We start from the raw sequence: 57,671 nt of genomic DNA on the forward strand, positions 1-57,671 counted from the left end.
CCGGCGCCAACTCCAACTCCCACACCGACTCCGGCGCCAACTCCGACACCGGCGCCAACTCCAACTCCCACACCGACACCGGCGCCAACTCCGACACCGGCGCCAACTCCAACTCCCACACCGACTCCGGCGCCAACTCCGACACCGGCGCCAACTCCAACTCCCACACCGACTCCGGCGCCAACTCCGACACCGGAACCCACTCCAACTCCCACACCGACTCCGGCGCCAACTCCGACACCGGCGCCGACTCCAACTCCGACACCGATTCCAACTGAGACTCCGACACCCACACCGGAACCCACTCCGACACCCACACCGGAACCCACTCCGACACCCACTCCGACTCCGGCGCCAACTCCCACACCGGAACCCACTCCGACACCCACACCGACTCCGGCGCCGACTCCAACTCCGGCGCCGACTCCGCCGCCGACACCAACTCCCGCACCGACACCAACTCCGGCATCGGATGGTTCCCTGCTCGATAGCCTCAACGCCCCGCAACTCGACTCTGCCACCATCACCCCCAACCCCGTCCAAGAAACTATCAACGGCGGTAACGATGCCGATTTCATCATGGGCGGTGTCATCAACGAGTCGATTAACGGACTTGTCGGCAACGATATTCTTTACGGTATGGGCGGCAATGACAACATTGACGGCGGTGCAGATAACGACTCAATCTTCGGCAATGGAGGCAGCGATTTCATCTCTGGCGACGCTGGCAACGATACCATCTACGCTGGCAAAGATAATGACACTGTGGTTGGTGGTGAGGGCGACGACTTGTTGAGGGGAGATTTAGGCAATGATACAGTTGCCGGCGGCCTTGGCAACGACAGCATTTTCGGCGGTAAAGATGACGATATCTTACTCGGTGAAGATGGAGACGACTACATTTTAGGCAACTTAGGAAATGACACAATTAATGCTGGAAACGGCAACGATATTGCCTTTGGCAATGAAGGTGCAGACCTAATTTTTGGCTTATTGGGAAATGACACGCTTTATGGCGGCAAAGAAAACGACAGTCTCGATGGCGGTGAGGGCAGCGACTTGCTGTTCGGCGGCAATGAAAACGATGTGCTGTTCGGCGACATCGGTAACGATACCATGTACGGCGGCAAAGGTAATGATATCCTCAGTGGCGGTGCTGGGGACGATTTCCTTTCCGGGGATGTTGGGGACGATACATTGACTGGAGGTTCGGGAAATGATGTGTTTTTCCTCAATCAAAGTTTTGGTAGCGACATCATTACTGATTTCCGCAAGGGTGAGGATTTAATTGGGTTGAATTCTGGTTTGAGTTTTAATCAACTCAGTATTACTTCCAGCAACAATCAGACTTTGATTACTGTGACGGACACTAATCAATTGTTGGCGAAGCTTAACGGTATTACACCCGGTATTCTGACTGCTACCGATTTCACTCAGGTAACAATCTAACTGCCTGGGGTAGGGTTCACTATAAGCAGCCAGCCCGCTTAGAAGTGGTGAAGAAAGCTCTCAAAATCCTGAAATTTGGTGGATGACGTTAGCGCAGCCCGCCCCTACGGGGGCTACGCCAACGAATAGGATCGCTCGATCTGATTCTTTTCAACAGCGATCGGTAATAAATCTTGTTTATTGCCGATCGCCCACACCTAGAATTAGGCACATCCGTCTATTGCAATCCTGAGCTGGCTAGCCATAAGCAGCGCCCGAATAAAGCCAGCTTTTTTAGCCACTAAATTTCTGATTTTTGGGAACTTTTTTCGAGCCACAAAAAAGTTAAATTAATCAAATCTTTAGGCGATTTTCCTGGTTTTAGCTAAGGTGAATGTATCAGGTAATAGCTAGAGCAATTGTCAGAAATTTGCAACTCCAGAAAAATTTTTTGGAATTTAACTGACCAAGGCTACAAAATGGTTTAATGCACTACTTATCTGGCTAAGGGTGTGCATAGCCAATCTACATAGAGAGGTTCCCCGTGCCGGACTATTTACCAAAAAAAATTGGTTTAAAGCCTCTCCCTGATCGGGAGAAATTAAAAGAAGACTATTCATTACTCCAATCCTCTTCCTTCCAGGTAGAGGTCGCTATCAACTGTCAACTGTCAACTGTCAACTGAAATTACATCCTCTGCTGTTAATTGCTAAAAAAATCGCAATTTTCACACAGCTTAAGCTGATTAGGGAGACAAGTCTCGGATTTCACTTAGGGATAAAATTAAAGTTTTCCACTAAATTTTAATCTCCCCGATGGAGCACCGAGGTTTTAATCCTGCCTACTGCATTCTGCATCTTTAGCCTTCTGCTTTCAAGGTGAATCTACCAGCAAATAGTAAACATTCTCATGGGTATGCGAAATGAGTTCAACTTTTGCCATCAACATGGATTCACAATCTGTTCTCCGCAATGCTGGTTCTAAATCTATTGTCTTCATTGATTCCGACTTAGATGACTATCAAACTCTTGCGGGTGGCGTGCTTCCCGGTGCCGAACTCATCATTTTAGATAAAAATGGTAACGGAGTCGAGCAAATTACTGCGAAACTGCAAACAATTTCTGCTGCGGGAGGAACTGTAGATCAAGTTCACATTTTTTCTCACGGCAATTCTGGCAGCTTGCAGCTAGGTTCTGCAACGCTGAATTCGGATAATTTGCCGCAATATGAAAGCCAGTTGCAAGGGTGGCGAAATGCGCTAAGCGACAAAGCAGATATTGTGCTTTACGGTTGCGATGTTGCGGCGGGTTCGGGAAGTGATTTTGTCGATCGCCTGGGCGAGTTAACCGGGGCTGATATTGCGGCATCTAGCGATCGCACTGGCCGCGGCGGTAACTGGAATTTGGAGTTTGCCAAGGGTGATATTGAAGCACCGCTAGCCTTGACTCCAGAGGCAATGGCGGATTACCGAGGGACTTTAGCGACTATTACCGTTACCAACAATAATGATAGCGGGGCTGGTTCCTTGAGAAGTGCGATCGCCTCCGCAGCAGCCGGCGACACCATTCAATTTGCCTCCACTCTTGCCAATCAAACAATTACCCTCACTTCCGGTCAACTTGTCATCAACAAAAACTTGACAATTGATGCAGTTGGTGCAGCCAATTTAACCATCAGTGGCAACAATGCTTCGCGGGTTATCCTCACTGAAGGTTCAACCAATGTTACTCTCAAAAACCTGATTGTTGCCAACGGTAAAGCTTCTGGAAGCGATCCGAATAATGAGGTAACTAGCGCAGGTGGTGGGATTCAAACTGGCGGTAACAGCACTTTAAATTTAGAAAATTGCCAAGTCAATAATAACGTCGCTGGTTACGCTGGTGGGATTTATACAGGCTTTAAGAGTACCACAAATGTGCTTAATAGTACATTTGAAGGCAATGATGGGCGATCGGCTAACAGCGAACGTGGCGGCGGTGCGATTGCCACAAAAAGCGGCAGTTCTCTCACTGTCAAAGGCTCTACTTTCACCAACAACAAAGGCATTAACGGCGGAGCAATTAACCACCTTTTAGGCAACCTAACCGTCGAAAATTCTACTTTCTTAAATAACGATTCTACCGCTGGAACCGGAGGAAATACCAGTGGTTATGGTGGTGCAATTTACACCGATGGTGCTAATGCTTCCGGTGCAAATAGTACACCTGGGCCCGTTGGTGGCACGATCGCAATTCGGAACAGTCGCTTTGAGGGCAACAAAGGTGCAGGACAAGGTGGCGGGATGTTCCTGTTTGTCTATCCCGCAGACAAAATTATTATTGAAGGCAGTACAATCGTCAACAACCAAGTAACTAAAGGTTCCAATGGCGATTCACTTGGTGGCGGTTTACGAATTGGCAACGGCGAATTTACAATCAGCAACACTACTTTTTCCAACAACTTAGCGCAGAGTCAAGGTGGTGCTTTATGGGTAGGAGAAAAATCTCCCGGTACTATTATCAACAGTACCTTTGCAGGGAATAAAGCAGAAGACGCTAGTGGCAAAAGTGGTTTGGGTGGTGCAATGATGTTGAATACTCTTGAATCCATTAGCATTGTCAACAGCACTATTGCTAAGAATTCAGCAGGATTTCAAGGCGGAGCATTTTGGGGTGGTGGTTCACAAATTACTCTCAAAAATACAATTGTTGCTAACAATACCGCAAATAATGGTGGCAATGCTTGGAATATCAAACAAAATGCTGGTAACAGCAAATTTAGTGATGGCGGTGGCAATTTTCAATGGCCAGCCAAAAATCCTAATGACTCCAGTGATTTTAATGTCACAGATGCTGTGACTATTGCTGACCCTAAATTGGATGTTTTGCAAACTATTAATGGTTTCTCTGTGATGCCTTTGCTAGCAGGAAGTCCGGCAATTGATCGGGGTATTGCTGCTGGTGCACCTGCTACTGATGAGAGGGGACAAACTCGCGTTGACGGTGATAGTAATGGAAGCATAATTGCTGATAGTGGTGCCTATGAATTTAACGGTACTGTCACCCCAACACCGACTCCGACTCCTGTACCCACTCCCACACCCGCGCCAACACCGACTCCGACACCAACTCCCACACCGACTCCAACTCCAACACCAGCTCCGACACCCACACCGACTCCGGCGCCAACTCCCACACCGGCGCCGACTCCGCCGCCGACACCAACTCCCGCACCGACTCCAACTCCGCCTGCAGATGATTGCCTACTCGATAGCCTCAACGCCCCGCAACTAGATCCTGCCACCATCACCCCCAACCCCGTCCAACAAACTATCAACGGTGGCGACACTACCGACTTCATCATGGGCGGTGGCATCAACGAATCGATTAACGGACAAGCCGGCAACGATACTCTCTACGGCATGGGCGGCAATGACAACATTGACGGCGGCGCAGATAACGACTCAATCTTCGGCAATGAAGGCAGCGATTTCATCTCTGGCGACGCTGGCAACGATACCATCTACGCTGGCAAAGATAATGACACTGTGGTTGGTGGTGAGGGCGACGACTTGTTGAGGGGAGATTTAGGCAATGATACAGTTGCCGGCGGCCTTGGCAACGACAGCATTTTCGGCGGTAAAGATGACGATATCTTACTCGGTGAAGATGGAGACGACTACATTTTAGGCAACTTAGGAAATGACACAATTAATGCTGGAAACGGCAACGATATTGCCTTTGGCAATGAAGGTGCAGACCTAATTTTTGGCTTATTGGGAAATGACACGCTTTATGGCGGCAAAGAAAACGACAGTCTCGATGGCGGTGAGGGCAACGACTTGCTGTTGGGCGGCAATGAAAACGATGTGCTCTGTGGCGACATCGGTAACGATACTCTGTACGGAGGCAAAGGTAATGATATTCTCAGTGGCGGTGCTGGGAACGATTTCCTTTCCGGGGATGTTGGGGATGATACTTTGACGGGAGGTTCGGGAAATGATGTGTTTTTCCTCAATCAAAGTTTGGGTAGCGACATCATTACTGATTTCCGCAAGGGTGAGGATTTAATTGGGTTGAATTCTGGTTTGAGTTTTAATCAACTCAGTATTACTTCCAGCAACAATCAAACTTTGATTACTGTGACGGATACTAATCAATTGTTGGCGAAGCTTAACAATATTACCCCCGGTATTCTTACCGCTAGCGATTTCATTACTCTGTAGTTATTATAGCAATCCTCGCATCATTTGTGAATTTCTTACTCCCGATCGAGCCGGTTCGGGGCAGGGTTGGAGTGAGGGAAAAAATTTACGACTCCTGCAAGGATTGCTATAATAAAGCGGACTTGATGTTATTCCGTTCCAATACGATCGCACAACAAGCGATCGCCCTTTTCCACCATCGCATTTGTCCGCAAATAATCCCGCAGGCGATCGCACCCGTAACTCAATAAATCCAGATTCAAAACTTGCTCCACATTCCACAAAATCAGCGTATTATCCTCGCTGACAGAAGCCACAAACGCCCCATCCGAACTATACGCCACTCCCCGAATCGCCCCAGAGTTACCTCTGAGAGTCGTTAATTCCGTACCGTCAGAGTTCCACAACTTCACCGTATTATCCACACTACCAGAAGCAATAATCTTACCGTCCGGGCTAAATGCCACCCCCCAAACCGCCGCCGCGTGACCTTCAAGAGTTCTCACTAACTTACCATCCACAGTCCAAATCTTAACAGTATTGTCCCCACTGCCCGAAACAAGAAATTTACCGTCAGGGCTAAACGCCACCCTCCACACCGCAGCAGTATGACCTCGAAAAGTTCGTAGGGGCAGTGCCCCCGTGCCTGCCCCGTCAAGCTTCCACAACTTAACAGTACCATCGCCCCCAGCCGAGGCAATTAGCTGACCGTCCGGGCTAAATACCACCTGCCAAACAGGAGCATAATGTCCTGTCATAGTATGCAATAAAGTACCATTGGGCCGCCAAAGTTTAATAGTATTATCTTGACTGCTAGAAGCAATAATTTGACCGTCAGGACTGAAAGCCAATCCAAAAATCGTAGCGTTATGACCTACCAAAGTTGCGATCGCATTTCCGTTTTGAGTCCAGATATTCACCTGATTATCGTTTGTGCCAGAAGCAATTAACTTGCCATCGCGACTCAGTGCAACAGCATAAATCGCAGTATTTTGTCCAGTGAAAGTCCTCAATAATTTGCCTTGCCGACTCCAAAGTTTAGTCGTGCCATCCTCACTACCTGTAGCGATTGTAGAACTATCTGCACTCAGTGCGATCGCCCAAATCCCAGCTTTATGTGCACTAATAATCGTCCGCAAAGGGTTGTGACTCTGCCACAGCCTCACCGTATTTTCTGCACCCGCCGAAGCAATAAAACTGCCGTCAGGACTCCAAGCCATCCCCCAAATCCCAGCAGTGTGACCTCTAAAAGTCGTCAGTTCTGTTCCGTCGTCAACATTCCATAGTTTTACAGTCCCATCCCGACTTGCCGTAGCGATCATCTTACCGTCTGGACTGAAAACAACTGCGGATACTACAGCAGAATAACCTTCAAGCGTTCTCAGCAAAGTACCGTCTTTGTTCCAGAGTTTCACCGTTTTGTCTCCACTTCCGGTAGCAACAATCTGACCATCTAAACTAAACGCCACTGCAGATACCACAGAAGTATGACCCCGGAGAGTTCTTAACAGTTTGCCATCAGAGTTCCAGAGTTTCACCGTTTTGTCTCCACTTGCGGTAGCAACAGTCTTACCGTCTGGACTAAAAGCCACTGAGGGTACCCCAGCAGTATGACCCTGGAGAGTTCTTAACAGTTTGCCGTCAGAGTTCCAGAGTCTCACCGTTTTGTCCATGCTGGCAGAGGCAATTGTTTGACCGTCGGGATTGAATGCCACTGTCCAGATACCAGCAGTATGACCCTGAAAAGTTTTCAACAAAGTACCGTTTCGCTGCCAAAGTTTTACAGTCCCATCATCACTTGCAGAAGCAATAAACTGACCGTCCGGGCTAAATTTGACCGCTCGGACGATCGCCTGATGACCTTTGAGCGTTGCGATTTCCCTTCCGTCGCGCCGCCACAGTTTGATAGTTTTATCCACACTTGCTGAGGCAATAAACTCACTGTCAGGACTAATATCAACTCCGAGAACAGCCGCTTTATGACCCGATAAACGGTTGTATTCATCTGCTTCGTAAACAGCTTGTCTCAGTACATTATCAACTCGACCAGCGGTATCGGCACCTACCCCACCTAGTTTTTGCACTTTTCCTTTGGCTTTAATCGCTTCTATCAGTGCATCCAAGCGGCGATTAGAAGCAAAAAATCCGTCAGAAGAAGATGCCAGCGCTTTAATTTCGCTCACCCGCGCTTGCCGTTCGCTTGCTGTTGCTTTGCGATATTGAAAAAACGTTGCGATTCCCAACCCGCAGGCGAGCAGTAATGCCATACTGACTGCAAACAATAAGATTCTTTGTTGTTTGGCTGCTTGGGTTTCTTGAATTAGTCTTTTGTGTTCTTCTGTTAGCCTCGCTTCAATTTCTTTAGTGCGTTCTGCCTCTAATCCTTGTTGTACTTCGCGCCGATCTATTTCTTCACTTGCAGCTAAAAATTGATAGTCTAAATCGCTCAAACTTTTTCCCTGGGCCCAACTTTGAGCATCTTTCAAAGCTTGTCCCCGCAACAGCCGCGATAAATCTTGCTGCTTAGATGTCACCCACGCATCAAAGGTTTGAGAATAAGGCCGCAGTTGTCCTAATTGTTTGTCTACCCATTTTAGGTTAAAAACTTGTTCGTAAATAGGGTTTTTTACTTTCAGTAAACTTTGCTCTTTCACCACCAACCCAGAGAGGATGAGTTCTATTTGTTCTGGGCTGTCATCGGTTGAGATCCCCCCTGCCCCCCGCCGGAGGGTTCTGATTGTCTCCCCCCCTTGATAAGGGGGGGTTAGGGGGGGTTCTGATTGTAAGATTTGCTGGTAAATTCCGAGCAATCTACTGGTTTTTTGTTCGTTGCGAAGGATGCGATCGCGGATAGTTTTTAAATGCTCTGGTTCGTCGCAGGCTGGCCAATGGTGGATGATGCGCGATCGCACTAAATTTTCTACCCAAAATGCCTCCGTGCCGGGAGGAATAGTTAAAAGTTTTATATCAATTTGTTGACTAATATTTACTACTATGTTACAAAGCTTTTGCGTGAGAAAAGGTTGCCCGCCCGTCCAATTTAAGATTTCTTTTAAGACCAGATCGGCATTGTTTACGCTTGCTTCTAATCCCACCAATAAAGGCTGCGCTTCCTCAAAGGTAAATCCTGGCAAATCAATTGCCGTTCCAATATTAAATGGAGTCCGATTTTTGTCAGCGATTAAGTCGCTAGGGGTTGCCACTCCAAATATGGCAAAGGTAAGGCGATTATACTCTGGATTAATGGCGCGTTGGTTGTAGCAAAACCGAATTAAGGCAAAAAAGTCATCAACGGGAAAATCTAAGCCTAAAATACTATCAATTTCATCAACAAATATAAAAATTTTATCTTGGGGGAATTGGACGAGCAGAATATTTTCTATAAAATGACTTAATCTTTGCAGTAGGGAAACTTCTTCTTCATCTCGCCACCAAGTTTTTAAGTTGATTTTCCCTAAAAGATTGAAGCCGCGCCACAGTTCGGCGGCGACTCCTTTATACCACTGCAATGGGGTAATATTTTCGCTACCGGTACGAGTTAAATCGAGGGTAGTGCATTGATAGCCTTGTGATTTGAGTCGGTGTAGGGTACGGACTAATAGGGAAGATTTTCCCATTTGTCGCGAGTTGAGGACATAACAAAAATCACCAGTTTTTAAGGCTTCATATAGTTGCAAATCTGCTTTTCGGCTCACATAGGTAGAGGCGTTTTTGGCAAGACTTCCGCCGACTTGATATTCGAGTTTACTCATCTTTAAGCACCAGAGCGCAGCCGTTGTCTAAATTCCTTAGCTGCTATTAGCGAATTGGGATATCGAATGTATTCTGCCAGCAATTCTATATCCAGATTAGGGAGAACCGCGCTGCGAGCAATTGGTTCATAACCGCAGGTTTGGACAAATTTAACAGGGATTTCTTCTCGCAGGTAGTAGAGGCTGAATCGGTTATTTTGCCAGAACCAAACTTCTTTAACATTCAGCCTTCTGTAAATTTCCAATTTGTTAATCCCACCGCTGGTAACAATTACCTCAATTGCCAGGTCTGGAAATTCTTTGTCTGTGCCAATGCAGTAAGCTTCATCGGGTTCGGTACCGCCGCTTTTCTCCTCTCGTCGCAGGGTTGTAGAGCCGAAAGGAAAATAGTTGATGTCTGCTTCTAGGAAGTAAATTTCTAGGAGATTCCCAATGCGAGTTTTTCTGTTTTCATGGCGGCGGGACGGTGAAATAATTTCTAAGGCTCCATCTAAATACGTGACTCGATATGCCGAAGTATCGCCATTTCTGGCGAGCAAGGCTTCATATTGCTCCCAGTTAACGCGATCGGTAATGTAGCGGCATTCAGGATCTTGGCGTTGGAGCGCTTGTTGGTCAAGTAGCGTTTTGAGATCGCTTGTAAACATTAGTATTATCTCCTTTAGGTTGTCTTTATTCTAATTTAGTGAATTCGATCGCACAAATGTCTATCTTCCTCCTTGACATCGGCATTTGTTCGCAGATAATCCCGCACGCGATCGCACGCATAACCCAGTTCATCGAGTTTGAGAATGCGCTCCACATCCCATAAAATGACTGTGCGATCGTCCCCGGCGGAGGCAATCTGTTTACCATCGGGACTAAACGCCACCCCCCAAATGTTCCCTTCATGTCCGATTAGCGTCGTTATTTCTGTCCCGTCTGTTTTCCAGAGTTTGAGTGCGCCAGTTGAGCCACCCCCCACCAGCATTTGACCGTCAGGACTGAAATCAACCGCCATCATGCCTCTAGTATTTCCCTTGATGGTTTTCAGCAAAGTGCCATCGATCGTCCAAAGTTTAATCGTGTCATCCCTGCTGGCAGTTGCCAAAGTGCGACCGTCAGGACTGATGGCAACTTCCCAAACAGGGCTGCGATGACCCTTTAGGGTCTTGGAAAACCTACCGTCAAGACTCCACAACCGAGCCGTGCTGTCGCTACTGGCTGAAAGCAGCCTCTGTCCGTCAGGGGTAAAGTCCACATCGTAAACCCTAGCTTGATGCCCTGTGAAAGTTCGTAGGGGCGGTGCCCCCGTACCCGCCCTCCCGTCCTTTTTCCACAGTTTCACGGTTTTATCGTTGCTAGCAGAAGCAATTAGCTGACCATCTGGACTTGGGGAGATATCCCAAACACCAGCTTCATGACCTGTTATGGTTTTCAGTAGCGTCCCGTCGAACTGCCAGAATTTAATTGTTTTATCTTCACTAGCGGTAGCAAGGAAAGGTGCGATCGCAGGATTGGTGCTGGCACCAGAGAGGAAAGCAACCGAGTGAACGGCAGTCTCGTTTCCGGCAAAAGACTTCAGCAACGTGCCGTCTCGGGCCCACAGTTTGAAACTGCCATCGGAAGAGGCGGAAGCTAGCATCTGACCTTCGGGGGAGAAATCCACATCCCAAATCGTGCCGCCATGTCCGTAAAGGACTTTCGAGAAGGGGTTTGTCGGATTCCAGAGTCGAGCGGTATTGTCGTCGCTAGCAGAGACAACCATTTGACTGTTGGGAATAAAAGCAAGCCCGCGAATTCCAGATTGATGCCCTTTAAGGACTTTCAAAAGTGTCCCGTCCGGCTTCCAGAGGTTGATGGTTTGGTCGGCGCTAGCGGAAGCAATCACATCACCTGCTGTACTGACAGCGACTTCAAACACTTCCGCACTGTGACCGCTAAGAGTTCGCAGCAGGGTTCCGTCGGGTTGCCAGAGTTTGACAGTGTTGTCAGCGCTGGCAGAGATAATGGCGGGACGTTTTGCACCGCTATTGTCTGCAAGTAAAGCGAAATCAACGTCCCAAACGCTTGCGCTGTGACCTTCCAGGGTTCTCACGAGTTCGCCATCTAGAGTCCAGACCTTGACCGTATTATCTGTGCTGCTAGAGGCTAGCAGGTTTCCATCCGGGCTAAAGGCAACACCCCAAACCGAACCTTGATGTCCGCTCAGGGTTTTGAGCGGTTTGCCATCAATGCTCCACAGGCGAATGGTGCTGTCTTCACTGGCGGAGGCGATGCGCTGACCGTCTGGACTCACGGCGATCGCCCAGATCGCAGCCTTGTGTCCCTGAAAGGTTTTGAGCAGTTTGCCTTCCCGACTCCACAGATAAATATTGCCGTCCACGCTGGATGTTACCAGGCGCTGGCTGTCGGGACTAAAACAAAGGGCGTAGACGCTGCTGATCGTGTGTTGCAGAGTATGCAGCAAGGTGCCATCCCGTTGCCAGATCTTGGCTGTTTGGTCGCCGCCTCCGGTGGCGATGAGTTGACCGTCTGGGCTGACATCAACTGCCAGAACCGGGCTGGAATGCCCCAACAGGCGATTGAATTCTGCCGTTCCATAGATGGCTTGTTGCAGCACTTGTTGAACTTGAGATGGCAACAGGGGGCTGGAATTAACTAGGCTGTCGATCCTGCGTCTGGCTTTGATAGCAGTCACGAGGGCATCTAATCGCTGTTGGGAGGCGAATTGCCCTGCAGATGAGGAGGTGAGGGCTTGAACTTCGCTCTGTGCGGCGCGGTGATATTGCCAGAGGGCGATGAAGGCAAAGGCGATCGCAACTATCAGTGCTCCACTGAGCGCTCCAATAAACCTCCGCTGTCGCTTTGCCGTCTCTCGCTCTAAAACTAACCGCTTGCGTTCTTCTGTGAGTCTGGCTTCAACTTCTCTGAGCCTCGCTGCTTCCAGCGCTTGCTGCACTTCCAGCCTGTCTAATTCACCAGAAGCGGCTAAGAAGTGATAATCCAAATCGCTCAAACTTTTTCCCTGGGCCCAGTAGGAAGCGTCTTTTAGCGATTGTCCGCGCAACAATCGCGATTCATCGGTTTGTTTTGAAGCGATCCAAGCGTTGAAAGCTTGGGAATAAGGACGCAGTTGCTCTAACTGTTTTTCTACCCATTCCAGGTTAAAGACTTCTTGATAAATCGGGTTTCTTACCTTCAAAAAACCTTGTTTTTTTACTACCAAACCCGATAGCAGCAGTTCGATATGCTCTCGACTATCATCCGCTTCAATTTCACCATATTGTAAGAGGTTTTGATAGATACCTAAGCTACGTGCAGTGCGTTGCTCGTTGCGAATGAGGCGCTCCCGAATTGTCTTGAAATGCTCAGGCTCATCTTGCGATTCCCATTTATTGATGATGTTTTCTCTCACCAATGATTCCACAAAAAAATTCTCTGTTCCCGGTGGTATTTTTAAATCGCCGCTGTGGGATGCGCCAGCTATTCTTACCACTAATTCACATATTTTTTGTGTTAAAAAGGGCTGTCCTCCAGTCCAATATAAGATTTCTTTGAGAACTGCCTGCAGATTGGCTATGACCTTTTCTAACCCTTTCGCTAATGGTTGCGCTTCTTCTAAGCTAAATCCTGACAAATCGATCGATTGTCCGATATTAAAAGGTGTCCGATTTTTATCGGCGATTAAATCGCTGGGTGTAGCTACTCCGAAAATTACGAAGGTAATCCGGTTGTATTCTGGATTAAGGGCTCGTTGGTTGTAACAATAACGAATCAAGGCGAAAAAGTCATCAACGGGAAAATCTAAGCTTAAAATACTATCAATCTCATCGACAAATATAAAAATTCGCTCTTGAGGAAATTTTACTAATAAAATCTCTTCAATAAATTGACTCAATCTTTGCAGGAGAGAAACTTCTTCTTGTTCTTGCCACCAAGTTTTTAAATTGACTTTTCCTACAAGATGGAAGCCACGCCATAAATCCCCAACAATTCCTTTATACCACTGTAAGGGAGTAATGTTTTCGCTACCGATGCGGGTCATGTCGATCGTGCTGCATTGAAATCCTTCGGCTTGCAATCGATGGAAGGTGCGAACGAGAAGGGAAGATTTGCCCATTTGCCGCGAATTGAGAATGTAGCAAAACTCGCCTCGTTTTAAGGCTTGATAAAGTTCGATATCTGCTTGTCGTTCGACATAGGTAGGCGCATCAGTTGTGAGACTGCCACCAATTTGATAAGAGTAATCTTTCATAATTGATAGTTAATTTTTTCGGATAATTTAGCGATCGCCCACTGCATCGCACAGATGCCTATCCTCCTCCTTGACTTCGGCATTAGTTCGCAAATAATCCCGCACCCAGTCGCAACCATACTGGAGAAAATCGAGCTGGAAAATTCGCTCTAAATTCCACACAATTGCTGTGGTATCCTGACTTGCTGAGGCGATGAACTTTCCATCAGGGCTAAAGGTAACTCCGAACACCCCATCGCTATGTCCTTTTAAGGTTTCAAGCTCTTGACCATCGTACCTCCAAAGTTTGACAGTGCCGTCAAAACTTGCTGAGGCGAGAGTCTTGCCATCGGGGCTAAATGCCACTGAGAATACCCCATTTTTGTGTCCCTTTAAGGCTCGAATTTCTGTACCATCCAACCGCCAAAGTCTTACCATGCTATCCATACCTGCTGAAGCCAGAGTCTTGCCGTCAGGGCTAAATGCCACTCCAGCTACCTGACGGCGATGGCTTGTTAAAGTGTGTAGAAGCTTGTAGCTGCGCTTTCCAGAGGCGATCGCATTATCCCACTGCCAAAGTTTGACTGTGCCGTCCACACTACCAGAGGCAATCAGCTTTCCATCGGGGCTAAATGCCACTCCGTTAATGTAATCGGTATGTCCTTTGAGAGTTGCCAATTGGGTGCCGTCAATCCTCCAAACTTTAACCGTTTTGTCCTCACCCGCCGAGGCGAGTGACTGTCCATCTGGATGAAAATCAACCGCGAAAACTCTACCTTGATGTCCAGTAAAAGTCTTGATTAAGGTTCCATCTAGTCGCCACAATCGAACAGTGCTGTCATAACCGCCTGTAGCAATCGTGTCTCCCTTTGGGCTGAAATCAACTCCGAAAACTTTATCAGCTTGTTTGGGGAAAGTGCGAATTAAACTACCATCAAGTCGCCAAAGTTTAACGGTATTATCACGACTGGCGGTGGCAATTGTCTTTCCATCAGGACTAAATTTTATGGTGTAAATCGATGCTTGATGTCCGTTAAGAGTCTTGAGCAAACTATCATCAAGCTTCCATAGCATAATCGGGCCATCCCAACTGGATGAGGCAAAGATTTGCCCGTCAGGACTCCAAGCCAATCCAGAGACGACATCCTTAGCGACTGACAGGGTTTTTACCAGAGTCCCGTCAAGCTGCCACAGTTTGACTGTTCTGTCTAGACTTGCCGAGGCAAGCAAACCACCTTGAGGGTTAAAAGCGATTTTGGTCACGGCGTCGCTGTGTCCAGTTAGAGTTTTGACTAAAGTTCCGTCAAGCTTCCAAAGTTTGACTGTTTTATCCGCACTCGCCGAGGAAATGAGATATTCTGAAGGGCTGTTGGCGTAGCCTGCGCTTGGCGCATAGGCAACATTCATAACTCTATCCGTATGTCCGGTGAGGGTTCTGATCAGTTTACCGTCTGCATTCCAGAGTTTGATGGTTCGATCTTTAGAAGCAGATGCAATAGTTTGACTGTCCGGGCTAAAGGCAACGCTGTTAACTTCATCTGTATGTCCGGTGAGAGTTCTCAGCAGTTTACCGTCTGTACTCCAGAGTTTAACTGTTTTATCTTTAGAAGCGGAAGCAATAATCTGATTGTTCGGAGCGATCGCAACTTGTGTAACGTTATCGTTATGTCCTTTTAAAGTCTGCCACAAGGTATAACTCGGCTTGACCTTTGGTGAATTTGTACTGTTTTTACGCCAAAGTTTAACTGTTTTATCCGCCGAACCCGAAGCAATTAAATCCCCTCTGGGGTTAAATACGACTCCCCAAACTGCATTGTTGTGCCCTTGAAGCGTTCCTAGTCTTGTACCGTCTTTTTCCCAAAGATCGATCGTTTTGTCGGCAGAAGCTGAGGCGATGAGTTCCCCATCAGGGCTGAAAGTTACATCATTAACCACATTGTTATGCCCCGATAAATGATTATAGTCAACTGATCCATAAACAGCTTGATGGAGAGCTTCTTTAGCTGAGCGTTCGAGATCTGGGTCTACAGCACCTAACTTTTGCAGTTGTCGCTTTCCTCTGATTGCCTCTATGAATGCGTCTAATTTTTGATTTGAGGCGAATAGTGCTTCGGAAGATTTGGCGATCGCTTTGATCTCGCTGACAGCGGTTTGCCGATACTGAAAATACACCGCTAGCCCCAATGCACAGGCGATAATTAATGCTATAGTTACTACAAAAAGCAAAAATCTTTGCCGCCTAGAACTTTTTTTCTCTACAGCTAATCTTTTTTGTTCTTCTGTTAGTCTGGCTTGAATTTCTTTAGCCCGTTCTGCTTCCAATCCTACCTGCATTTCTCTGCGGTCTAATTCTTCAGAAGCGCCTAAAAACTGATAATCTAAGTCACTCAAACTTTTACCCTGGGCCCAAGCTTGAGCATTTTTCAAGGCCTGTCCGCGCAACAGTCGGGATTGATCGGTCTGCTTGGAAGTTATCCAAGCATCAAAGGCTTGAGAGTATGGACGCAAGGAAGCGAGATTTTTTTCTACCCATGTTTTGTTAAATACTTCTTGATAAATCTGGTTTCTTACCTGTAAAAACCCCTGAGATTTTACTACCAAACCAGACAGCAATAGTTCTACCTGTTCTCGCGAGTCATCCGTGGGTACTTCCACTCCTTGTAAGATTTTTTGATAGATGCCTAGTAGTCTGCCAGCACGTTGCTCGTTTCTCAGGATGCGATCGCGGATCGTCTTTAAATGCTCTGGTTCATCTTGAGATTCCCAATTCTGGATGATGTACGATCGCACGACAGATTCCACAAAAAATCCTTCAGTTCCCGGTGGAATTATCAGCACGTCACTGTGAGATTCTCGCGTCGCTCTTACTATCAATTGACACAGCTTTTGGCTCAGAAATGGTTGCCCAGAAGTCCAAGCTAATATTGATTTGATAATTGCCTCGGCATTACTAACTACACTCTCTAACCCTTGAGTTAAAGGAGAGGCTTCTTCCCAGGAAAAACCCTGCAAATCTACTGCTTGTCCTATATTAAAAGGTGTCCGATTTTTATCGACGATTAAATCGCTGGGCGCAGCTACTCCAAAAATCGCGAAGGTAATCCGGTTGTATTCTGGATTAATGGCTCGTTGATTGTAACAATAACGAATCAAGGCGAAAAAGTCATCGACGGGAAATTCTAAGCTTAAAATACTATCAATCTCATCGACAAATATAATAATTCGATTTTCGGGAAATTGGGCTAATAAAATCTCTTCAATAAATTGACTCAATCTTTGCAGGAGAGAAACTTCTTCTTGTTCTTTCCACCAAGTTTTTAAGTTAAGTTGCCCTAAAAGATGGAAGCCGCGCCATAAATCCCCAACGATTCCTTTGTACCACTGTAAGGGAGTAATGTTTTCACTGCCGATGCGGGTCATGTCGATGGTGCTGCATTGAAATCCTTCAGCTTGCAATCGGTGCAAGGTGCGAACAAGAAGGGAAGATTTGCCCATTTGTCGCGAATTGAGAATGTAGCAAAACTCGCCTCGTTTTAAGGCTTGATAAAGTTCGATATCGGCTTGGCGTTCGACATAGGTAGGCGCATCAGTTGTGAGACTGCCACCAATGTGGTAAGAGTAATCTTTCATAATTGATAGTTAATTGTTTCGGAGAATGTCACGATCGCCCACGGCATCGCACAAATGTCTATCCTCCTCCTTCACATCGGCATTTGTTCGCAAATAATCCCGCACCCAATTGCAACCAAAAGCCAGTGGATCTGTATTGAGAATTCGCTTCACATCCCACAAAATCGCCGTTTGGTCATGGCTGGCGGAGACAAGGAAAGTGCCGTCGGGACTAAAGGAAACTTTTGTCACCAAACCTCTATGTCCCGTGAGCGTCCTCAGCAAGATGCCATTTTTATTCCAGAGTTTCACCGTGTTATCTAGACTTGCCGTAGCGACGATTTCACCATCCGGGCTAAAGGAAACTCCCTGCACTCCCTGTGCGTGACCTTTAAGCGTTCGCAAAAGCTGTGAAGAGTGAGGAACTGAGGTGTCAATAAGAGTCGATGAGATATCTAATTTCCAGAGTTTGGCGGTGCCATCTGTACTGGCTGAGGCGATCGTCTTGCCATCGGGACTGAAACTGACCCCCATAGTCATAGCCTGATGGGCATCAATCGCCTGCAACAAAGTGCCATCGGGCTTCCAGATAGCGAGAGTACCGCTGCTACCGACGGCGGCTAAAGCTTTTCCATCAGGGCTAAAGGCCACACTCCAGAAGGCGTTGCCATCTAGCTTCAGAGTTCGCACTAACACGCCGTCTGGCTGCCAGAGTTTCACCGTGCCGTCTGAGCTTGCGGAGGCAATAATTTTACCGTCCGGACTCCAAGTAATTCCGTAAACTACACCTTTGTGGGCGTTGATTTCTCTCAGAAATCTGCCATCCTTGTGCCAGAGTTTAACTGTTTTTTCGCCCCCCACTGCAATGAGTTTACCGTCAGGACTGAATGCCACATCCCAAAGCCCCCCTGTACCCTCCTTAAGCGTCCGTAGGGGCAGTGCCCCCGTGCCTGCCCCATCGACGCGCCAAAGTTTCACCGTGCCGTCTGTACTGGCAGTGGCGACGATTTTACCGTCAGGAGCGAAAGCAGCTCTATAAACAGCAGCGTCGTGACCTAGCAGGGGCAAGAAAAAAATGTTTTTCGGCTGCCAAAGTTTGACAGCATTTCCTATACCCAGGGAAGCAATTGATTTGCCGTCAGGACTGAAATCGATATTCCATACGGCACTGCGATGTCCTGCAAAAGTTCTGATATCTTTGCCGTCTTTGCTCCAAAATTTGATTGTGCGATCGCCGCTGGCTGTGGCGAAAATCTCACCGTCAGGACTGAAATCTAGACTCTCAACGCCAGATGCGTGACCTTTAAGGGTTTGCAGGGGCTGTAACTCTTCGTCTGACGGGGCATGGGAGGGCCAAAGTTTAACAGTCTTATCCATGCTCGCAGAGGCAAATATCTTGCCGTCAGGACTGAACTTGACCTCCCAAATGGCAGCGCTGTGTGCTTGAAACGTTCGCAGTAACTTTACGGAGGCCCAGAATAAGCCGCCTTTTTTCCACAATCGGATCGTACCCTCCGCACTTGCGCTAACGAGCATTTCCCCGTCGGGGCTAAAGCTCAGGCTCCGAACTGCATCGGTGCGATCGAGAATGGTTAATAAATTGCCGTTTTTGTCCCAGAGTTTAACGGTGTTATTCTCACCGGATGCAGCTAAAATCTCGCCATCTGGACTGAACGCCACACCGTTAAACTCCTTACTGTGTCCCTCAAGGGTGTGTAGGAGTTTGGGACCCGGCCAAGACGTTCCCTTTTGCTGCCAAACTTTAACTGTGCCCTCTCCACTGGCGCAAGCGAGGAGTTTGCTGTCGGGGCTAAAAGCCATCCTCCACACTATACCGTTGTGGGGAAGAGTCGCAATCAGGGTGCCATCTCGCTGCCAGAGTTTGACCTCGTTATCTGTACTTGCAGAGGCAATTGTCTGAGCGTCGGGACTGATTGCTAATCTATACAGTGTCGCCTGATGTCCTGATAAGCGGTTGAACTCGGAAGCTCCATAAACTGCCTGCTCTAGTAATAATTGCACGCGCTTTTCTAGTTCGGGATTTGCTTTACCCAGTTGTTGCAGTTTGCGCTTGGCTTTGATGGCGGCGATGAGGGCGTCTAATTTTTGCTCTAAGGTGAAGAGGGCGGAGGAGGAGGTGGCGATCGCTTCGATTTCGCTCAATGTAGCTCGACGATATTGCCAAAAAGCTGCTGTTCCGAGAAACAGGGCGATCGCTAATGCTAAAGAGAGTGCAGCAATAAACCACTTTTGCCGTCTGGCATTTTTTTCGACTTCTTTTAACCTTTCTGCTTCTAAGGTCAGTTGCATTTCTTGCTTGTCGAGTTCGGCGCTAGCTGCTAAAAATTGATAGTCTAAATCGCTCAAACTTTTTCCCTGCATCCAGAGTTGAGCATCTTTTAAGGCTTGTCCCCTCAAAAGGCGCGAATCATCTGTTTGTTTGGCAGCGCTCCAAGCATCGAAAGATTGGGAGTAAGGACGCAGTTGCCCTAATTGTTTCTCTACCCATTCTATATTAAATACTTCTTGATAAATTCTGTTTTTTACCTGCAAATAGCCTGCAGTTTTTACCACTAAACCCGATAGCAATAGTTCGATTTGTTCTCGGCTGTCATCGGTTGGGACGGGCGGGCACGGGGGCACCGCCCCTACACTTTGCAAGATTTGCTGGTAAATGCCTAGCAATCTTCCGGCGCGTTGTTCGTCACGTAGGAGGCGATCGCCTATGGTTTTTAAATGCTCCGGTTCGTCCTGCGATTCCCATTTATCGATGATTTGCGATCGTACCAAACTATCCACCCAAAATGCCTCGGCTCCAGGGGGAATATTTACTAATCCTCCCGCCGTTTCTAGGCTGGATCTATACGCCAAATAGCAAATTTTATGGGTGAGAAATGGCTGTCCTGAAGTCCAAGCTAATATTTGTTTGAGAACGGCATGAGGATTACTGACGGCACTCTCTAATCCCTTAACTAATAGTTGGGCTTCGGGCAGATCAAAACCCTGCAAATCTATAGCATGACCGATATTAAAAGGAGTTCGCTTTTTGTCGGCAATTAAATCGCTTGGCGTGGCTACTCCAAAAATTGCAAAAGTAATGCGGTTATACTCTGGATTAATCGCTCGCTGATTGTAGCAAAACCGAATTAAGGCAAAAAAATCATCGACAGCGAAATCCAAACTGAGAATGCTATCGATTTCATCGATGAATATAAATATCCGCTCGTGAGGAAAATTGACCAGCACGATATCTTCAATAAAATGACTCAATCTTTGCGAAAATGAAACCTCTTCTTCGTCGCGCCACCAAGTTTTTAAATTAACTTTTCCTAACAAATTGAAGCTGCGCCACAAATCCCCAACAATTCCTTTATACCACTGTAAGGGAGTGATATTTTCGCTACCGATGCGGGTCATGTCGATCGTGCTGCATTGAAATCCTTCTGCTTGCAATCGGTGCAGGGTACGGACTAAGAGAGAAGATTTGCCCATTTGTCGCGAGTTGAGGATGTAACAAAATTCCCCAGCTTTTAAGGCTTCATAAAGTTCGGAATCTGCTTGCCGCACTACGTATGTAGGCGCATCACTGGCGAGACTGCCACCAATTTGGTATGTTACCTGGGTCATGCGGTTTATGGGTGGGTTTAAAGCTGAGTATGTAGGGAATTTATTTAGAGGTAAGGATGTGGTGCTGGAGCTGTATTATAATATAAGTTATGATAAATTATGCTAAATTATGGTTGATTTATCCCTTTTTTTTAGTGCGCGTAGGCGGACTTTATTTGTATAGCAGCGATTTCTAAGCGCCAGAAAACGTCGAGTTTTCAAGGGGGATATTGGATTACGCAAAGAAACTGTAAAGCCTGCTCTAAATAAAGTTGTGCGAACCAAAATAGAGGCGGTACAACTCACAGCTTAGCGTACAGCGGTTGTTATCGATATGAATCAGCCCTATACTAAATAATTTAGAAGCCACTATCGGATCTAATTCCACTCCGTGTTCCGATTTTACTACTTGTTTAAGTGCAACCGCCAGTTCGGGATACTCTTGCAATGTTGCCCAAAAACTCCGCAAGTAATCTTTATAAATTCCCGCTATTGTCGGAGCTTCTTGTAGTAGCTGATCTAGCGTTACACTGTTGTGACAGAGGTGGTAAAAAGCGAGCCGCACCAGATAAGGATGTCCCCCCACCATTGCCATCAGTCGATCGGCATCGGAACCCTCTGTCCAATCCAGTCCGTGACGCTGGGCTAAAGCAAGTATCTGCTCTTCTGTAAAATAGGGTAATTGCAGCGGTAAACCGACATTAAAAGGCGATTCAGTGAGCTTTAAAGGAATATAAATTTCTGTGGAGTGAAGAACGATTAATCGCAGTTTTCCCAAAGTTTCAATCCGCTTTGCTTCTTCATGCCAGCTTCGCAGCAGCGGCAAAAATTCTCGGGCAATTTTTGGATGTTCAAAAATTATATTTACTTCATTTAACGCTAACACAATAGGGGTACTTATTTGTGCTAATATATATTGTTGTAAATAGATGGTGCAGCTTACTTTGCTACCCATGTCTTCATCCCAATAATCCTCTAATAGAGGTGGTAATTCTAGGTTACGGCTGATGTTGGCACAAAACCAGCGTAAAAATTTATCGATATTGGCTAAGACAGCTTCCTCGGCTTGCTGAAAATCTAAACTTACAGTTCGATAGTCAAGAGAAGTCGCGCGATCTAAAATCCGTAGCAAAAGGGAACTTTTTCCCATCTTCCTGGGAGCTTTAATCCGCAGCACACTTCCTGGTTTGGTAATCTCTCGATAGGCGAGTTCTTCAATTAGCGGGTGAGGGATATAAAATGGCGAACCGAGGGGCACGGGAGAGCCGGGAAATTCTAAAGGTGTTGCGAGGCATTGGCTGCGGGTGAAGGATTCAATTAATTCTCGTTCCTCTGCAGTCAGGGAACGTGATTCTACACAAGAGCGAAAATTTGATTTGCTAATAGATGTCTGCAAGATTTGAGAGAGAGATTGCCACAAGGATGAGGCGATGTTTCTCAGGTAATGCTCTCCGTAATGAGAGGCAGATGCGATACTTGTATAAGTCTTTCCTTCCCAAACTTGGCGGAGTATGATTTCTTGTACTGGATATAAATCTTTTTGTAATCGCACACGAGTTAGCTGTAGTACCTCATCTATCGTCATAACTGGCAATAACCATATAAGTGTATCGTTGATATTATCACTTATGATGGAGTGTAAAGCTCAGAGCGATCGCCGATTGGATTGCGACACGATCCTGTCGCGACATTTCTCAGGGGGTAATTGGTCACATCGGTTAATTCTCCCCCGAAGAGTATCACCATCAATAAAAAATTCCCTCGCGGGGTGGGGGCGGGTGTCTTTAACCTGTCTGCACTCTTCAAGAGCACAAGAGTGAACCCACCTCTACAGGCTTTGGAGAATGGTTATCTTCGTTAAGTGAAATCCCTGATATGCGTTAAATCTGGTAATTTCCCCGTTGTCTGACGGATCGCTGAGTGCTATAACCTAATTTCAATGGGCGCTGGCGCTCCTACTGGAAAGGAATCTGCGCTCAGTTTTTCTTTATCGTTGGCCAAAATGTCATGCCGGTGTCACAGTTGATAGTGAAGGCAGGATTAAAAATGTGACAGTTGACTTTGCTAAAGCTGAGTCGATTGATGTTAATTTAATTACAAGTAGTTTCAGATCGCTGCATTTACTCATCACAAGTGTTAAGTACCAAAGTCTAATTATTATTTGTGTACCAGCACTTTTTTAAAATTCTCCTGTAACCCCCTCTAAAAAATATTAGCAAATAACCGAGTTAATTTGATGCAAATGGTTCATGAAATGTTTTCAAATTATTTTATTCCTCACGGTCATTGCTACTTGTGGAAGCCGGGATTAGTGGGGCTACACGTTTTGTCCGATGGTTTGATAGCCGTCGCTTATTTTTTGATACCGATAACGCTGATTTATATTGTTAAAAAGCGGCAAGACGTGCCGTTTGACTGGGTTTTCATGCTGTTTGGCTCTTTTATTGTCTGCTGCGGGATTACCCATATTATGGAAATATGGACGCTGTGGCATCCTAATTATTGGTTCTCGGGTTTTCTTAAAGCGATTACGGCGTTGATTTCGCTATCTACAGCAGCAGTGCTGGTGGAACTAATCCCAAAAATTTTGGCTATTCCCAGTCCAGCTCAATTGGCGGTGGCAAATGTAGCTTTACAAAATGAGATTGGCGATCGCAAACAAGCTCAGGAAGCACTCTCAGAATTAATGCTGGAATTGGAAAAACGGGTTCTGGAGAGGACGCTGGCTTTAGAATCAACCAATGAACTTTTGTTACAAGAAAATCGCGATCGCTCTTTGGCTGAAAATTCATTGCGGCACTCGGAAGCCAAACTACTTGAACGCACTCAGCAGCTAGAGGAAACTCTGCAACAACTCAAAGGCGCCCAAACTCAACTTGTGCAAACTGAAAAAATGTCCTCTTTGGGGCAAATGGTAGCTGGCGTTGCTCACGAAATCAATAACCCTGTTAACTTCATTTATGGCAATCTGATTCCGGCGGAGGAATACATTAAAGATATTTTGGCATTGATTAAGGCTTATCAAGTTTATTACCCCACTCCTGCGCCGGAAATTGCAGACAAGATTCACACTATCGAACTCGATTTTATTTTAAAAGACTTGCAAAAACTTTTTGGTTCAATCAAAATTGGAGCAGAGCGGATTAGGGAGATTGTTAAATCTTTACGAACTTTCTCCCGGTTAGACGAAGCCGACATGAAAAAGGTAAATATTCATGAAGGACTAGATAGCACTTTAATGATTTTGCAGCACCGCTTGAAAGAACAACCAAACCGTCCGCCGATTCAAGTGATTAAAGAGTATGGAGATTTGCCAGAATTAGAATGCTACGCTGGGCAGCTTAACCAAGTATTTATGAATATTTGTTCTAATGCTATTGATGCTTTAGAACAGATGTCACAGCAGGGAGATTTGACCAACGGCTATTGGGAAAATAATTTATGTGACCACTTACAAAATGCCCATTGCCCACTGCTAAAAATTCGCATTCGCACGCTTTTAGTTGATGGCAAGTGGGTGCAGATTCACATTGCTGATAATGGCACTGGCATAGATTATGATGCGATCGCTAAAATTTACGATCCATTTTATACAACGAAACCTATTGGTGCTGGTACCGGGCTGGGTTTGGCGATTTCTTATCAGATTATTCAAGCCCATGAAGGTTATTTGCGCTGCACTTCCGAGGTTGCCAGAGGTACTGAGTTTATCATTGAAATTCCTTGGCGATCGCAATGTGGCGAGCGCCACCTAGTGCAGAAGCAAGCTGTTATGAACAAGCCGGGTTGAGGCGTTAATAAATAATTCTGAATCCAGCTACCATTTTGGGTTTCTTTTATTTTTTGCCTAACTTAAACATCATCAAATCCATATTATCTGCCAATAACAAGTATTATGTGGGAAGCACTCAAAAATATCTTTTCCCCCACTCAGTATATGCCTCACGGTCATTGCTATCTTTGGCAAACGCCTTTAGTGTGGCTGCACGTAACTGGGGACTTTTTAATCGCGATCGCCTACTATTCAATTCCGGCGATGCTAATTTATTTTATCTTCAAGCGGCGCGATGTTCCTTTTTTAGGAATATTTGCTTTATTTGGTGCATTTATTATTCTCTGCGGCACGGGTCACTTGCTAGATATTTGGACGTTGTGGCATTCCGCTTATTGGCTATCGGGGATTGAAAAAGGAATTACTGCGCTGGTTTCCTGCTACACCGCCGCCTCGATGGTAACACTATTGCCCCAGTTTTTATCTTTAAAAACCCCCCAAGAATTAGAGGTCATAAATCGCAAGTTGCAGACTGAGATTGCTGTGCGTGAAGATGCAGAGTTAGCCTTACGCCACGCTTATGATGACTTAGAAATTAAAGTCCAAGAGCGTACCGCACAGTTAACAGAAATTAATGGTTGTTTAGAAGCGGAAATTAGAGAAAGAATAGCCGCTGAATCCGCTTTGCGCGAACGAGAAACTAGGTTAACAGAACAACAAACTGGCTTGCTAGAATTAGCAAAAAATTCTAGTATCTACGAGGGGAATATCGGCGAGGCGTTGAGAGAGATTACGCAAATGGCAACTCGTACCCTGAATGTCGATCGGGCAAGTATTTGGTTTTATCAGAAAGATAAATCAGCATTGTGCTGTGCCGATCTTTACGAACTGACAGCCAATCAACACAGTGAGGGTGCTGAACTGAAAGTTGCTGACTATCCTAGCTATTTCCAAGCTTTGAAGAGAGAACAGACGATCGCAGCGGTTAATGCCAAAACCGATCCGCGCACCCAAGAATTTAGCGAATTTTATTTGACGCCTTTAAACATCTCGTCGATGCTAGATGTTCCTATTACCCATAAAGGGCAAATTGCGGGTGTAATTTGTTTAGAACATCAGGGAACGACCAGGAATTGGACGCTCGACGAACAAAGCTTCGCTAGCTATGTGGCACAGATTGCAGCTTTAGCAATGGAAGCTCGCGATCGCAAGCAAGCCGAGTTAAACTTACGTTCTGTCACCGAACGCTTGCAATATTTGCTGGCGACTACTCCGGCGGTGATTTTTAGCTGCAAATTAGGGGGAAATTATGACGTAACATTTGTCAGCGATAATATTGTTTCAATGATCGGCTACGAAGCGCGAGAATTTGTTGATGGTTCTCTTGATTGGCATAGCATTGTTCATCCAGAAGATCGAGAAATTGTTGATACTTCATTCGCTCAGATATTGGAAAAAGAATTTATCTCCTACGAATACCGCGAACGGCACAAAGATGGTAGTTATCGCTGGATATACGATGAGGTTAAGTTAGTCAAAGATGCTGCTGGCATACCTGTGGAGTGCGTTGGTTATGGAGTGGATATTACTGCTCGCAAACAGGCGGAAGCAGCTTTGCAGCAACAAGTAAAAAGGGAGCGGCTCGTGAATTCCATTCAAGAGCGAATTCGTTCCTCTCTTAACCTTGAAGAAGTGCTGACAATGGCTGTGGAAGAAGTCCGCCAGTTTTTGTCAACTGATAGAACAGTTATTTACCGCTTTAATCCAGATTGGAGTGGATTTATAGCCGTCGAGTCGGTATCTGTCAGTACGATGCCGATTTTGGGAATTGACATTAATGATCCTTGTTTTCGAGAACACTACGTCTCTGTTTATCAGGAGGGACACCTGCGCGCGATCGACAATATTTATACGGCAGGTCTTTCAGATTGCCACGTTAATTTACTGAGCCAGTTTGAAATTAAAGCTAACCTCGTGGTTCCCCTTTTGCAAGGTGAAAAACTATGGGGTCTACTCATTGCTCATCACTGTCGCAGTCAAAGGCATTGGACCTCTTCTGAGATAGAATCTCTCCAGCAAATTTCCGTGCAGCTAGCAATTGCCATCAAGCAATCGACCCTTTTTGAACAAGCCAAAACAGAAATTGCCGATCGCAAATTAGCAGAAACAGCATTACAAAAAGCTGTTGTAGCTGCTGATACAGCTAACCGCGCCAAGAGCGAATTCCTTTCTTCTATGAGCCATGAATTGCGGACTCCCCTGAATGCCATTCTCGGATTTAGTCAGGTGATGGTGCGCGATTCATCTCTCAACAATCAACACCAACAGCACCTAGAAATTATTAATCGTGCGGGTGAACACTTGCTGGCGCTAATTAATGACATTTTGGAAATGTCCAAAATTGAAGCGGGCAGAAGTCAGCTTAATGAAAGCAGTTTTAATTTAATGCGCTTGCTAAAAACCTTAGAAGAAATGTTTCGATTAAAAGCTAAATCTAAGAAATTGCAGCTAAATTTGGAAGTCGGTGACGGCGTACCACACTTTGTTACTGGAGATGAAGGTAAATTGCGGCAAATTTTGATTAATCTTGTAGGAAATGCGATCAAGTTTACAGAGATGGGTAGTGTTACTTTGCGAGTGAAAAATCAGGTACAAGAAAGTTTGGGGGCTAAAACGGCAGAGTTGTCCGACACACAAACAAAACTTGCCGACGCGGGTTCTGAACATTCCGAAAGCTTAGCGGTTTCAACCGCAGCTATACAAATAAAACCCGGATGGTGCAATGGTTTTAATCAGTCCGAAAGCTTGGCAGACGGTGATTGTGTAGACGCGAATCACCTTCACCCGGAATTGTTACGCCTTCAGTTTGAAATTGAAGATACTGGCCTTGGCATTGCCGCAGAAGAAATGAATAAGTTATTTGAACCATTTGAGCAAACAAAAACAGGTCAAAAATCTCAACAGGGGACTGGATTAGGTTTACCAATTAGCCGCAAATTTGTACAAATGATGGGAGGAGATATTACTGTCAGCAGTACACCTGAATTGGGAAGTAAGTTTGCATTTGATATTCAAATCAGCCTTGCCCCTCCCAGCGAGATTAAAATCCTTAAACCGCAGAAAAAAGTAATTAATTTAGCGCCGAATCAACCAGAATACCGGATTTTGGTTGTTGACGATCGCGCCGATAACTGCCTAGTAATAGAGAGATTGTTGTCACCACTAGGCCTCCTCGTGCGAGAAGCTAGAGATGGTCAAGAAGCTATTGCTGTATGGGAGGATTGGCAACCGCACCTGATCTGGATGGATATGCAGATGCCTGTCATGGATGGCTATGAAGCCACTAGAAAAATTAAAGCTCATCCTCTCGGAAAACAAACTGTAATAGTTGCTCTTACTGCGAGCGCTTTTGAAGAGGAACGACAAACTATTTTAGGAGCAGGCTGCGATGATTTCATGCGTAAACCCTTCGAGGCAAAGATATTATTTGCGAAAATGGAAGAACTTTTAGGAGTACGTTACATTTACGATGAATCTGTTGATGCAACCCTAGAAAATGACAGCGAAATTAGCGGAGTGACTAGCAATCAATCCGTCGAGTCACAACTGGGTCAAATGCCTATTGAGTGGGTAGAAAAGATATCTCATGCTGCTCATGAATGTTGCGACGATAAAATTGTCAAGTTGATTGAGGAAATGCCGAGCGAATTTGCTTTGTCTGCACAATATTTAACTACTTTGGTGCAGGATTTCCTATTTGACGATATTATAGATATAGCGCAGTCAGCAGTTGGGGCGCGGTGAAAATACCACTTTCCAACGAGCCTAAAAGGGGAAGCCTATTCTATTTGAACAAAACCTAAAATTAACCCCTAATTGCCTCTCATTATTATTTGTGTTTAGAAGATAAAATGGGAATTTATACTGTTTCGTTTGGATGGAGAGCGAATTATTAAGTGTTAAGATATTTTATTCTGAAAAATTACCGTGAACCCTCCCATGGACAGCAATCAATATCCTACAATTCAAGCCAACATTTTAGTAGTTGATGATAAGCCCGATAATGTGCGGCTTTTATCTACAATATTGACCGAACAAGGGTATCAGGTTCGTAAAGCGCTGAACGGGCAAAGGGCGATCGCTACAGTGCAAGAGTTTCCTCCGACTCTAATTTTGCTGGACGTGATGATGCCAGAGATGAATGGATATGAGGTATGTGCAAAGTTGAAAGCTTCACCAAAAACCAGTTCCATTCCGGTAATTTTCTTAAGCGCCTTAGATGACGTTGTAGATAAGGTGAAAGCTTTTGATGTGGGAGCAGTTGACTATATTACTAAACCTTTTCATGGTAAAGAAGTATTGGCACGAGTGGCAAATCAGTTAACTATTCAAAGTCAACAACAGTTACTTCAAGAGCAAACGAAGCAATTCCAAGAACTTGTCGAACGTTTGCAAAACGAAATTAAAGAGCGACAGGGGGTGGAGCTAGCTTTACGGCTTGCTCAAACAAAGTCGGATCATTTATTGCTGAATATTTTACCCGCAGCGATTGTTGAAAGTTTGAAAAAGGGCGAGGGTTCTCCTGCCCAGAGGTTTGATTCAGCAACAGTTCTTTTTGCCGATATTGTCGATTTTACATCTATTGCTGCTAGAATGTTGCCTCTAGAATTGGTAAATGTACTGAACCAGATTTTTTCCAGGTTTGACCAACTAACTGAAAAACACGGTTTGGAAAAAATTAAAACAATTGGAGATGCTTATATGGTAGCGGGGGGGTTGCCTGTGCCGAGGGCAGATCATGTAGAAGCGATCGCGAATATGGCCTTGGATATGCAGGAAGCGATCGCTGATTTTCAAACTGACAGAGGCGAACCATTTCAAATTCGCATTGGCATTAATACAGGGCCAGTAGTTGCTGGCGTAATTGGCACTAAAAAATTTATCTATGACTTGTGGGGAGATACTGTTAATGTTGCTTCTCGGATGGAATGTCAAGGATTACCGGGGTATATTCAAGTTACTACTGCTATTTATGAGCTGTTAAAAGATCGGTATGTATTTGAGGAAAGAGGCGCGATAACGGTTAAAGGTAAAGGAGAGATGATCGCCTATTGGTTAAAAGGCAAAAAAGATAATTCAGCGGTAGAAACCGATGCTTGTCAAACGAAGTCCACTCCTAGCGAACTAAGAGAGTACCCAAATACGCCACTTCTTTAACAAGTCGGGCATCTAACCTAGGAGCTATGGATGAACATCGAGCTAATCCTTAAAAAATGAAAATAATTTGCAGTTTCAAATTTGGATTTTCCCGGACGATTTCAATGCGATCGATAAATTCTCGAAAGTAAAACCTGCGTTCTGATTCTGATAAATCGAGCCAAAATTGCCGCAGGGAAACTGTTTGGGCAATTTCTCGCAAATTTACTGGGGGCAGTTGCGCTAATTTGCTTTGCAGTTCGGCAATTTCGGTGCGGATTTTGTAGGCTCTAAACTCTGCGGTTTCCGTGTCTAAAATGCCGCTGTCAATCAGGGCGGAAAGTTGCTCTATGATTTCTTGTTTTGAGGCGATCGCCCTGACAATTCCTGCTTTAATTCCATTCATATTCGGCATTTGCAACCCAGCAACAGCATCGGGTAAATCCCGACAAATACCGGCGATGGTTAATTGCAATACTTCATCGTAGGAAATACCGCTACATTTAGGCTGTTTTGGACAGTTAATCGGTCGCAAATAAAGGTATTCTTTTTCTTTGCGGTAAGAGGTGACTTTGGCAACCGTCATGGGCGATTTGCATTCTGCACAAATTGCTAAACCTGCGAGGGAACGTGGGGCGCTAGCGCTGCGAGGAGAAAGGCAGCGGTTGCGGCGCAGTAACCTGTCTATTTGGGCGGCTTCTTCTCTGGAAATAATCGGGACGTGGGTGTTAGAAATTACTTGGCTGTTTTGATATTCCAAATCGCCTCGGTAAGCGGGATTTGTCAGCCAGCGGCGGCCGGTACTTACAGAGATTCTTTTGTTGTATTTCTTGGCTAAATACCGCACGGAACCTCGCAAGGAACCGTAAATTAAAAAGTGTTCAAAAAAGTCTTTGACGGTGGGGGCGGTGGTTTTATCGATCGTATAACAATCTTTGCCGCGCCGGTAGCCGTAGGGAGCCTTACCCGGTGGAATCCGGGATTTGAGGCGGTTGCGGGCGTGTCCTTTGCGAATACTCCGGCTGTGTTGGCTGCGCTGGATTTCTGCGAGGATTTGCAGCAAGTTTTTGCGGTTTCGCGGTTCGGTTTCTGCTTGTACGATGATTTCGACGCCGAGGTTTTCGAGTTGCCCGAGGTGCGAACACACTTGCTGTACGGTGTCGCCGAGTTCTTCAAAGCGCTGAATTAATAAGTATTTGACTGGTTCTGTTTCGCAGTCTTTTAGGAGTTGTTGCAGTTGTTGTCGCCCTCCTAAGTCTTGATAGGTGCGATCGACTTCTTGACCCCAAATTTCCGGTGCGGGTGCTGCTTCCAGTAGCGGTTCGGTGTAAGAATAAGCGATGATTTTCATCTGTTACTCGCTGAGTTCGATGATGTTGCCGTCGGGATCTTGGGTAAATAATGCCGATCGACCTGACGCGCTCATTTGGAACGGGCAATTGTGAGCGATTAACTGCTGTTTGGCTGCCTCTAAGTTAGCAACAGAAAAGGCTAGATGCCGGTTACGTCCCCATTTGGCATGGTCTACGGCATCTGGCATAATTGTTGCACCTAAAATTAGGTGGAGCTGGAAGTCGCCGATTTGATACCAGATTCCGGGAAATTTTAAGTCGCGATCGATTTTTTGCAGTTTTAGCACGGTGCTGTAAAAGTGTTGGGATTGTTCCAGGTTGGAGATGAGGATGGCGCTGTGGAGGGATTGAGTAATTTGCATTTTTGTGGGGATTTATTGTTTTATTTTAACCGCTGATGCAGGCTGATGAGCGCTGATTTTTTGATGTTGGTTGAGTTTTTGATATGATAACATTGTCTGTCGCTCTTAATGTATCTATTATCAAGTCTTGTAACAAAAAACTGCCCGCTGGGAGTGTTTTTAACAATGGTTTCAGAAAAAAGTGCGATCGTCTCCAGATCGGGCAAATTCCGTCTCCGCAATGTCTTGGTAGTTCCCTTTGTTCTCCAAATTTTGGCGGCTGTTGGCTGCGTTGGCTATCTCTCTTACAGAAACGGAGAGCAGATAGTCAACAATATTGTTAGTCAGTTGCGGCAGGAAGTGAGTGCGAGAGTTTACGAACGTGTTCAAACCTATCTGGAAGCTCCGCCACTGGTGAATCAGATCAATCAGGATGCTGTACCTTTGGGGGTGTTGAACTTTGACGACTTGGAGCAAGCTAGACCATATTTTTGGAAACAAGTTCTGCAATTTAAGTCGATCGGTCACGCGGGAATTGCCAACGAAAAAGGTCAGTACCTGCGTGTGGGTTGGGTAAATCGTCTGGTTGGACTTGAACAACCTCAGCTTGTCCAGCAACTGATTCCCGGTGGTGGCGACTTGATATATTACAACCTAGACGCTGATGGAAACCCCACAAAGATTGACAAAACCACGCCCAATTATGACGTTCGCACGCGCCCCTTTTACAGAGTTGTTGTTGAGAAGAAACAGGCAGCTTGGAGTGAAGTTTATATTAATTTTGGCTACGGTACGCTGCAAATTAATGCGAGTTTACCCTATTATGATGGCGAAGGAAAACTAATTGGCGTGCTGACTTGCCAGATGGGACTAGATCAAATTCGCCACTTCCTGCAAACCTTACGCGTGGGTAATTCCGGTCAAGTATTTATCATTGAACCCCAGGGTGAATTAATAGCCACCTCGGTTAAAGAACAGCCTCTTTCGGTGGGAAAAGGCAAAGATACAAAGCGGATCAAAGCACAGGAAAGCAGCAACCCGCTGATGCGTCAAAGTGTGGTTTATCTGCTCGAACGCTTCAAGCGTTTGGAAGACATCGATCAAACTGTTCAACTTGACTTTAAGCTGAACGGTGAGCGGCAATTTATCCAAGTTTCTCCGCTAACTGACAAGTACGGTCTCAATTGGCTGAGTGTAGTAGTAGTTCCTGAAGCGGACTTTATGGCGCAAATTTATGCTAACACTCGCCACACAATTTTGCTGTGTATTATGGCTCTCATTGTCTCTGTTGGAGTGGGTATTTTCACCGCTAGCTGGATTACTCGCCCCCTGAATCAAATTGCTCAAGCTTCAGAATCTTTAGCAGGTGGTGATCTCAACCAGAACGTTGATTCCAGCCGGATTTGGGAAATTGAAACCTTAACAACTTCCTTTAACAGCATGGCGAGACAACAGCAAGAATCCTTTGAAACTCTAGAAGATAAAGTCAAAGAACGCACCTCAGAACTCGCTACAGCCACTCAACTAATTGCCGCTCTTAACCAGCGCCTGAAAGCGGAAAACCTCCGCATGAGTTCCGAACTCGATATCCTCAAACAAATGCAGCAGTTAATTCTGCCCAAACCTGCGGAACTCGCAGCAATTGAAGATTTAGATATTGCCGGATTTATGGAGTCAGCCTCGGAAGTAGGCGGTGATTACTACGACGTACTTTGTACTAACGGGGTGGTCACGATTTGCATTGGTGATGTCACCGGACACGGATTAGAAAGCGGCATTTTGATGGTGATGACTCAAGCTGCTGTCCGCACTCTTCAGGAAATGCAAGAATCCAACCCGGTGCGTTTTTTAGATACCCTCAACCGCACTATTTATAAAAATGTCCAGCGCATGAACTCCGACAAAAATATGACCCTAGCTTTGCTCAACTACGCCGATAGCACAATTAGTATCAGCGGTCAACATGAGGAAACTCTTGTGGTCAGGAAAGGTGGTCAAATCCAGCGGATAGACACCATAGATTTAGGATTTCCGCTCGGCTTAGATGAGGATATTTCCGAGTTAATCAGCCATGTTTTAGTTGACTTAGAACCTGGGGACGGGGTGGTGCTTTATACTGACGGCATCCCCGAAGCTAGAAACATACACAAAAAATTCTACGGTATCGAAAGACTCTGTGAAGTGGTTTCTCAAAACTGGCATTTGAGCGCCGAACAAATTAAGGAAGCCGCCATTGATAATTTGCGAGACTTTATTGGAGAACAAAAGGTATTTGATGACATTACCTTGCTGGTTATCAAGAAAAAGGATTAAGTCCTGTCTGTTTTTGTTCTTGCTTTCTTCACCCATCACTGCTATTCTAAAAAAAGATATTTGGGATCGGCTGTGTTTGAGATAAAAATATGTAGGAATAAAATTTTATAAAAAGCTCGCTCTACCGCCTTAGTAATTAAAGCTCTACTCGGCTCTATAAATAAATGACAAACAGCATCTTTCGACTCTTGTCAATCTTCTTAACTATCGCAGTAATAACTCTATTTCCCGGAGTTGCTAATGCAGGTCAGATTTCCGTTCACAATTCTACTAACCAGCCAATTACTTGTGATGCTTCTGGTGGTATTCGCAACACAGTTAAGCAAAATATGCAGAGGATATTGCTCTCACCAGGCCAAACTCTTGGACTCAACCCACAGGATTTCTCGACGCAAACGATCGCTCGCGTGGAGTGTAAAGGATACAATGTTGACAATCTGAACGTTACCCCCAATAGTCCCGATCGCTATTTATCTTTCACAGGTAAAGCCCAGCAGACTTTATCGGTATTGTTGTACCCCTATTTACCGACAACACCAGAAGCAAATTTTCAGCCGATGGTACAGCGGATTGTCAATGAGTTTCAACAAAAAAATCCCCAGATTTTGCTCAATGCAGTAATGACTCAAGCTTTAGAATATGACACCTATACCTACAGCAATTTGCCGCATCTTCTGGGTAAAAATGGATTTGATTTAGTTGAGCTTGATACCTTAATGTTAGGTGATGCAGTCGATAACCATTTGATTCTTCCAGCTTCCCAAGCAATATCAACTTCCAAGTTTTGGCAAGTAGGTCTAGAAGCATCAACTTACAACAATCAACTCTACGGTTTTCCGACTTGGCTGTGTTCATATTTCTTATTCGGGCGAGACCGCGATATTTGGCAAGTTAAATCAGTGCCGGGATTAATTAATTATTTATCTCACAAACCACCCGTAAAACCGCGATTAATTGCAAATTTTAACAGTGACTGGAATGCGATCGGCTTTTATTTGGATGGCTATACAGACTTGTTTGGGTTTGATCGCGTGACAGAAGCTTTGGAGAAACCGATCGATCCGCAGGTAATGAACAATTTAGTAGAAATATCTGCAGAATGTGCAGTCAATGGTACAAATGGCTGTGTCAACAACTACTATAATCAAGATCCCAACGCGGGATACCAGGACTTTTTAGCAGGGGCCAGCAGCTTTATTGGTTTTTCGGAAAATTCTTTTTATATCCGCTTGTCCGATACCCAAAAGCTACCTCTTTTTGCCACACCAGCTCCCTATGGTCAGGAACTTAAACCATTGGTTTTTGCTGATACTTTAGCTGTGAATTCTTCTCGATGTAACAATCAAGATTGTCAGGCTAATGCTGTCAAGTTTATCGACTACATGAGCAGCGTTGATACCAAACTCTGGATTGCTTTTAGCGAAGATTTAGATAGCGGTACGCCACCCCGGCGATCGCTACCAGCCATCAAAGCTTTCTACGACCAGCCGCGAGTCGAGCAAGACGAACTATATCCGCAATTCGCACCATTAGTCAAGAACCCAAACGCAAATTTTCCTAACTCTCTTTCCGACAATAAAAAAATAGCGATGTACCAAGAAATTTGTACGGAATTTAATCAACAGGAACCGGAATATCCTAAATGTGACTTTAACAGGCGATCGCTCCTACGAAGCAAGCGCTTCAAAGGTTTTTAACACAATGGCTGGGATGTGCGATGGTTAGCGATCGATATCATTGTTTTTTGGTCAAATCTTCCCTAAACCTTGCGGGCTGTAGTAAACTAATCACTAATGACCGCAAACTTTTTTATATTCCTTGAACTAAAAGCTGACTAGGATTTCGCAACCTGAGCGGTGGTAAGTACGTTCTGAATCGCTGAAACCATTGCCCCCCATTGCATCGATCCATCGATTTGTGCCTTCATCCTTCAACATTTGCTATAGCAACTATGACCCTAATATCAATTCCGGGCTACCGGGCGATCGAACAACTCTACTCGGGGCCCAGAACCTTCGTTTACCGAGGTTTTTCTGAATCCGACAATCAACCAGTCGTCATCAAACTACTCAAGTCTGAGTACCCGACTTTCAGCGAACTGGTGCAGTTTCGCAATCAGTACACCATTGCCAAAAATATTGAAAATTCCGGTATTGTCAAACACTTAAGTTTGGAAGTATACCGTAACGGTTTTGCCTTAGTGATGGAGGATTTTGGCGGAATTTCTCTAGCAGAATACATCACCACTGGTGCTTGGAATCTACAGGACAAAATTACCCATAGCCTAGAAAACTTTTTACAAATTGCCATTAAAATTTGTGGTTGTTTAGAAGCCATATATAACAGCCAAGTTATTCACAAAGATATCAAACCCCAGAACATTATAATTAACCCTAACACTCAAGAAGTTAAAATAATTGACTTTAGTATTTCCTCGCTTTTGCCTAGAGAAAATCCAGAAATTAAAAATCCTAATATCTTAGAAGGGACATTAGCTTATATGTCTCCCGAACAAACTGGAAGAATGAATCGTGGGATTGACTACCGCACCGATTTTTACTCGCTAGGAGTAACTTTTTATGAACTGTTGACAGGACAATTGCCATTCCAATCTAACGAGCCGATGGAATTGGTTCACTCTCACATTGCTCGCCAGCCAATTCACCCGATCGCCCTCAATCCTGCCCTCCCCCAAGTATTGAATGACATAGTGCTCAAACTGATGGCGAAAACAGCCGAAGCACGCTATCAAACAGTTAGTGGCATCAAACACGATTTAGAAAAATGCTTAAAAGAATACTCAGATCATGGCACTATTCAACTGTTTAAATTAGGCAGCAGAGACATTTCCGAACGCTTTGTCATTCCCGAAAAACTTTACGGCAGAGAAACCGAAGTTTCGGCTCTATTAGCAGCCTTCCAGCGCGTCGCCTGTCCCCAGGAAAATTCCGCAGCCGCCGATTTTGAGGTTTCCCCTAGTAGCAGCCGAGAGCCTCAGAAACTCCCCCGTACAGCTACTACCGAAATCATGTTGGTAGCAGGCTTTTCCGGGATTGGCAAAACCGCTGTGGTTAACGAAGTTCACAAGCCAATTGTCCAGCAGCGGGGATACTTTATCAAAGGGAAATTCGACCAATTCAGGCGCGATATTCCCTTCTCAGCATGGGTGCAAGCTTTGCAAAGTTTCCTGCAGCAATTACTGACAGAAAGTGTTACTCAAGTTCAGCAGTGGCAAGCCCACATCTTGTCTGCTTTAGGGGATAATGCTCAGGTAATTATTGATGTTATCCCAGAATTAGAACTGCTAATTGGCAAGCAACCTGCTGTCCAGGAATTAGAACCCAGTCCTGCACAAAATCGCTTCAATCTGTTATTTCAAAAGTTCATTCGTGTCTTTGCTACCAAAAATCACCCCTTAGTGATCTTCTTAGATGATTTGCAATGGGCAGATTCCGCATCTCTGAAACTAATGCAATTGTTGCTAGGCGAATCAGAAGGTCAACATTTGTTGCTAATTGGCGCTTATCGAGATAATGAAGTTTCCAGCGTTCATCCATTAATGCTGACTTTATCAGAGATTCGCAATCTACCAAATCGCAGTATCGATCGCCCAGCCCCTATAATTAATCAAATTACTCTTGCGCCACTTTCAAAAATCGACTTAAATCGTCTAGTTGCTGATGCTTTAAGCTGTCCCCTGAATCGCTCGCTTTCTTTAACCGAATTGATTTTTCAAAAAACTAAAGGCAATCCTTTTTTTAGCAATCAATTCCTCAAAAAGCTGCATGAAGATCAGTTAATTTATTTTGATTTTACCCCGTTGGATGGGGGAGAAAGGGGTGGTTGGCAGTGCGATATTACTAAAATTAGAGAATTGGCAGTCAGCGATGATGTCGTCGAATTTATGGCGAATCAATTGCAAAAATTGCCGCTAAATACTCAAAATATTTTAAAACTAGCTGCTTGTATTGGCAGTCAATTTGATTTAGAAACCTTAGCAGTTGTTTATGAAAAATCTCAAATAGACACTGCGGCTGATTTATGGAAAGCATTGCAAGAAGGTCTAATTTTACCGCAAAGTGAAGTTTACAAATTTTTTGCAGATGATGGGGAGTCTGCACCATTAGCTGTTGCCGATTGTCAATTGGCCAGTTACAAATTTTTGCACGATCGCGTTCAACAAGCTTCTTATTCTTTGATTCCCGATGAAGCCAAACAGTCAACTCACCTAAAAATTGGCAGATTGTTGTTGAGTAATACCCCAGAACATGAAAAAGAAGATCGGATATTTGATATTGTCAACCACTTGAATATTGGAGTGGAATTAATTGTCGATCGCACCGAAAGAAATCAACTAGCTTCATTGAATTTAATTGCTGGACGTAAAGCTAAAACTTCTACAGCTTATGCTGCTGCTGTGGATTATTTAACTATCGGCAGAAACCTGCTAGCAGATGATAGCTGGACAAATTTATACGGCTTGACGATCGATCTTTATGTAGAAGCGGTTGAAGCCGAATATTTGAATACCAATTTCGATTTGTCGCACCAACTTGCGGAAATAGTTCTATGTCGAGCGCACAATCTCCTCGATCAATTCAGAGTTTACGAAGCACAAATTCAGTCTTATATTGCTCAAAATCAGATGAAATCGGCAGTAGATACTGGATTGCAAGCTTTGGGAATCCTGGGTGTTTCTTTGGAAACAGAACTTCCCCCTACAGTAGAGATATCTGCCTTAGCTAATTTGCCCGAAATTAATGATGCTTATAAAATTGCTGCTTTGAGGATTTTATGTGCGATCGCTTCTGCAGCTTATCTAGCCCGTCCAGAAACTTACCCAGCCGTTGTGTTTACAATGGCACATATTTGTAGCAAATATGGAAACTCTGCCCCGGCTAGTTATGCCTATGCTTGTTGCAGTTTAATCTGTGAAGTAATCGGAGAAATTGAATTAGGCTATCAATACGGCCAACTATCTTTGCAGGTATTAGATAAATTCCCATCCCAAGAATTTCACTCGAAAGTTGTGATGGTGTACAATGCTTGCGTGAGACATTGGAAAGAACCCAGTCGAGCGAGCATATCGTCTTTGGTATCAGCAGTCCAAAGCGGTTTAGAAACTGGCGATATCGAGTATGCTTGCTACTCGGCTATGTATCTTTGCATCTACAGCTTTTTTAGCGGTGAAGACTTAAGCTCTGTAGATAAAAAATACGAGCAGTATTTGGAGCTAATGCTAAATTCCAAACAAGAATATCAGACTTATTATACTAAAATTTGGCGACAACTTACATTAAACTTACAAGGATTAGCTGAGGACAATTGTCGATTAGTTGGGGAGAGTTTTAATGAAGATGAAATGTTGCCTGTTTTGCTGGCAGCAAATAATGTCTCTTCCATCTTTGGGGTTTATTTTGCTAAATTGGTGGTGAATTATTTGTTTGGCGATCGCGATCGGGCTGTGGAAAATGCCCAGCTAGCAGAGCAATATGTCGCGGGTGTCGGCTCATTGATGATGGTTCCCCAGTACAATTTTTACCATTCCCTCGCCCTCGTGGCACTGTATCCCGATGCTGATGCGATCGCTCAAGAACAATACTTGAACCAAGTTGCAGCCAATCAGGAAAAAATGCAAACTTGGGCATTCCACGCACCGATGAATTATCAGCACAAGTATGACTTAGTAGCCGCAGAAATAGCACGAGTATTGGGACACAGGCTCGAAGCAATGGATTTGTACGATCGCGCCATTGCTACGGCAAAAGAAAACCAATACCTCCAAGAAGAAGCACTAGCAGGGGAATTGGCAGCTAAATTCTACCTTGAATTAGGCAAAGATAAAATTGCCCGCGTCTATCTAACGGACGCTTACTACGCTTATGCTCGCTGGGGATCTCAAGCAAAAATTCATGATTTAGAACAAAAATATCCCCAATTACTCAGCCTGATTCTCGAACAAAAAACAAGTTTGTATGCGGGAGAGACAATCGCTCAAACTATAGTCGGACCACTCACGTCGGCTGGCAATAATATTTGCAATATGCTGGATTTGGCAACAGTTATTAAAGCTTCTCAAGCCATATCTGGAGAAATAAACGTCGAGGAATTGCTCTCAACTTTGATCCAAATTTTGACCCAAAATGCGGGAGCTTCAAAAGGCTCTATCATCTTACAAAGAGCAGGCGAATTATCGATTGTTGCTAAATGCTTAGACGAGCGCTGCTATTTGCCCAATATTCCCCTTTCTCAAAGTCAAAATCTTCCCATCACTGCCATTAACTACGTCTGGCGTACCAGAGAAACCTTGGTAATTAATGATATTGCTACTGAAAATATCTTTGCGGCCGACCCCTACATTATTCAGCACCAACCTAAATCTGTATTGTGTACTCCCATAGTTAACCAAGGTAAAGCGATCGGCATTTTGTACTTAGAAAATAGTCTCACCCCAGGTGCATTTACTCCTGACAGATTGGAAGTCTTAAAAATTCTCTCTTCCCAAGCAGCTATTTCGCTGGAGAATGCTCTGCTATATCAAACTCTAGAAGATAAAGTTGAAGAACGTACAGCCCAACTAGCCCAAGCCAATCAGGCAATTTCTGCCCTCAACCAACGCCTCAAAACCGAAAATCTGCGGATGAGTGCCGAACTCGATATCCTCAAACAAATGCAGCAGTTAATTCTGCCCAAACCTGCGGAATTAGCTGCAATTGCAGAGTTAGATATCGCTGGGTTTATGGAACCAGCAGATGAAGTTGGTGGCGATTACTACGACGTACTTTGTACTGAGGGGGTGGTTACGCTCTGCATTGGTGATGTCACCGGACACGGACTAGAAAGCGGGATTTTGATGGTAATGACTCAAGCTGCTGTTCGCGCTTTGAAAGAAGTTCAAGAAATAGAGCCGGTTCGCTTTTTAGATACCCTTAACCGCACTATTTATAAAAATATCCAGCGGATGAACTCGGACAAAAACCTGAGCCTAGCCCTCCTTAATTACGCAGACAGTAAAGTTAGTATTAGCGGTCAACACGAGGAAACTCTTGTAGTCAGAAGAGGCGGTAAAATTGAGCGTATTAATATGATGGATTTAGGATTTCCCATCGGCTTAGATGAGGATATTTCCGATTGGATTAGCCATGTTTTAGTAGACTTAGAGCCGGGGGACGGGGTGGTGCTTTATACTGACGGCATCCCCGAAGCTAGAAATAGACACAAAAAATTCTACGGTATCGAAAGACTCTGTGAAGTGGTTTCTCAAAACTGGCATTTGAGCGCCGAACAAATCAAGGAAGCCACCATCGCTGATTTGCGAAAATTTATTGGAGAACAAAAGGTATTTGATGACATTACTTTGCTAGTATTGAAGCAACAGGGAAATATTGTGCATAATTTATGAGTGACGGTCGTCAACCCGGTTTCTACGGGGGGTCTTGGATTTAATGGTCAAGCATCGAAGCAGAAACAGGATTTCGAGTTCCACGCCTGTAAGTTATAATAATTTACAACGAGGAAGTAAAACAATTTTGCGCTTCCAGATTCGGAAGTATAAATTATGAAACCACAAATAAATTTAGCACCATCTAAATCTCCAGAAGAACTCCATAACCAGCTACAGGAGTTGAGGGAAAAACTTGAGGAAGTAGAGGATGAAAAAAACAGCTATGAAACCTTAGTAGAAATTGTCACACAACACTCCACGGATCTAGAAAACCAGATCCATCATAAAAACCGAGAGATGCAGACTTACATCGAGCAGGTAAAAAAGGTTATAGATGCAGCTATCGCTGTAAAAAACAATAGCTTTCAACCCCAGATATTGTCAGATGTGGCAGCGCGCAGTGATGCACTGGGAGAACTGGCACAGGTATTCTCGCATATGGTGCAAACGGTGAAAGCGCGGGAACAAGAATTAGAGAAACTTTTGCAGGCTTACGGACGTTTTGTTCCCGATGAATTTCTCCAATTTCTCGGCAAGCAAAGCATGGTTGATTTCCAGCTTGGAGACCACGTGAGCAAAGAGATGGCAATTATGTTTTCCGATATGCGTTCGTTCACCACGATGGCGGAGCAAATGACTCCTCAAGAAAACTTTGACTTCATCAATAACTATTTACAGCAAATTAGTCCCGAAATTCGTAAGCACAACGGTTTTATTGTCAAGTATATTGGAGATGGAGTTATGGCAGTTTTTCCTGATGGCGTTGATGATGCTATTCAGGCAGGAATTGTGAAATTGGAGCAGTTACAGAAATACAATCAAAGCCGTAAAATAAATGGGGATATACCGCTGAAGATTGGCATTGGTATCCATGTGGGTGATACGATGGTTGGGATTATTGGAGATGCGAACCGGATGCAAGCAGATGCGCTCTCGGATCATGTCAATCTCACCGCTCGTCTGGAAGGTTTGACTAAGTATTATGGCGTATCTTTATTAATTTCTGGAGATGTGGTACAACGTTTGAGTCAACCCGAAAAGTATCATATCCGTTTTTTGGATCGGGCTATTGTCAAAGGTAGACAAGAAGCCATTTCAGTTTGTGAGGTGTTAGATGTTGAAGTAGAACCAGTGCGATCGCTCAAAATTCAAACTTTGCCTATATTTGAGGAGGGACTCCAAGAATATTGTCAGGGAAATTTTGCTAAGGCCATAGTTTGTTTTGAACATATAGTGGCGCTAAATCCAGATGACAAGCCCAGTCAACTTTACCTAAAACGCATCCAATCGCTGTTAGAAAAGAGTATTCCTGCTAACTGGAATGGAGTGTGGAAATTTACCCAAAAGTGACATTAATACATCAATTGGAGGCAGAAAAACTATGACATCTGGAAGCTTAAAAACAATGACACAAATCTTTGGAGAATTCATTGAAGAATTTCCTCCTGAACACGACTCCCTAGAACTTACATTTACCCCCAGTTCTCGCCCCATCAAACAGCGCTGGCGCAATAACAGGCTTTCAGCTCATTTTGTGGCAGATTATTTGTCGAGCTTTCTACCGGTGGATGAGGAGGATGCTAGCAGCGAGAAACGGATAAAAGAAAGCAAGGGAGCTGTGAGCTACGTAGCCAACGAACTGTTAGAAAATGCGATAAAATTTAATGACGATGATACCAATTATAAGGTCAAATTTGGTATACATTTTATTGGTGAAATAGAGGTGACGGCGATAATTTTTGCCAGTAATAGTGTCAAGCCAGAAAAGGCAAATAAATTGAAGGAGTTTATTGAAGAAATTCTGGCTTCCGATCCCAATGAACTTTATTTGCAGCAGCTTGAAAAGAATGCGGAATCGGAAAGTGACACATCGGGATTGGGATTGCTGACGATGATTAATGACTATTCAGCTAAGATAGGTTGGAAATTCGAGTGCAGACCAGATAGTGATACCATCATTGTTACGACTGTGGTTCAAATTAGGGTCTAGTTGCTAGCATTTCAATATTTACTCTCTTGTGCGATCGCACTATTTTAGTCAGGAAACAAAATCACAATGGGCATTCAAGAAATTCAAGGTGAAGATTACAGCATTCAGTACGATCCAGAATCAGTCACAGTCACTTTCCAAGGCGAACTCAGCCTGAGCGGCCCAGCAGAGTATGCGCCAATAGTCGAATTGTTAGATGAGGTCGCCAATCCCGAACCGCCTACTATTACCTTGAATCTAAAAAATTTGGAATTTGTTAACAGTTCTGGTATCAGTATGCTGTCGAAGTTTGTCATTGCCGTTCGGAAAAAGAAAACTATTCAACTTTTGGTATTGGGTTCAAATGATGTTCCCTGGCAACAGAAATCTCTCAGAAATTTAGAAAAGCTGTTGCCAACTTTGAAGCTCGAATTAGCGTAGGATATGTTTCAGTTGACAGTTGACAGTTGACAGTTGACAGTTGACAGTTGACCTGGGATAGCGACCTCTAACTGGAAGGAACAGGATTCGAGTAATGAATAGTCTTCTTTTAATTTCTCCCTAAAAGCGAGAGGCTTTAAACCAGTTTTATCTGGTAAAATTTAATTACGGTTAACACAGGCGGGACGCCCGTGCCACACACAGTTAACATAGGCGGGACGCCCGTGCCACACACAGTTAACATAGGCGGGACGCCCGTGCCACAGTTAACATAGATAAATTTGGATGATTAGTAAATTGCTTAAGTTTGCTGGATCGGCAGTTCAATGATAAACTCGGTTCCCTTGCAGGGTTCCGACTCGCACCGAAGCGATCCTCGGTGATTTTCTACTAAGATTTTGTAGACAATAGACAATCCTAAACCGGTACCTTTACCAATTTCCTTGGTGGTGAAAAACTGCTCGAACATTCGCTCTTTTATCTGTGGTGTCATTCCGGTTCCCGTGTCAGCAATCCGCACTCTCACGCGATCGGACCCAGCTAATTCTGTGGTTATCAAAATTTTTAACGTAGCATAGGGCTCATTTTGTGATGCTTCGTCCAAAGCATCGATCGCGTTGGTAATTAGATTCATAAATACTTGATTTAGCTGACCCGAATAACACTCTACAGGAGGCAATTTTCCATAATTTTTAATTACTTGGATGTCGCGACGGTCTATTTGAGAATTGAGACGGTTTCGCAAAATTAACACGGTGCTGTCAATGCTGTCGTGCAAATCGCACATGGTCATGTTACTGTTATCGGTTCGCGAAAAGTTGCCCATAGATTTGACAATTTCGCGAATGCGATTGGAACCCATTTGCATGGAAGAGATAACTTTAGGCAAGTCTTGAACTAGAAAACCCAGATCTATCTCTTCGATTTTAGCTGTGATTTCGGGACAGGGATTGGGATAGCATTCTTGATAGAGACACAGCAGGTGCAACAAATCTTGAGTATAAATTGCGGCATGGCTCAAGTTGCCATAAATAAAACTAACTGGGTTATTAATTTCGTGGACGATACTAGCCATTAGCGCCCCCAGCGAAGACATTTTTTCGCTGTGGAGGAGTTGAGCTTGAGTTTGTTTTAGTTCGCAAAGTGCGCGATCGAGCTGGGCGGCTTGAGCTTCCGCTTTCGAGGTAGCAGCACAACTTTCTTGATAAAGTTCAACCTGTTTAAGGTCGATTTCAAATTGTTCGATTTCGCTTTCTTGCTGGTATTGGCTCACCACGGCATCGAAAGCTTCTAGCAAGTCGCCGCCCGCTGCTTCGACAATGTACAGGAGATGGGGATTTTCCAGCATGAGTTCGGCATCAGGAACTTGCACTAATGCTTTTATTCGATCGATATATGCGCGCACTTGTTTGTCTAAATACAGTGGCGGCTCCAAATACATTGCCTTGAGGGTGGCTGAAGGGGGACTCACTAAGTTGATGCTGCTGCCAATATTAATTAAGTCGCGGTGCGATTTTTCCATAAGCTCGATCGCTTCTAACAAATTCACCCGCAGTTTGGCTCTTTCTACCCCATTCTGAGAGCAAACTAACCTCATGCAAAAAAACGCCGTTCGTTGAGAAAGCATTCGCTGGCGGCCGCTGATATTAATTACCGCAGCACTAATTTTTCTGGCTGTCGTAATTTCTTCCAGATTAAAGTAGTTGCTCAGTGCTGCCATTGGTAATACCCCCGACTCCACTAAATGTCTGTAGCTCCTGCTGACACAAGATTTAAGAGCCATAAAAAAAATTGTACAAGACACTAATCAATATATTCTGTATTTCCTAATAAAGTAGTATACTAAAACACAATTATTTGCAATTGGTGGCTTATCACAATTTTTATGATTCGGCTTCTTGCACAGTTTTTCTTAATTATTCAAAAATTTACAAGTCAACTTCGCCATAATTTGAGCTTGAGTTTGCGGCAACCCGTGAGCAGCATTGGGAATAATTGCTAACTCTGCTCCCGGTATCTCGTTAGCGTAGGTTTCACAGTGCCATAGAGGAATTGTTTCGTCACTATCTGCTGCGATAACTAAGGTAGGAATTTGCAATTGGTGAATTTCTTTTTCTACTGTATCAACTGCATCTTCTGGCCGCATCCGGCTCATTAAAAATGACCTTGCTACTGGTTGAGACATTAACTCCCTGCGCCACCCGGAAATTTGCTGCAATTTCTCACTTTTTCCCGCTAAACTCGCAAAAGGTTTTGCTAAGTGCAAGGCCCAATCAACGGCTGGGGTTTCCCACAGCAGCGGCCGCAAAGCATCGTATTGACCGCAAAAACTGTCGTCCCGAATTCCGGCTGGTGCTGCTAACACTAAACTGCTAACAGAATTAGGATATTTGAGTGAATATGCAGATGCTACCCAACCGCCAAAAGAATGTCCGATGATGCAGCAGGGTTCGATATTTAGTTGTTCTACAACTTGCCGGACAAAAGCAACTTCTACAGCTACGTCGTAGCGGATTTCTGGTTTGCTGGATTCTCCAAAACCCAACATATCTAAACTGATGCACCGAAACTGAGATTGCAATAACTCAATTAATGGCAGCCAGCAAGTCTTTTCTCCGAAGAAACCGTGCAGCATCAATAAGGGTCTGCCGCACCCGATGTCGAGGTAGGCGGCTGTTTGGGTGGTGCTATTGACAAATGTACTTAATGTGTGCTTGTGTCCTACAAGTGCTTGAGACTGCATGGGCGATCGACTCTTGATAGGTAAGAAATATTTGTAAAGAATTGTAACAAAAAAGCAGTCCAAAGGTTAAACTTCATTAAGGAGTACACAATGAGAAATAGACCATGATATTGTCTATGATTATTAGAAAATACTACAAACTCAAAGCAGGAGAACACTTTGAACTCTACTTTAAAACAGTACCCGGCTTGCTCTCTTCGTGAAGATGTCAGTGAGTACGTAGCACACCTACAGCTTCACATGACTTTACAAGCTCGCAACTTGCTCCCTACCATTACCACCGCTAAGGATAGTCGGGAACAACTGTTGCAGCAGACTCAGGCTCATTTTGAGAAACGAGTTTCTCGACAAGCTATTTAAACAAATTTGCGGTTTCCCCAATTTACGATCGCCCGAGATCGAACTTTCCCAAATTTCATCATCCCAGAAACCCGGTAGTCTCAAAAATACCGGGTTTCTTTTCGGCTAATTAGGTAGGGGGCCAGGTTTTGGGTAATATGCGTTGGGTTCTTTAATTTTATGTTTATGCGAATTCCGATTATTGCATTTTTGACTTTGGCACAGGTGGCTGGCGGTGAATTGGCGGCGCGGGCGATAGATCCGAGTGCCGCACCGACTGAGGCGGAGTTTAGAGAGGGAACCGCAGAGGCGCAGAGGGCGCAGAGGGAGGAGGATGAGGTCATTGGTGATAACTTAACGTTAAACCGACCGTCTCTGTTGTTTGTAGCGAAGTCTAGATCCCCCCTAACCAAGGGCGGGCACGGGGACACCGCCCCTACTAAGGGGGGGACAAGAAATATGCTCAAAGTCCCCCTTGTTAAGGGGGATTTAGGGGGATCTAGACTAGATGACAAGCGACATTTGTTATCGGTTCCAGTCTTAAATAGTCACCAATCGGATGAGGTGAACCCAACTGTGCCAAATTGGCCGGCATTCGATGAGCTCGCAGCTTCTGGAGAAGTACGCGCGGCGCAGCTATCTCCTAGGGAATCTCCCTCATATCGTTTCCGGTTGCATCACAATAATAAAATCGAGTCAACAGTTAACACTCAACCATTGAGTTTTTCCACCCCTGCTTCAACAGTCAACAGTCAACAGTCAACAGTCAACAATCACCTGACGGTGCAACCGGAATTGATATCACTCAAGTCCAGCCACAATAAAGATTTTACATCTCTGTTAAAAACTCCGGTTCCGCTGGTGGCAAAAGCTGAAATCCCCGAAGCCGTAAACAGCAACGCCCGACAGCTAGACGGTACTCTGCAAATCAGTCAAGCAAGCAATGCTGAAGGCGTTTACGTTGCAGAGGTAAAAATTCGCTTTGTCAATTCCCGAGGTGAAGCTGTTGATAAAAAAGGGAATCCGGTTGAGGGCAGAATTTCGGAAGATTTTATCCGAGGCGAGCTCAAACTCAAGGTGGGGGATAACTACAGCCGGGAAGTTGTACGATTGGATTTACAGCATTTGCAGCAATTGGGATTGTTTGACAAAGTGACGGTTTCTACTGAAGAAGTTGGCACGGATGTTAATGTAATCTACAACGTTCAAGAGCGATCGGCTCGCTCTTTTAGCGTGAGTGCCAGTCTTAGCGATGATGTTGGCGTTGCTGTTCCTCTTTCCTATACCGATCGAACTTTCGGCCGCACCCCACAGCGGCTGTCGGTGGAACTTGAACCCAGCCTCCGAGGTATCCAGTACGATGTCCAGTTTGTCAGCCCTTACGTTGCCGCGGAAGACCGTTTGGGATACAGTGTGAGAGCTTTTGGCGATCGTAGAATATCGGAAATTTTCAACAAAGATATTGATTTGCCCAACGGGAACCGAGTTCGGGAAATTCGGGTGGGGGGAAATCTCAGGTTTACCAGACCTTTGGGCGATTGGCAATCGACTTTGGGATTAAATTATACAAATATCAGCACGCGCGATCGCAACTTAAATATTGCCCGCCGCGACGAACTCGGCAATCCTCTCACATTCAGCGGCAGCGGCGTTGACGAGTTATACACTGTTTCTTTTGGTGCGATTCGCGATCGGCGGGACAATCCATTCAACCCCACCAGCGGCTCGATTCTCAGCCTCAGTACCGAGCAGTCGATACCTCTGGGGCGAGGCAACATTGTGAGTAACAGGCTGTTAGCGAATTATATACAGTATGTACCACTAACTTTGCTCGGCATCAGCGAGTCCGAAGCCTTGCCCGAAATGCTGGCTTTTAACTTGCAAGCGGGCACGGTAATCGGGGATTTGCCACCAACGGAAGCTTTTCGCCTCGGCGGTCGCAATTCTGTGCGGGGTTACGATAGCGGGGATATTGGCAGTGGCCGGAGTTATTTTTTAGCTTCCGGCGAATATCGGTTTCCTGTCGGCAGGGACGTCGGCGGCGTGATATTTGTTGATTTTGCGTCGGATTTGGGCACAGGAGATAGCGTACTGGGAAAACCGGCGGTAGTCAGGGACAAACCGGGGACTGGGGCGGGTGTTGGGGTGGGTGTGAGGGTGCGATCGTCCTTTGGATTAATTCGCTTAGATGTGGGTGTTAGCGACTCCGGCGACATCAAATTTATACTCGGTACAAAGCAGCGTTTTTAAGAATAGTGCAACAGATCACTTAAACCACAGTCTTAAAAAGATTTTACTTGACGAAATTGCCGCCAAAGCCGTTGGCTCTGCATCATCAAACCTATCGGCCTCGGCTGGCGGGGTGTCGGTGATTGCTGCTAAGGATGGGGCGAGTTGTCTCACGAATAATTGAGTTGGATTTCTTTGCTCAACCTCCCAAGTTTTTGGTAGTAATCGAAATTGAGTGAAATACAGCACCTCGTTCAGTTGACAGTTGACAGTTGACAGTTGACAGTTGACAGTTGACAGTTGACCGCAAGATAGCGACCTCTACCTGGAAGGAAGAGGATTGGAGTAAGGAATAGTCTTCTTTTAATTTCTCCCGCTTATGGGTTCCGGCTTTAAACCAATTCTTTCTGGTAAGGACACAACAATGTTGTATCCCTACTGTGTTGTAGGCAATTGACAATTGCTATATTTATTTAGGCTCGTAACTACTTAACGCTTTGGTTTCTTCACATCAACAGTTTTCGGCTTAGCCGCCGGAGTGCGCGGATAAAACTTAAACTTATTGAGCGCAGCACTTGCCGATTTAGCCACACCGCTATCTATATCTCGCAAAGCTTTTTGTAGTAGCGGAATCACTTTTTCCGACTTAATCATTGCTAGTGCTTCCACAGCAGCTTCACGCACCTCCGGGTGAATATCTTGAGCTAATTTTCCCAAGGTTTCTATTGCTCGCTGACCTTCGGCTCTCAGAGCATTAGCACCAGCCATTTTACCTAAAGCAGACGCTGCAAACTTGCGGGTTTCTTTGTCATGACTTTGAACACATCCCATCAACTGCGGTAGGGAATAGCTTGGTGCTTGTCTGGCAATTGGAAGCTGTTGTTCGACTTCTGGTTGATGTAAATCAATTGGTTGTGGTTCCGAAAAATCTGTGTAATTTAACTCTTCTTCAACTTCTGTTTGATTTAACTCACTTGACAGTTCCTGCCAAACTTCTTCTTGTGATAAACCTTCGGCAAATTCTGTTGAATTTAACTGACTGAACTGCTGCTCCGGGACTTCTTGTTGTTGTACATTACTTTCGTACTGCTCTTGCAAAGACATGATAGTAGCTTGCATCTGAGCTTCGTGCTCTCTCAACTGCTCGTGAGCCGCTTGCAACTGACTCTCGTATTGCTCTTGCAAAGCCTCCATATTTAACTGCATCTCAACCTCGCGGTTCTCATATTCCTCAGCAGTTTGCCTCAAGCGAATTTCGTGTTCATTTTGCAAGTTTTGCAAATGTTGCTCCATCTGAGCTTGATAATTTAGATGCAATTCGTCAGCAACTCTGAGTAAATGATGTTCGTGTTCTGCTTGCAAAGATTGGATATTTTGCTGGATACTAGCATTGTTAGCGGCTTCTAATTCCTCGCTGATTTGTCGCCGCAGCTCGTACTCATCTACGCTGGCAACTGGTGGGAGCTGACTGTCGCGTTCTGCCAAAACTTGTTGGAGCTGATTTTCGTATTGAGCTGCAACTTGTTTGAGCTGGTTTTCGTATTGGGTAGTAACTTGTCTGAGTAAATTATCGTGTTCGATACTAGCTTTTCTAAGCTGATTTTCCCGTTCTCCTTTCTGAGATTCGACAGCTTGTTGCACCCGAGACATCTGAGCTAATTCTATTTCCTCACTAATTCTGTGAGTTTGCTGCAAGTATTCTTGCTTTTGCTTCTTTAAGCGCTTTTCCACTAACCAGTAAGCAACTGCTACCCCTGCCAAAAAACCTACGATCGCTCCTATGATACCCACAACTGAGATCCTCCCGACAAAATAGTGATGCTGGACTTTTTACATTTAACCATACAGCCTCCTGTAACCGCCCAGTAGCAACAGCCAGGCTGTCACTGCTAGCCAGTGAACCGCCACCGCAGGCCAGATAGAACCGCTTTGCAGGTAGGCGAGGGAGCACGCAACTCCCAAAATTGCCGCCAGTAGCAAAAATACTGGATTCATAAAGGTCGATCGACCAACCGGGTAAAAAGTCAGCGCGTTCAGCGGGTGGTAAACTACAAAAACCGCCAAACTCGCGCATCCCCAAAACCACAGCATTAACCCAGAAGCCTTCTCAAGCGGGTGCGGCAGCATTAACACCCGGAACAATAATTCCTCGGTGATGCCCGGACTTAACAAACAGCCAACGAGCACTCCCACAATTGTACGCCGAGAGGTTTGCACGTCTACTTTGAGAAATCCCGACCAAAAACCCACTGAAAGAGCGATCAAAGTGTAAACCAGCGCGAGCATAGCTGCAACCAGCCAATCAGTGAAATCGGGAATAGTTGAAAAAGCTAGGGTGACGCGGTTTATCAGGAATCCCGGCAGCGCGAACGCACTAAAATTTAACATAATCAAACTGGTCCTTAAAATTTTCAAACAGATGTTAGCAGTAAGTTGAGCCGTTTATTATGCAAAACCAATCATTGCCACCCGTCAGAGTCCGCGTTTTTGTTTCGGGATTAGTTCAAGGAGTAGGATTCCGATATTCAACGAGGAATCAAGCAAAGTATTTCGGCCTGGGCGGCTGGGTGAGAAATCTCCCCGATGGGCGCGTCGAGGCTGTCTTTGAAGGCGGCAAAAAAGCTGTGGAAGGAATGATTAGTTGGTGCCGCCGCGGCCCCACCGGTGCAATGGTTAGTGAGTTGGTTTTGGAATACGAAGACCCGGAGGGCGATTCGCTTCCAGATAGCTCTGCCGCGCGTACTTTTGAGATCCGCCGATAACACAATACAGGGAATAATCTGCGGTTGAAACTGCCACTATACAAATGAAGTCTGCCTAACCTACGGCAGACTTCGCCCACGCAGACTAAAGAATGAATCGCATAAAAAGCGCGAATTTCGTATTGCCAATTTATCAATGATGAGCAAGTTGAGTTAATTTAGCAAACAACTGAGCAACTTTCGTCAAATCTTTATCTCCCGGCGCTATTTCTACGCCGCTAGAAAGGTCAACACCGCTGAAGTTATTGCCGATCGCGCTATCAATTGCATTTAAAATATTATCGGGTGTTAAACCGCCCGCCAGCAGCCAAGGACACTGCGGTCTAAACTCTGATAACATCCTCCAGTCGATCGTTTTACCAGTACCGCCCAATTGCTCTGGATGGTAAGCATCCAGCAGTAAAGTATCGACACGAACAGCATAAACAGCAGCGGTGGCTAAAGTTTCAGGAGTCTTAACTCTCAGGGCTTTGATAATTTCAATTCCCGGCAAAAACTCCCGCAGCCGATCGCAATATTCCGCTGTTTCATCTCCATGCAACTGCACCCCGCTTAAATTTGACTCTGCCGCTACTTGACAGATATTTTCTATTGTGGTGTTGGCAAAAACCCCGATGCGATCGACATTTTCCGGCAACTGCTCGACAATCAGGCGAATTGTTTCTGGGCTGACATAGCGGGGGGAAGCCGGCACGCAGATAAACCCCAAAGCCTGGGCTCCCAAACGGGCGATCGCAATTCCTTGGTCTAATTTAGTGATTCCGCAAATTTTAACCCGCACTCCGACTCCTCCCTTCCGAATTTGTATCAAAATATAAACGAATTGTTAACTATTAAAACAAATCTTAGTTTAATGCAAAACGCTTTTTATAATCTTGGAACTCAATATATATGTGAAATCAGGAGATAAGAACGTGATCAACTCATCTTTGCTGTTAGCCGTACAATCTACCACACCCTCAACACCGGAGTGGTCGCCACTGGTAGGACTGACAATGATTTTATGTAATTTGCTGGCGATCACGATCGGCTACTACGGCATCTCCAAGCAAAACCGCGGCAAGGGCCCAGCTTTACCCGTTGCACTCCCTGGAATGTTCAAAGGCTTCGGCGTACCAGAATTGCTGGCAACAGCCAGCTTCGGCCACTTGCTCGGAGCCGGAGTAATCTTGGGCTTGGGTAACGCCGGAGTTCTGTAAAAACCAGGGGAAAGGCAAAGGAAAGGGGAAGAAAAGATATAATAGAAACTCTTTCTTGCTCTCCTTTCCCAGGAAAATTCATGCAGACAGGTTGGCGAATCGGCTCTTTATTTGGCATCCCCCTACTTATAGATTATTCGTGGTTTATAATTTTAGCCTTAGCAACCCGCGAATACGCCAGTAGTTATCGCGTGTGGGGGCCTGCGCTCTCTTGGAGTGCGGGGTTGGCAATAGCTCTGCTGCTGTTTGCTTCCGTGCTCTTGCACGAACTCGGACACAGCTTGGCGGCGATATCGCAAGGCATCAAAGTTAATTCTATTACCTTATTCTTATTTGGCGGAGTAGCTTCGATCGACTCGGAATCAAAAACTCCCGGTCAAGCTTTTCAAGTAGCTATTGCCGGCCCTTTAGTCAGCTTTGCGCTGTTTTTAATCCTCGGTTTGGGTTCTCAAGTTCTTCCCCCGAAAAGTTTGCTAGCAATTGTCACCGAAAGGGTAGCACTAATCAATCTTGTTTTGGGATTATTTAACTTAATTCCCGGTCTGCCTTTGGATGGAGGACAAGTTTTAAAAGCAGCAATTTGGAAAATCACTGGCTCTCGATTTGCAGGCGTTCGCTGGGCGGCAAAAACAGGGCAAGTTTTAGGTTGGCTGGCCGTTGCTTTCGGTCTGAGTTTATGCTTGTTAGCGCGCGAGTACGGCGGCTTGTGGATGGCGCTCATCGGCTGGTTTGGCATTCGCAATGCCACTGCTTATAGCCGATTTACTTCACTACAAGAAGCCTTGATTAAAATTAAAGCCGGCGATGCGATGAGTCGCGAGTTTCGAGTTGTAGATGCAGATTTGACTCTGCGAGAATTTGCCGATCGCTATTTGTTAGAAGTTAATCCGTTTCCATTTTACATTGCTGCGACCAACGGCCGGGATTTGGGCTTAGTGTCGATCGACGATATCCGCTTCACAGAACGCAGCCAGTGGCCACTTCAGACTTTGCACAACATTTTGAAACCCCTGGAAAAAACCCCGACAGTCTCCGAAAAAGCATCCATCGCAGAAGTAATTAACAAGATGGAAGCCCGTCAGCTTTCCCGAATCATCGTCCTCTCGCCGATTGGTTCAGTAGCAGGGACGATCGATCGGGGCGACGTGGTTAAAGTTTTGGCAAAATACCTCAAACCGCAGATTTCCGAAGCAGACATCAAGCGCAGCAAAGAAGAAAACAGCTATCCCCAAGGATTGCAATTAAGTGCGATCGCCAAAACCGCACAAGAAAACTAAAATTTTGGCATCAGTAAGGGGCATTTACGAGCGCGCCAATGTTAGATTGTTGAAACCAACAATTATTAATATGCCCAAATTCTTTCATCAATTTCATCGTCAGTTGAAGGAGAGACGGTGGAGTTGGAAAAACTTAACTCATTCCTTCCCCTTCGCTGACTTGCAACCTCTTGCTATTATCTGGATTGTCGTGACCGGAACTCTATTGGGAGTGCGGCATTTAGGCGGGTTGCAGCCACTAGAATTAAATGCTTACGACCTCATGGTGCAGTTGCGGCCCGATCCTGGCCCTGACCCCAGGTTGCTGATAGTTGAAGTCACCGAGCAGGATATTAATACTATTGAAAAATGGCCAATTTCAGATCGCACTTTAGCAAAAGCGATCGCAGAAATAGCGCGTCTTGAACCCACAGCTATTGGCATAGATATGCTTCGCACGACTCCCTACGAACCGGGGAATGCAGAATTAGTCACTCAATTGAAAAACCCCAAAGTAATCCCCATTACCTTCATCGGCAGCTCTGAGTCCGAGCGAGTGCCCCCACCTCCCAATATACCAGACAAGCGAGTAGGATTTAACGATGTAGTAGTCGATCCAGACCGTATAGTGCGTCGAAATTTGATGTTGAGGGGCGATGGCAAAAAAACTGTGTATTCATTGTCGATGCGGCTAGCTTTTGCCTACTTTCAAAGCAAAAAAATAGCTCATAAAAAAACAGAAAAAAACGAACTTCAGGTAGATAAAACAGTATTTTCAAAGTTGCGTTCGGACTCAGGAGGTTATCAGAACATAGATGCCGCAGGCTATCAAGTCCTGCTCAATTACCGCTCTGCTGAAAATATAGCCAAGAGCGTGACACTAACTCAAGTGTTGCAGGGAAAAGTTGATCCTAAATTGGTGAAGGGTAAAATAGTGCTAATAGGCGTTACAGCCCTAAGTGTCAACGATTTATTTTTTACCCCTTACAGCGCTCGTGCAAGAGAAAACCAGCCGATGCCTGGGGTATTAATTCACGCAAGGGCCACCAGCCAAATTCTCAGCGCAGTTTTAGATGGCAAAGGGCTGTTTTGGTATTGGGATGAATGGCAAGAAATACTCTGGATCGCTGTGTGGAGTGCAGTGGGCGGCTGTTTAGCTTGGCGGCTAGAAAAATCGCTGAATTTGATCGCGATCGCGATCGCAGCTTGCGGCTCATTAGCGGGATTCACATTTTTCCTATTCATGCAACAGGGGTGGATACCTCTAATCGCTCCAGCCCTGGCACTTTTAATCACCGCAGGAGTCGCAGTCACCTATAAATACGAGCAGTCGAGGCAACAGCAAGGGATTGTGATGAAATTATTAGGACAACAAACTTCACCCGCGATCGCAAATGCCTTGTGGAAAGAGCGCGTCCATCTGCTCGAATCAGGGTTATTGCCAGGGCAAAAAGTTACTGCTACCATCATCCTCACCGACTTGCAGGGTTTTAGTACAATCTCCGAAAAACTACCGCCAGAAGTAGTAATGAGTTGGTTAAATGAGTATTTATCAGCAATGGCCCAAGAAGTCCAAAAACATCAAGGCGTGATTAATAAATTTACCGGAGATGGAATGCTGGCAGTATTTGGCGTACCCATTCCGCGCACCACTCCAGAAGAAATTGCGGAAGATGCTCGCCTCGCCGTATCTTGCGCTTTAGCCATTAGTTCCCGCTTGCCACAAATGAATCAAAATTGGCTCACACGGGGTTTACCGGCCGTAAAAATGCGAGTAGGCATCTTTACAGGGCCTGTTATGGTGGGTAGTCTCGGAGGCACAACCCGTTTAGAATATGGAGTGATCGGCGACAGCGTAAATATTGCCTCTCGGCTCGAAAGCTGCGAAAAAGATCGGCACGAGGACACTTGCCGCATATTGATTGCAGAAGAAACCTTACTGCATCTGGCAGACCAATTTGAAGTAGAATCTTGGGGAGCTTTACCGTTAAGAGGCAGGGAACAAAAAGTTAATGTCTACCGCATTTTGGGAATAAAACAGAAATAAAAAGACACAATTTCTCCCTAAAAAACCATGAAGCCCATGAAAAAAATTACTAAGTTTATCCTGAATCTGACATCAGTTGGATCAATAGTATTGATCGCCACACTTAACGTTTCCCTTTTTCCAGTTGTGGGACAGGATGATATAGATATAAACCCAGGGCGCGGACCAATCACTAGACCGGGAGGGCCGCGCTTCGTTCCGTCCCGTGAAGATATGGATGAGCGACCCCCCACTCAACCGGGACGCCCTGTGCGCGGTGGCTGCGCGAGCATTAGTCAGTTAGGTCTCACAGCCTTAGTGCCTACAAATAAGAAGGGACGGACTGTTTCCGACTATCCAACGTTCTTTTTCTACTTGCCTCGAACAGAGGCGCAATCAGCCGAATTTATCCTAAAAGATGAAAGCGGCAAGCAGATTTATAAACAGGATCTCACAATTAGCAATTTATCCGGGGTGATCGGCGTTAGTATCCCCCCTAAGCAAAATGTGCCTCCCTTGGAAGTAGGCAAAAGTTACACTTGGAATTTTACAGTGATTTGCGACTCTCAAGACCGATCGGCCGATCAGATCGAAATCGGTACTGTAGGGCGAGTTGAACTCAGTGCAGATATCCGCCGTCAATTAGAGAAGGCTGATCCGCGCGAGAAAACCTTTATTTATGCTGAAAATGGGATTTGGCAAGAGGCTCTCAGCAATCTAGCTGCCGCTCGTCGCGATCAGCCTAATGATACAACGTTCAAGGCTGATTGGGAAAGTTTGCTGGATTCTGTGAAATTGGGCGAAATTGCCAAAGAGCCGATCGTTCAAACTCAGCCACAGCCATAAGCTGTACTGCATATAAATTTAACTTTTTTGGCAACGTTAGAGCAACGGGCCAGAAGACTTTTAATAAAAAGAAGTGTACAAGTTTTTAACTTGTATCAGTAACAGCCAAGATGGCTGTTCTACAATAAAAATTCTTTGTTGTGGAACGGCCATCTTGGCTGTTCCCAAAAGGCGGTATACCCACAATAATTATTCCAGAAAGCTCTTGTGGAACGGCCATCTTGGCTGTTCCCAAAAGGTGGCAGTAAAGCCCACCCCCAAATATGCAGGTTAAATGTGAAACAGCTTATTACTTGTTAATTCCCAAAGATCCTGCCATTCCCGATCCGAAAGTGGCTGCACTTCCAAATCAATTTCAAAACAGCGAGAAGCCGCCGCACTCAAAACATCAATTACAGTGGCAATCAAATCATCTCCCCCTTCAGATAGAGGTAATTGCACAGGAATTAATTCCTCCTCAAAAACGTGAGAAAACAAACTAACATCCGGCTGCAAACGCATCGAACCGTGCTGCAAAATAGCATCACCCCGTCGCAATTGCGCGCTACCAATTAACTTGCAACCATCAGCGGTAACTAAATCCGCACCCGTCGCAGTACCAAAACAATTCGGATTGTGAATATAACCCCTTCCAGCTTCCCCATAGTGC

At 45.2% G+C, this 57,671-nt stretch carries 32 protein-coding genes (1 of these 32 cut by a window edge); 18 read left to right on the plus strand and 14 right to left on the minus strand.

The annotated features are described in order from the left end of the window. Together QUA44_RS14305 and QUA44_RS14310 are read left to right on the plus strand one after the other, a co-directional pair. A partial coding sequence (locus QUA44_RS14305; RefSeq protein WP_333309739.1) for a calcium-binding protein occupies positions 1-1,449 on the plus strand: 1,449 nt, incomplete at its 5' end. A 901-nt stretch (positions 1,450-2,350) separates the two neighbouring features. Continuing rightward, complete coding sequence (locus QUA44_RS14310) at positions 2,351-5,632, plus strand: DUF4347 domain-containing protein (protein ID WP_333251396.1); 3,282 nt, start codon at positions 2,351-2,353, stop codon at positions 5,630-5,632. 128 nt (positions 5,633-5,760) lie between these two features. On the opposite strand, the gene QUA44_RS14315 is transcribed toward QUA44_RS14310, so the two are convergent. The 6 genes from QUA44_RS14315 to QUA44_RS14340 form a co-directional block, all read right to left on the minus strand. Then, on the minus strand, positions 5,761-9,363 hold the full coding sequence (locus QUA44_RS14315; RefSeq protein WP_333251398.1) for a WD40 domain-containing protein: 3,603 nt from the start codon (positions 9,361-9,363) through the stop codon (positions 5,761-5,763). Between the two features lie 2 nt (positions 9,364-9,365). Beyond that, entirely contained in the window at positions 9,366-10,010 is a 645-nt protein-coding gene (locus QUA44_RS14320) for a Uma2 family endonuclease (protein ID WP_333251400.1), read from the minus strand. A gap of 35 nt (positions 10,011-10,045) precedes the next feature. Then, entirely contained in the window at positions 10,046-13,600 is a 3,555-nt protein-coding gene (locus tag QUA44_RS14325; protein ID WP_333251403.1) for an AAA-like domain-containing protein, read from the minus strand. Between the two features lie 27 nt (positions 13,601-13,627). Continuing rightward, a complete protein-coding gene (locus QUA44_RS14330) occupies positions 13,628-17,209 on the minus strand; it encodes a WD40 domain-containing protein (protein WP_333251406.1) in 3,582 nt (1,193 codons plus the stop codon). Between the two features lie 9 nt (positions 17,210-17,218). Then, positions 17,219-20,815, minus strand: coding sequence for an AAA-like domain-containing protein (locus tag QUA44_RS14335; protein WP_333251407.1), 3,597 nt, complete (start codon positions 20,813-20,815; stop codon positions 17,219-17,221). 241 nt (positions 20,816-21,056) lie between these two features. Next, positions 21,057-22,346: an AAA-like domain-containing protein gene (locus tag QUA44_RS14340; protein WP_333251410.1), complete on the minus strand. Its 1,290-nt coding sequence runs from the start codon at positions 22,344-22,346 to the stop codon at positions 21,057-21,059. Between the two features lie 684 nt (positions 22,347-23,030). Between QUA44_RS14340 and QUA44_RS14345 the strand changes: the two genes are divergently transcribed. From QUA44_RS14345 to QUA44_RS14355, 3 genes are all read left to right on the plus strand, one after another. After that, entirely contained in the window at positions 23,031-24,584 is a 1,554-nt protein-coding gene (locus tag QUA44_RS14345; RefSeq protein ID WP_333251412.1) for an ATP-binding protein, read from the plus strand. A gap of 105 nt (positions 24,585-24,689) precedes the next feature. Next, positions 24,690-28,370 carry a GAF domain-containing protein gene (locus QUA44_RS14350; protein WP_333251415.1) on the plus strand — a complete coding sequence of 1,227 codons (3,681 nt, stop codon included), beginning with the start codon at positions 24,690-24,692 and terminating at the stop codon, positions 28,368-28,370. 195 nt (positions 28,371-28,565) lie between these two features. Continuing rightward, positions 28,566-29,783 (plus strand): adenylate/guanylate cyclase domain-containing protein, encoded by a 1,218-nt coding sequence (locus QUA44_RS14355; protein ID WP_333251553.1) that lies wholly within the window; start codon positions 28,566-28,568, stop codon positions 29,781-29,783. A gap of 49 nt (positions 29,784-29,832) precedes the next feature. Here QUA44_RS14355 and QUA44_RS14360 read toward each other — a convergent pair whose 3' ends face one another. Both QUA44_RS14360 and QUA44_RS14365 read right to left on the minus strand, forming a co-directional pair. Then, positions 29,833-31,113, minus strand: coding sequence for a recombinase family protein (locus tag QUA44_RS14360; protein ID WP_333251417.1), 1,281 nt, complete (start codon positions 31,111-31,113; stop codon positions 29,833-29,835). Between the two features lie 3 nt (positions 31,114-31,116). Then, complete coding sequence (locus QUA44_RS14365; protein ID WP_333251421.1) at positions 31,117-31,476, minus strand: VOC family protein; 360 nt, start codon at positions 31,474-31,476, stop codon at positions 31,117-31,119. 165 nt (positions 31,477-31,641) lie between these two features. Here QUA44_RS14365 and QUA44_RS14370 point away from each other — a divergent pair, with 165 nt between their 5' ends. The 6 genes from QUA44_RS14370 to QUA44_RS14395 all read left to right on the plus strand — a co-directional run bounded on the left by QUA44_RS14370 (position 31,642) and on the right by QUA44_RS14395 (position 43,622). After that, positions 31,642-33,768 carry a SpoIIE family protein phosphatase gene (locus QUA44_RS14370; RefSeq protein WP_333251424.1) on the plus strand — a complete coding sequence of 709 codons (2,127 nt, stop codon included), beginning with the start codon at positions 31,642-31,644 and terminating at the stop codon, positions 33,766-33,768. 164 nt (positions 33,769-33,932) lie between these two features. After that, a complete protein-coding gene (locus QUA44_RS14375; protein ID WP_333251428.1) occupies positions 33,933-35,465 on the plus strand; it encodes a hypothetical protein in 1,533 nt (510 codons plus the stop codon). 254 nt (positions 35,466-35,719) lie between these two features. Beyond that, the gene (locus QUA44_RS14380; RefSeq protein WP_333251431.1) at positions 35,720-41,170 is read left to right on the plus strand and encodes an AAA family ATPase; all 5,451 of its coding nucleotides are present in this window, start codon (positions 35,720-35,722) and stop codon (positions 41,168-41,170) included. A gap of 156 nt (positions 41,171-41,326) precedes the next feature. Then, a complete protein-coding gene (locus QUA44_RS14385) occupies positions 41,327-42,562 on the plus strand; it encodes an adenylate/guanylate cyclase domain-containing protein (RefSeq protein ID WP_333251434.1) in 1,236 nt (411 codons plus the stop codon). A 31-nt stretch (positions 42,563-42,593) separates the two neighbouring features. Then, a complete protein-coding gene (locus tag QUA44_RS14390) occupies positions 42,594-43,202 on the plus strand; it encodes a DUF6272 family protein (protein WP_333251437.1) in 609 nt (202 codons plus the stop codon). 66 nt (positions 43,203-43,268) lie between these two features. After that, positions 43,269-43,622, plus strand: coding sequence for a slr1659 superfamily regulator (locus tag QUA44_RS14395; RefSeq protein ID WP_333081064.1), 354 nt, complete (start codon positions 43,269-43,271; stop codon positions 43,620-43,622). Positions 43,623-43,923: 301 nt separating this feature from the next. On the opposite strand, the gene QUA44_RS14400 is transcribed toward QUA44_RS14395, so the two are convergent. Next, positions 43,924-45,405 carry an ATP-binding protein gene (locus QUA44_RS14400; protein WP_445243662.1) on the minus strand — a complete coding sequence of 494 codons (1,482 nt, stop codon included), beginning with the start codon at positions 45,403-45,405 and terminating at the stop codon, positions 43,924-43,926. 129 nt (positions 45,406-45,534) lie between these two features. Next, on the minus strand, positions 45,535-46,365 hold the full coding sequence (locus QUA44_RS14405) for an alpha/beta hydrolase (protein WP_333251440.1): 831 nt from the start codon (positions 46,363-46,365) through the stop codon (positions 45,535-45,537). Positions 46,366-46,524: 159 nt separating this feature from the next. Here QUA44_RS14405 and QUA44_RS14410 point away from each other — a divergent pair, with 159 nt between their 5' ends. Beyond that, positions 46,525-46,725 (plus strand): hypothetical protein, encoded by a 201-nt coding sequence (locus QUA44_RS14410; RefSeq protein WP_006634481.1) that lies wholly within the window; start codon positions 46,525-46,527, stop codon positions 46,723-46,725. A 165-nt stretch (positions 46,726-46,890) separates the two neighbouring features. Further along, positions 46,891-48,954, plus strand: a complete 2,064-nt coding sequence (locus tag QUA44_RS14415; RefSeq protein ID WP_333251443.1) for a BamA/TamA family outer membrane protein — start codon at positions 46,891-46,893, stop codon at positions 48,952-48,954. Positions 48,955-49,422: 468 nt separating this feature from the next. On the opposite strand, the gene QUA44_RS14420 is transcribed toward QUA44_RS14415, so the two are convergent. Together QUA44_RS14420 and QUA44_RS14425 are read right to left on the minus strand one after the other, a co-directional pair. After that, positions 49,423-50,724, minus strand: a complete 1,302-nt coding sequence (locus QUA44_RS14420; protein ID WP_333251446.1) for a HEAT repeat domain-containing protein — start codon at positions 50,722-50,724, stop codon at positions 49,423-49,425. A gap of 45 nt (positions 50,725-50,769) precedes the next feature. Beyond that, entirely contained in the window at positions 50,770-51,321 is a 552-nt protein-coding gene (locus tag QUA44_RS14425; protein WP_333251449.1) for a CPBP family glutamic-type intramembrane protease, read from the minus strand. Positions 51,322-51,380: 59 nt separating this feature from the next. Between QUA44_RS14425 and QUA44_RS14430 the strand changes: the two genes are divergently transcribed. Next, entirely contained in the window at positions 51,381-51,695 is a 315-nt protein-coding gene (locus tag QUA44_RS14430) for an acylphosphatase (RefSeq protein WP_333251451.1), read from the plus strand. 133 nt (positions 51,696-51,828) lie between these two features. Here the strand turns inward: QUA44_RS14430 and QUA44_RS14435 are convergent, their stop codons facing one another. Further along, entirely contained in the window at positions 51,829-52,476 is a 648-nt protein-coding gene (locus QUA44_RS14435; RefSeq protein WP_333251454.1) for a phosphoribosylanthranilate isomerase, read from the minus strand. A 133-nt stretch (positions 52,477-52,609) separates the two neighbouring features. Here QUA44_RS14435 and psaK point away from each other — a divergent pair, with 133 nt between their 5' ends. From psaK to QUA44_RS14455, 4 genes are all read left to right on the plus strand, one after another. Further along, on the plus strand, positions 52,610-52,894 hold the full coding sequence (gene psaK / locus QUA44_RS14440; RefSeq protein ID WP_333251456.1) for a photosystem I reaction center subunit PsaK: 285 nt from the start codon (positions 52,610-52,612) through the stop codon (positions 52,892-52,894). An 80-nt stretch (positions 52,895-52,974) separates the two neighbouring features. Continuing rightward, positions 52,975-54,171: a site-2 protease family protein gene (locus QUA44_RS14445; protein WP_333251458.1), complete on the plus strand. Its 1,197-nt coding sequence runs from the start codon at positions 52,975-52,977 to the stop codon at positions 54,169-54,171. Positions 54,172-54,175: 4 nt separating this feature from the next. Beyond that, positions 54,176-56,197, plus strand: coding sequence for an adenylate/guanylate cyclase domain-containing protein (locus QUA44_RS14450; RefSeq protein ID WP_333251461.1), 2,022 nt, complete (start codon positions 54,176-54,178; stop codon positions 56,195-56,197). 213 nt (positions 56,198-56,410) lie between these two features. Beyond that, positions 56,411-57,022 carry a DUF928 domain-containing protein gene (locus tag QUA44_RS14455; RefSeq protein ID WP_333309742.1) on the plus strand — a complete coding sequence of 204 codons (612 nt, stop codon included), beginning with the start codon at positions 56,411-56,413 and terminating at the stop codon, positions 57,020-57,022. A 270-nt stretch (positions 57,023-57,292) separates the two neighbouring features. On the opposite strand, the gene QUA44_RS14460 is transcribed toward QUA44_RS14455, so the two are convergent. After that, a protein-coding gene (locus QUA44_RS14460; protein ID WP_333251465.1) for a biotin/lipoate A/B protein ligase family protein crosses the window boundary here: on the minus strand, positions 57,293-57,671 show its 3' portion. The gene runs 374 nt beyond the window's last position; the window shows 379 of its 753 coding nt (coding positions 375-753); its start codon lies beyond the right edge, outside the window — the gene reads right to left on this strand; its stop codon occupies positions 57,293-57,295.

The sequence above is a fragment of the Microcoleus sp. N9_A2 genome, from assembly GCF_036701775.1.
Taxonomy (GTDB): Bacteria; Cyanobacteriota; Cyanobacteriia; order Cyanobacteriales; family Microcoleaceae; genus Microcoleus.

Excerpts from the sequence above, each read along its gene's own strand:
- QUA44_RS14310 (WP_333251396.1), top strand. The coding sequence starts at position 2,351 with ATGAGTTCAACTTTTGCCATCAACATGGATTCACAATCTGTTCTCCGC.
- QUA44_RS14315 (WP_333251398.1), bottom strand. The coding sequence starts at position 9,363 with ATGAGTAAACTCGAATATCAAGTCGGCGGAAGTCTTGCCAAAAACGCC.
- QUA44_RS14320 (WP_333251400.1), bottom strand. The coding sequence starts at position 10,010 with ATGTTTACAAGCGATCTCAAAACGCTACTTGACCAACAAGCGCTCCAA.
- QUA44_RS14325 (WP_333251403.1), bottom strand. The coding sequence starts at position 13,600 with ATGAAAGATTACTCTTATCAAATTGGTGGCAGTCTCACAACTGATGCG.
- QUA44_RS14330 (WP_333251406.1), bottom strand. The coding sequence starts at position 17,209 with ATGAAAGATTACTCTTACCACATTGGTGGCAGTCTCACAACTGATGCG.
- QUA44_RS14335 (WP_333251407.1), bottom strand. The coding sequence starts at position 20,815 with ATGACCCAGGTAACATACCAAATTGGTGGCAGTCTCGCCAGTGATGCG.
- QUA44_RS14345 (WP_333251412.1), top strand. The coding sequence starts at position 23,031 with ATGCAAATGGTTCATGAAATGTTTTCAAATTATTTTATTCCTCACGGT.
- QUA44_RS14350 (WP_333251415.1), top strand. The coding sequence starts at position 24,690 with ATGTGGGAAGCACTCAAAAATATCTTTTCCCCCACTCAGTATATGCCT.
- QUA44_RS14355 (WP_333251553.1), top strand. The coding sequence starts at position 28,566 with ATGGACAGCAATCAATATCCTACAATTCAAGCCAACATTTTAGTAGTT.
- QUA44_RS14360 (WP_333251417.1), bottom strand. The coding sequence starts at position 31,113 with ATGAAAATCATCGCTTATTCTTACACCGAACCGCTACTGGAAGCAGCA.
- QUA44_RS14365 (WP_333251421.1), bottom strand. The coding sequence starts at position 31,476 with ATGCAAATTACTCAATCCCTCCACAGCGCCATCCTCATCTCCAACCTG.
- QUA44_RS14370 (WP_333251424.1), top strand. The coding sequence starts at position 31,642 with ATGGTTTCAGAAAAAAGTGCGATCGTCTCCAGATCGGGCAAATTCCGT.
- QUA44_RS14375 (WP_333251428.1), top strand. The coding sequence starts at position 33,933 with ATGACAAACAGCATCTTTCGACTCTTGTCAATCTTCTTAACTATCGCA.
- QUA44_RS14380 (WP_333251431.1), top strand. The coding sequence starts at position 35,720 with ATGACCCTAATATCAATTCCGGGCTACCGGGCGATCGAACAACTCTAC.
- QUA44_RS14385 (WP_333251434.1), top strand. The coding sequence starts at position 41,327 with ATGAAACCACAAATAAATTTAGCACCATCTAAATCTCCAGAAGAACTC.
- QUA44_RS14390 (WP_333251437.1), top strand. The coding sequence starts at position 42,594 with ATGACATCTGGAAGCTTAAAAACAATGACACAAATCTTTGGAGAATTC.
- QUA44_RS14395 (WP_333081064.1), top strand. The coding sequence starts at position 43,269 with ATGGGCATTCAAGAAATTCAAGGTGAAGATTACAGCATTCAGTACGAT.
- QUA44_RS14400 (WP_445243662.1), bottom strand. The coding sequence starts at position 45,405 with ATGGCTCTTAAATCTTGTGTCAGCAGGAGCTACAGACATTTAGTGGAG.
- QUA44_RS14405 (WP_333251440.1), bottom strand. The coding sequence starts at position 46,365 with ATGCAGTCTCAAGCACTTGTAGGACACAAGCACACATTAAGTACATTT.
- QUA44_RS14415 (WP_333251443.1), top strand. The coding sequence starts at position 46,891 with ATGCGAATTCCGATTATTGCATTTTTGACTTTGGCACAGGTGGCTGGC.
- QUA44_RS14425 (WP_333251449.1), bottom strand. The coding sequence starts at position 51,321 with ATGTTAAATTTTAGTGCGTTCGCGCTGCCGGGATTCCTGATAAACCGC.
- QUA44_RS14430 (WP_333251451.1), top strand. The coding sequence starts at position 51,381 with ATGCAAAACCAATCATTGCCACCCGTCAGAGTCCGCGTTTTTGTTTCG.
- QUA44_RS14445 (WP_333251458.1), top strand. The coding sequence starts at position 52,975 with ATGCAGACAGGTTGGCGAATCGGCTCTTTATTTGGCATCCCCCTACTT.
- QUA44_RS14455 (WP_333309742.1), top strand. The coding sequence starts at position 56,411 with ATGGATGAGCGACCCCCCACTCAACCGGGACGCCCTGTGCGCGGTGGC.